A 43,128-nucleotide genomic window follows, 5' to 3' on the forward strand; every position below is an offset into this window, starting at 1 on the left:
AACTTTGTTTCTTTCAACTTATACATAATCTCGTTGTTCTTAATTCATTCTTATATATTCTTTGTGTTGTTTGTTACATGTAACATGTTACTGAAAAACTTGTTTCTTTCAACTTATACATAATCTCGTTGTTCTTAATTCATTCTTATATATTCTTTGTGTTGTTTGTTACATGTAACATGTTACTGCAAAACTTGTTTCTTTCAACTTATACATAATCTCATTGTTCTTAATTCATTCTTATATATTCTTTGTGTTGTTTGTTACATGTAACATGTTACTGAAAAACTTGTTTCTTTCAACTTATACATAATCTCGTTGTTCTTAATTCATTCTTATATATTCTTTGTGTTGTTTGTTACATGTAACATGTTACTGCAAAACTTGTTTCTTTCAACTTATACATAATCTCATTGTTCTTAATTCATTCTTATATATTCTTTGTGTTGTTTGTTACATGTAACATGTTACTCATAAAAAGTTACAAAATAAATTGTTTCTATAGGTATATAAGTGTTATTATTAATTTATAACAAAATAAAAAGAGCAACTATTGGTCGTAGTTGCCCTTAAATGTTTGGTAATAAAACGTTCCCCACGTTTATTTATCTACAATGTTTTGATACCTGTATTATATACTGAATTGTTACTTAGTGCAAGTATTGAAACTAGTAAATAAACACAAATATATATAAAAGCGTTTTATTACCTCTTACCAAATCAAAATACGGAAAGAGGTTTTTTATTATGACTGAAGAAAGATTTAATATCCAACAACAATATAGAGAAAAATTTTATCAACTGCCAAAAGTGTTTTTTACTAATGAGAAATATATGCAATTAAGTAATGATGCTAAAATTGCGTACGCTTTGTTAAAAGACAGATTAGAATTATCAATAAAGAACAATTGGTTTGATGATAATGGCGATATATTTTTCATTTTCACAAATGAAAAACTTAAAGCTATATTAAATTGTCATGATGGTAAATTAACAAAAATTAAAAAAGAGTTATCAAAAAATAATCTTTTAGAACAAGTAAGATGTGGGCAAGGACGACCTAATAAATTATATTTAATGAATCCTGAAGTTACTAAAGAAGACGTTTATGAAATCAAAAAACAAGAAGAAAACATTGATGAGACTTGTCATGACACTGAAATGCGATTTTCGCATTTCAAGAATTGCGAAAATCGCATTTCTAGAAATGCTGAAATCGCACAACAAGAAATGCGAAAATCGCACACTAATGATACTGAACTTAATGACACTGATATTAGTAATACTGATTCTAGTGATACGAATGATATGAATGATGTAAGAGAAGAAAATGTAGAAGCTACAAAACCTAATCATCCAAATCATACGAATCATTTACAACAACAATCCGATGAAGAAGCTTTAAAACATTTAGAACTTCAGGAAATGCCCGAAGATACAAAGAGATATATGAATAACTTTAGTGCTAAAGAAATACAAATCATTAAATCAGTTATTTTAAAAGCTAAGCGTTCGTTTAATGATATGTATGGTGAAGTGTATATGCTTGAAGATATGGATGATGAATTATTTACAGTACTTAAAAGATTCAAAGGTATAATGGTTAAAAAACAAGAAACTGTTGAAGCTATGCAAGGATATTTAATGCGCTCTATTTTGTCCGAATTAGAAGAAATGCGCTCAACGAATATGCGTAGAAAAAACTTTGAAAACAGTCCACTCAACGTATTTAAAACATAAAATACAAGAAAAAAGGGGAATGATAGGCGATGAATTTTTCGTTAGTTAAAAGTTTTTTACCTCACATGACAAAAGAGGATATGAGGGTCATTCAAGTTCCGAATTGGTATTTAAGCTATTATAGACGTTTTCCAGAAAAGCTAGAAAACTGTAAATATAAGCATATCAAAGCGATTAACGATTATATAAAACAAGAAAAAGCTCATATTATTGGTATCGATTTAGGTAAATACCATTATTTAACAACGTCAAATATAGATCGATCTTTTGTTTTTGTCGATAAACATAACACGCTCTTCCATCTTTTTAGAAAATACGAGAGACGTATTGCGGTTCTGTTGCAAAGTGAAAAATAATGTAATATAAATACAAATAAATGCAAAAACAATCAATATATATAAATGATTTATCGTTAAAATAACATTTATTTTTTTATATTTGCATAGTATTGTATACTAATTTTACTTTGCAACAGAACCTAGACATGTAATATGAAACTTGAAAGGAAATGAACGTAAATGGCTAATAAAAATTATAATGCAGCTAACATAGTTATTGATACTCTAAAAAATAATGGTGTGGAATATGTATTTGGTATTCCAGGAGCGAAAATTGATTATTTATTTAATGCACTTGAAGATGATGGTCCAGAATTGATTGTTACACGTCACGAACAAAATGCGGCAATGATGGCACAAGGTATAGGAAGATTAACTGGTAAACCTGGTGTAGCTCTTGTTACAAGTGGTCCAGGCGTGAGTAATCTAACAACCGGATTATTAACAGCAACTTCAGAAGGCGACCCTGTACTAGCGTTAGGTGGACAAGTCAAACGTAATGATTTATTACGTTTGACACATCAAAGCATTGATAATGCAGCCTTATTAAAATCATCTACAAAATATAGTGTAGAGGTACAAGATCCTGAATCTTTATCAGAAGTCATTACAAATGCAATGAGAACAGCAACTTCAGGTAAAAATGGTGCCAGTTTTGTTAGCATTCCACAAGATGTGATTTCTTCACCTGTTGAATCTAAAGCCATATCATTATGTCAAAAACCAGATTTAGGTGTCCCAAGTAATCAAGATATTAATGATGTAATTGAAACAATTAAAAATGCATCATTCCCTGTTCTTCTAGTGGGTATGAGAAGTTCCAGCGTAGATGAAACAAATGCAATTCGTAAGTTAGTTGAAAAAACAAATTTACCAGTTGTAGAGACATTCCAAGGTGCCGGTGTTATTAGCCGAGAACTTGAAAATCATTTCTTTGGTCGTGTTGGATTATTCCGTAATCAAGTGGGTGATGAATTACTACGTAAAAGTGATTTAGTCATCACAATCGGTTATGATCCAATTGAATATGAAGCAAGTAATTGGAATAAAGAATTAGATACAAAAATTATCAATATTGATGAAGTTCCAGCTGAAATCACTAATAATATGCAACCAGTGAAAGAATTAATAGGTAATATTTCTGGAACAATCGAAATGATTTCAGAAAAAGTGCATGAACCATTTATTAATGAACAGCACCTAGATGAATTAGAACAATTAAGATCATACATTATTGATAAAACAGGTATTAAAGCAATACATGAAGATGGAATATTACATCCAATTGAAGTTATCGAATCTATGCAAAAAGTTTTAACAGACGATACTACGGTAACTGTCGATGTCGGAAGTCATTATATTTGGATGGCACGTAAATTCAGAAGTTATCATCCAAGACACTTATTATTCAGTAATGGTATGCAAACGTTAGGTGTCGCATTACCATGGGCGATTTCAGCAGCGCTTGTAAGACCGAATAAACAAGTTGTCTCAGTTGCTGGTGATGGTGGTTTCTTATTCTCATCACAAGATTTAGAAACAGCAGTTCGTAAAAAATTGAATATTATTCAATTAATTTGGAATGATGGTAAATATAATATGGTTGAATTCCAAGAAGAAATGAAATATGAACGTTCGTCAGGTGTAGACTTTGGTTCAGTTGATTTTGTGAAATATGCAGAATCCTTTGGAGCAAAAGGAATGCGTGTAACAAATCAAGAAGAATTAGAAAATGCGATTAAAAAAGGTTATGAAATTCAAGGACCTGTAGTCATTGATATACCTGTAAATTATAAAGATAATATGAAACTTTCAACCAATATGTTGCCTGATGCATTTAATTAATAATCAAATAGTAATTGAGGAGTGAATCTTTTATGACTAATATCTTATATCAACACGGTACATTAGGAACATTGATGGCAGGACTATTAAAAGGTACTGCCTCAATTAATGAAATATTAAAACATGGAGATTTAGGTATTGCGACTTTAACGGGATCGAATGGAGAAGTGATATTTGTGGATGGTAAGGCTTACCATGCTAATGAACATAAAGATTTTATTGAATTAAAAGGTGATGAATTAACACCTTATGCGACAGTGACGAAATTCAAGGCAGATACAACATACCAAACTAAAGATAAATCATCTGACGATGTTTTTGACGAAATTAAAGAAAACATGATGAGTGAAAACTTGTTTTCAGCTGTTAAAATTTCTGGAGTATTCAAAAAAATGCACGTTCGCATGATGCCTGGACAAGAGCCGCCATATACACGATTAATTGATTCGGCACGCAGACAACCCGAACAAACTGAAACGTATGTTGAAGGAACTGTTGTTGGTTTCTTTACGCCCGAACTATTCCATGGTATTGGATCTTCAGGATTTCATATACACTTTGCGAATGATGATCGTAACTTCGGCGGCCATGTGCTAGACTTTGAAATAGAAGATGCTAAGGTTGAAATTCAGAACTTCGAAACATTCGAACAACATTTCCCAATCAATGATGAAATCTTTAATAAGACGGATATTGATTATAAAGATATTGCAGAGGAAATTAGAGAAGCAGAATAGTATCTTAAAAATTAAAAGAGGAGTATAAATTGTTATGTTAGTGCATTCATTTGATCCATTTCATAATTTATTGTTATCCTCAATCGTTGCTGCTATACCAATCATTCTTTTCTTATTGTGTTTAACAGTATTTAAAATGAAAGGTTTTTATGCTGCATTAACAACTTTGATTATAACAATATTAGTAGCATTATTAGTTTTTAAATTACCTTTGAACATTGCTGGAGGAGCCACATTTGAAGGTTTCTATCAAGGTATTATCCCCATTGGTTTTATAGTTATTATGGCCGTATGGTTGTATAAAATTTCTACCAAAAGTGGTCAATTTGATATTGTTAAAGACAGTATAGCTAGTATTTCACAAGATCAACGTATTCAATTATTACTAATTGGTTTTGTATTTAATGCATTTTTAGAAGGCGCAGCCGGATTTGGTGTACCAATTGCTATATGCGCTGTATTACTTACGCAGCTGGGATTCAAACCCTTAGAGGCAGCTATGCATTGTTTAGTAGGCAATGCTGCTGCTGGGGCTTATGGTGCAGTAGGAATTCCAGTAGCTATTATTGATACGTTAAATTTATCAGGTGATGTTTCTGCTACCGAGGTAGCACTAATTGGTAATTTAACTTTAGGGTTTATTAGCTTTTTTGTGCCTTTCTTATTAATATTTATGATTGATGGATTCAGAGGTATTAAAGAGATATTACCATCTATTTTAGTTGTTTCTGTAACTTATACGTTTTTACAAGTGATTATAACATCATTTGCAGGTCCTGAACTTGCAGATATTATACCTGGATTGGCAGCTATGATTGCACTAGCATTATTCTCTAGTAAATTTCAACCTAAAAACATATTTAGATTACAACAAAATGAAGAACCTAAACGTGTAGCTAAACATTCATTCAAAAATATTGTTTATGCATGGAGTCCTTTCATCATTTTAACTGTTATTGTACTTATATGGAGTTCATCATTCTTTAAAGGATTATTTGAAAAGAAAGGACTATTACACTCTCTTGTAATTAATTTTAATGTACCTGGTACGATGAATGACGTAACGCACGCACCAAATGTACTCACTTTTAATTTTATTGCACAAACCGGTACAGCTATATTAATTACAGCCATTTTGACTATTATTATTGCAAATAACATGAATTTTAAAATTGCTGGGAGACTATTAGGATTAACAGTGAAAGAACTATGGATTTCTGTATTAACAATATGTTTTATCCTAGCTGTATCTAAAGTAATGACTTATGGCGGATTAAGTAGTGCTATGGGCCAAGGTATTGCTAAAGCTGGACCTATATTTCCACTATTATCACCAGTTTTAGGTTGGATAGGTGTATTTATGACTGGATCAGTTGTAAATAACAATGCATTGTTTGCTCCAATACAAGCCTCTGTTGCTGGGCAAATTGGTGCGAAAGGCTCATTACTTGTAGCAGCTAATGTTGCTGGTGGTGTCACGGCTAAAATTGTATCACCTCAATCTATAGCTATAGCTACTGCTGCAGTTAATGAAGTAGGAAATGAGTCGCAATTAATGAAAATGACAATGCGTTTTAGTATAGGATTATTAGTATTTGTATGCATCTGGACATTTCTACTTAGCTTATTAATAAGTTAAGTAGAAATAGCAATAATATTACAGAATAAGTAGCTATTCCATAAAAGAATAGTTCATATTAAAATTAAGTATTTTATTTTCTGTATATTTTGTATTACACTAATATTCGTACTTAAAAGAAGGGAGTCAATTATGAATACAAAAGAGTCAAAAACAGTTGTTGTTATTGGCGCTGGTGTTTTAAGCACAACTTTTAGTTCTATGCTTAAAGAGTTAGAACCAAATTGGAATATAAAACTATATGAACGTTTAGATCGTCCTGGTATCGAAAGTTCAAATGAGCGTCATAATGCTGGAACTGGTCATGCTGCTTTATGTGAATTGAACTATACAGTGAAACAACCTGATGGATCAATTGATATAGAAAAAGCAAAAGAAATTAATGAGCAGTTTGAGATTTCAAAACAATTTTGGGGTCATTTAGTTAAAAATAATAGTATTTCTAACCCTAAAGAATTTATTCAACCATTACCTCACATTAGTTTTGTTAGAGGTAAAAATAACGTTCAATTCTTAAAGGATCGTTATCATGCTATGAAGGATTTTCCAATGTTCGACAATATTGAATATACCGAAGATATTGAAGAGATGAGAAAATGGGTTCCATTAATGATGGCGGGTCATAGCTCAAGTGATATTATGGCTGCTAGTAAGATTAACGAAGGTACAGACGTTAACTTTGGAGAGCTTACTCGTAAAATGGCTAAAAATATTGAACAACATCCTAATGCCAATGTTCAATATAATCATGAAGTAATAGACTTTAACCATCGAAAAGATGGTAAATGGGAAGTTAAAGTGCGTCAACGTAACAGTGGTGATATTCAAACTGAACTTGCTGATTATGTATTTATTGGTGCTGGTGGTGGTGCTATTCCACTATTACAAAAAACTGGAATTCCAGAAAGTAAACATTTGGGCGGATTCCCTATTACAGGGCAATTTTTAATTTGTACTAACCCAGACATTATAGCCCAACATGATGCCAAAGTTTATGGTAAAGAACCACCTGGAACACCACCTATGACAGTACCTCACTTGGATACTCGATATATTGATGGTGAACGTACATTATTATTTGGTCCATTCGCTAGTGTGGGTCCTAAATTCTTAAAAAATGGTTCTAATCTTGATTTATTTAAATCAGTCAAACCATATAATATTACAACATTATTATCTGCTGCTGCTAAAAACCTACCTTTAATCAAATATTCATTTGATCAAATATTAATGACTAAAGAAGGTTGTATGAATCATTTACGTACATTTTATCCAGAAGCACGTGATGAAGATTGGCAGTTATACACTGCAGGCAAACGTGTACAAGTGATTAAAGATACTCCTGAATATGGTAAAGGATTTATTCAATTTGGTACAGAAGTTGTTAATTCTGAAGATCATTCGGTAATAGCTTTATTAGGAGAGTCTCCAGGAGCATCAACTTCAGTATCTGTAGCTCTAGAAGTACTTGAGAAAAACTTCCCTGAATATGAATCTGAATGGATGCCTAAAATACAAAAAATGATTCCATCTTATGGTAAATCACTCATTAATGATACTGCATTAATGAAAAAAATCCGTCAACAGACATCAAAAGATTTAGAATTAAATTATTATACGAGTAGTAAATAATTTATAGCGTAAGTTGAGATATAGGAGGATTGTTATGAATAAGATATTAACAATTTTAGTAGTTATTACTGTTGTTTTTTTGGGATTAAAACGTTATCAAGCTCATGTTAATAAGGTGCCTAATATCGAATATTAATAAAAACATTTAGTGTATATTGTGTAATAGAGAGAAATATCAAGTATAACTAAAATATATTATTTTAGTTTAACATTTAGTTTGTGTTGTTTTTATTTGTTATTTTACTCAGTTATCACAATTAGATTCTATAAAACAGAAGGAAAAGCCGAGAAAACCAAGGGATTTCTCGGCTTTTTTGATTGAAAAAAGTTAATTTGTACATGTATTGAAAAGTATAGTCTATTGTGGTTAATTTTTGAATATTTGTATAGGTCTTTTGGTTCTGTTGCAAAGTTGAGTTTATAGTATAATTTTAACAAAAAGGAGCATGCTATATGAACTATTTCAGATATAAACAATTTAACAAGGACGTCATCACTGTAGCCGTTGGCTACTATCTAAGATACGGGCTGAGTTATCGTGATATATCTGAAATACTAAGAGAACGTGGTGTCAACGTTCATCATTCAACGGTCTACCGTTGGGTTCAAGAATATGCTCCGATTTTGTATCAAATTTGGAAGAAAAAACATAAAAAAGCCTATTACAAATGGCGTATTGATGAGACGTACATCAAAATAAAAGGGAAATGGAGCTATTTATATCGTGCCATTGATGCAGATGGTCATACATTGGATATTTGGTTACGTAAGAAACGAGATAATCATTCAGCATATGCGTTTATTAAGCGACTTATTAAACAATTTGGTAAACCTCAAATGATAATTACAGACCAGGCACCTTCGACGAAGGTGGCAATGTCTAAGTTGATTAAAGATTTTAAACTTAATCCCGACTGTCATTGTACATCTAAATATCTTAATAACCTCATTGAGCAGGATCACCGTCATATTAAAGTGAGAAAGACGAGATATCAAAGCGTCAATACGGCAAAGAATACACTCAAAGGTATTGAATGTATTTATGGTCTATATAAAAAGAACCGTAGGTCTCTTCAGATCTACGGATTTTCGCCGTGCTACGAAATTAATCACATGTTGGCCAGTTAAGAGAATACTACCATGTTAAAATGATAATTAGTTATATTTTTTCTGACTTTGCAACAGAACCTAATGTTTTTTAGGTTTTGGAAACGAGTTTCTTCTTATTTTGAGAGGCGAAAAAAAGATTTGTAGGTACTAAAGATATAATTTTAGAGCATACTCTAAATACCCCTTTAAAATGAAAAAATAAGGATATTGGATTATCACGCGAAAATTTTAGTTTTAGGTGGAATAAAAATAATAATCCTTTAGGAAGTTTATAAGAAACTATAAAATAATACAAAACGGCTGGGTCCTAAAAACCCAGCCGTTTTGTATTGACTTAATATTATATAGATGTTATCATTATATAGTATTTGTATGGAAGGATACCCAAGTCTGGCTATAAGGGGATTAATATTTAATATTAATTAGGAGCTTTTTGCTCGCGTTGGTTCGAATCCTTCTCCTTCCGCTAAAAAACACTCCAGTTATATAACTGGAGTGTTTTTATATTTTATTTTTAAGTATAAAAAATTTGAATAAAAGAGGTTTGAAAGGTTTGATAAAATCACCAATATACTCTTCAAGGTTCTACTGCAAAATAAAAAATATGGCTAATCACTAATTTATCATGTCAGTGTTCGCTTAACTTGCCAGCATGATGCTAATTTCGTGGCATGGCGAAAATACGTAGATCTGAAGAGACCTGCGGTTCTTTTTATATAGAGCGTAAATACATTCAATACCTTTTAAAGTATTCTTTGCCGTATTGATACTTTGATACCTTGTCTTTCTTACTTTAAGATGACGGTGATCTTGCTCAATGAGGTTATTCAGATATTTCGATGTACAATGACAGTCAGGTTTAAGTTTAAAAGCTTTAATTACTTTAGACATTGAAGGTGCCTAATCTGTAATTACCTTTTGAGGTTGACCAAATTGTTTAATGAGATATTTGATAAACGCATATGCTGAATGATTATCTCGTTGCTTACGCAGCCAAATATCTAATGTATGTCCCTCTGCATCGATGAACGTTTACACCACGTTCCCTTAATATTTCAGATATATCACGATAACTCAATGCATATCTTAAATAGTAGCCGACGGCTACAGTGATAACATCCTTGTTAAATTATTTATATCTGAAATAGTTCATACAGAAGACTCCTTTTTTGTTAAAATTATACTATAAATTTAACTTTGCAACAGAAACTAGGAGGACAATTATATGTATTTTACAACTTTGACAGAAAAAGAATATGAAGATTTTATCCATAGTAGACCAGTACATTTCACACAATCTATAGATCAATATCGATTTCGTAAAAATGAAAATAATGATGTTCACTTGGTTGGAGTTAAAGACAATGATGAGGTCATAGGTGCTTGTTTACTATCTGAAGCAAGAGCGTTAAAAATATTTAAATATTTTTATTCTCATAAGGGGCCGGTTCTTGACTATAATAATAAAATACTTGTTGATTGCTTTTTTAAAGGATTAACTAAATATTTAAAAAAACACAGAACATTATTTGCATCATTGGATCCGTATATTTTAGAAAATATCAGAAATACAGATGGAGAAATACTACATTCCTTTAATAATACAAATTTAATATATCAACTTTCAAAATTAGGATATAAACATCAAGGGTATACAGTCGGTTATTCTCAAAAAAGTCAGATTCGTTGGTTGTCTGTATTGAATTTAAAAGATAAAAGTAAAGAGACTATATGGAAAGATATGGAATATCAAACACGACGTAATATCAAGAAATCCTTAGAAATGGGAGTTGAAACAATTACATTAGATATATCTGAAACACAACGGTTTTATCGTTTGTTTAAAATGGCTGAAGAAAGACATAATTTTAAGTATAGATCGAATCCTTATAAATTTTTTAAAGAAGCTCAAGTAATGTATCCACAAAATTCAATGGTTAAATTATCTTATATTAACTTACAAAATTATTTGAAAAAACTTGAAATTACAAAGGTAAAATTAAATAAATCAATGGAAATGATAAAAGATAAGCTCAAAGAAAATCCGAATTCTAAGAAGAGTAAATCTCAACATAAACAATTAGAACAAAAACTTCAAAGTAATAAAAAGAAAGTTAAAGAAGCACAAAGTTTAATTGATAGAGAAGGTAATATTTTAGATTTAGCAGCTGCTTTATATATATATAATAAAGATGAAGTTTACTATCTTTCGAGCGGTTCAAACCCTAATTTTTACCAATTTAAAGGAGCATACGCATTACAATGGGATATGATCCAATTTGCACTAGATCATCAGATTCCAAGATATAATTTTTATGGAATTACAGGAGACTTTAGTAAAGATGCTGATGATTATGGAGTACAACAGTTTAAAAAGGGATTTGGTGCACATGTTGAAGAATATATTGGAGATTTTATTAAACCTATACATCCATTGTTTTATAAAATTTATCAAATTTTGAATAAATAAATTGATTGTAATACTTTTATACATAATAGATGTAAAAGATTATAAGTGACATGATTTACAAAACGATCTTTTTCATTCCCAATCCGTTATCGTTCTGAGGCTCAACAGGTCGCTAAAAAGCTATTAAAAAGTTCGATGCAGTTTGCCCTACAAAATTCAAAAAACAAAAAGAACCCAATCATATTTTATGATTGGGTTCTTTTAATAAGCAATATAATTAAAGTCGCTCATACGCCTTTAAAATGGCATATATAAATAATCCAAAGAAGGCATAAGGCACAAGATAGAGTACAACAATCAAATAACGCCATGCGGAATGGCCAGTTTTAAGTACATGATTGAGCCACTCATAAAAATGATGTACGCCTAACCAGTCACCTAATGGACTTAAGACTAAAAATGCGATCATGACTAAAGCAACAATGAAAAACATTGCTGTAAGACCTTTGGTTAACTTATTGATGATTTGGTCATATTGTTTAACAGCTGTTTCGTTGTTTTTAATGCGCTCATCTATCGTTTTTTTATAGTCTCTATTCGATTGTTGAAGTGCTGATTGATTATTTTTCACTTCTTCAACCACATTTTGTGTTTCCGTTTTTACGTCATTAAGTTCTTTTTGTATCGCTTGTTCGAAATCTTGTTTTAAATTATCGGTATCAATCCGTTGCACATAATGTCTCGCTGCACTCACAAACCGTTTTTCATTGGTTTGGGTTGCTTGATTAAAGTTCGAGGCCGTGGTCTCGATCGTCGTTAATAATTGTTCGTGACGCTTGTTTCGCTCGTTCTCTCTCTTCTCGATCTCTTCGAGCCTTTTCATGAGCAAGTCTTGCTGACTCTGCAGCTTGTCGGCGACGCTCAAGCTCATTTGTGTCTTGGGCGAATTTATCCCAATCTGATTGAGTGACGCCTGTATCTCGTTGAGCTGGTTCATCACGGTTTGAAGTTGGTCGTTTTGGCTGGATGTCTTTGTCATCTTCTCGTCCTTGCTGTTGTCGTTGTATTTGTCTTTCAAAGCCATCTTCTATACCCCCTTTGTTATAATCTTCGCCTAATCGACGACCACGGACTTTTTTATCTTCAGCTAGATGTCGATAGGTAATGCTCTTAGGTGTAACGCGTGCAATTTCAATGTCATATTGACTTAAATGGTCTTTGAATTCATCCATACTTGTAGCTGTTGATTGGTCGATTGCTTCACGTATTTCATCTTTCCATGAATATTGGGCGGTTGATTTTGTATTAGGGTCAGCAATCGCTTTTTCTGTTTGTGTATAACGTAAGCGTGCTGTATCTTTTTCTGGCACGCTTAAGCCATGTTCACGACATACGTCGTCATTAAAGTCTCTTAAATCACGTAAGGCTTGCTTGTTGTTATTGAACTTTTTACCTGTTTCAAGATTAACGGCATTAATCACAATATGATTATGTATGTGATCAGTATCACAATGTGTATAAACAGCCACTTGATGATTGGTTGCGAATTTTTTAGCTAATGCTAAGCCTAATTGATTACATTGTTCTGGGGTTACTTCGCCTGGTTTGAATGACTGAATAATGACATGGCCTTCATTACCCCCTGTTTTACCATAGAGTTCACGTGAGGCTTTAAAACTACTTTTGGCATAGTCTATGTCGCAGTTTAAGCCACTTTTTTCTTCAGCCCGTTTTTCAGCGTAATTGATGGCACGTGACGTTGATTTCGTTGCACTTATTTTAGTTGTTGCCATTGGTATCACGCTTTTTTTGTTTAGGAATAAAATGATCAATTAAAAGGCCACCGAAAACACAAAATAAGAAACAGATGGTGATAAACCACCATTGTTTTAGGAATGAAAAATTAAAAAATAAAGTTAAAATCATTAAAGATATAACAGTTAAAATCCAAATGCTAAATAGCAATCTTCTTAATTTAGTTTGTTCCATACCTCATCTAACCTTTCACGTAATTCGCTGATATTACGTTCTAATGCTTTATAGTTCGGTGCTTCATGTTGATGTTGGTTGCAATATTTCGCAATCTGATTGGTATTTGCGCCCAACATACTCAAATCTTTCGCTACCGATTGTCGCGTTGCTTGATCCAATTTGGGTGCGACCAATCGAGCGCCTTGTGCCTTTTTCTTAACGAACGCAGGCACACTCATATTTAAAGTTTCAGCTGATTGTTGTAACTTTAAATATTCGGATTCGCTCACACGAAAACTGATTTGTTTCGGCGCCTTACGGTTGGGTTTACGGTTTTGCCCAACAGTTTCGTCGCTAGCCACAAATGTGTTTTGTTCGCTCATTATTCCCACCACGCTTTCTTCGAAAGATAACGCCTTTCTTACATTTTACTTTATAGGATAAAGTAAAATTCATCAAGTCGTTAAGTGGTTTGGCAAGCACTGGCTTTGCTATCCACTTCGTTCTAGAACGCCGTACTTGATGGGATTATATCCCATACCCTTTATGTTTTTGCTAACGCAAAAAATGAGTGGCAAAATGCTAGCCACTCATAGTTCAAAACCAAATTCAAAATCAAAACACCAGCAACCAAAAATATGGTTGCTCATAAATGAAGTTCTGAAAAGCAAAGATTATTTATTAAGGTGTTATGCGTATTAAATATTCTTTTTTTCTATGTTTTAATCAAATTTTTACAGTTATTAATACTTATATTCTATTTGATATTCAGAAATATTTTTATGTCCTTTTTCTGTTAACTCTGCGTATCGTGTTGTCCCACAAATCGGAAAACATTTATTATAAAACAATTCTACATTTTCAGCTAAATCTTGTCTCGCTATACTCTCGAGTGCTAATAAAAAAGTTTTTTCACTCACATTTAAGGTTTTAAAATCTACACTTTCTCCTTCTTTAATCGATAACAGTACACTATACATTAAATCTTGTTTTAACAACGTTCATCACCTCTTATTTATCTAGATGACGATACAAAGTTGCTCTACTTATATTTGTCTGTTCTTTTATCTCATTTAAAGTGTATTTTTTACTCATATACATTTCAATAGCATCACTAAGATTTTTGTCGTTTCTTTTGGGTCTTCCTAAGTTTTTTCCTTCTTTTGCATAATTTTCTAAACCTAAACGAGTTCTAAATTTGACAATGTCACTTTGGAAGTCTGTGATATCATGTAATATTTCTATAAATTCACCTTTGATGTCTTTATAAATATAACGATTTAAATTAATAACATATAAAGATATATCCTCCTGAGAAAGATAATCTAATATATCTACTAAATGTTTCGTAGAATCTGCAAGAATACATAAATCCGTAACGTATAACATATCTCCAGAAACTAATTTTTCATTTAAAAGAACATCTAATATATTCCTCTTCTTATTATTAGCATGAATTTCTTCAACAATTTCATTTGTATGATTTTCTATTTTCTTTTTTTGTTCATTTAAATTGTCGTTTATTGTAACGGGTCTAATATAACCGTATTTCATTTAATTGCACCACCCTGTAGGTGAAGTGTAACATAAAGTTTCATTAACGGGTATACATATGAAACTTTTCTGTTATACTTTACAATATAATTAAATAAAAAGGAGAGTAAGTTATGGTTGAAAAATTAAAAAATGAATGGCTTAACCAGCCAGGAAAAAATATACTTGCCGGTATTGTAGTTGCTTTAGCTTTAATCCCTGAAGCTATTGCATTTTCAATTATTGCAGGTGTAGATCCAATGGTTGGTTTATATGCTTCGTTCATTATTGCTGTGGTTACTGCTATTGTAGGTGGCAGACCAGCAATGATATCAGCTGCAACAGGGGCTATTGCCTTATTAATTGTTCCACTTGTGAAAGATTACGGTGTAGAGTATCTTCTAGCTGCTACTATACTAATGGGGTTAATCCAATTAATTTTAGGACTACTTAAAGTTGGTCGTCTAATGAAATTTATACCTCATTCCGTCATGATTGGGTTTGTAAATGCCCTAGGAATAATGATTTTTATGTCTCAAATAGAACATATCTTTGGAATATCAATTTCAACATATATATATGTAATTATCACGTTACTCATTGTATATATAATTCCAAGATTTTTTAAAGCTATACCTGCACCATTAATAGCTATTATCGTGTTGACTGCCCTTTATATGTATACAGGTTCTGACGTGAGAACTGTCGGAGATTTAGGGAATATTAAACAAGCTTTACCTCACTTTTTAATCCCTAATGTGCCCTTTAATTTAGAAACACTTCAAATTATTTTCCCTTACTCTTTATCTATGGCTATTGTAGGTTTAGTAGAAAGCTTACTTACAGCTAAAATTGTAGATGATGCTACAGATACTTATAGTAGTAAAAATAGAGAGTCACGTGGTCAAGGTATCGCTAACATGATCACCGGTTTATTTGGTGGTATGGGTGGTTGTGCCATGATTGGTCAATCGGTCATCAATGTTAAATCAGGAGCAAACAGTAGATTGTCTACATTTACAGCCGGTATCGTACTTATATTTATGATTATTGTACTTGGAGGACTCGTAGTGCAGGTTCCAATGCCAATTTTAGCAGGTATTATGGTTATGGTTTCTGTTGGTACATTTGATTGGAATTCTTTTAAATATATTAAAAAAGCACCGAAAACAGATGCAGTTGTTATGCTCATTACGATGATTATCGTTTTAATGACTCATAACTTAGCTATAGGTGTTGTTGCAGGGGTCGTTTTCAGCGCTTTATTCTTTGCTACTAAAATTTCAAAAGTAGAAGTAATTTCTGAAGAATTCGGTAAAATAAATCGATTATCTTTTAAAGGACAAATCTTCTTTGTTTCTATTGACTCTATGATGGATCAAATTAACTTCGATATTAAAAATAGTACCATAGAATTAAACTTCAATAATGCACACTTATGGGATGATTCTGCAGTCGATGCAATTGACACGATAGTACGAAAATTCGAAGAAAAAAATAATATTGTTCGTGTAGAAAAATTAAATTCAGATAGTCGTAAAATTGTTTCAGAGTTAAGCCAACTAAATGAAAATCATTTAAACTAAAGGAGCGTTATTTATGTATAAATCAATTTTATTAGCAGCAGATGGGTCAGAAAATAGTTTGCGTTCAGCAAAAGAAGTTTTAAATTTTATAGATGATAATACTGTTGTTACTATTCTTACAGTTGTAGATGTTGAGGAGTCGAAAACAGATGTTTTACATGGTAAACAAAGTTCCAGTTTGACGAATGAAAGAGAAGACAAACTCTCTCATATCACTGAGTTATTTGTAGAGCATAATGTGAAATATGAAATGAAAATTGCACATGGTGTTCCTGCGGACACAGTTGTTTCAGTTGCAAATAGTGGAGAATTTCAGGCTATTGTTTTGGGAACACGTGGATTAAATAGTTTGCAAGAAATGGTGTTAGGTAGCGTCAGTCACAAAGTAGCAAAACGTTCAGAAATTCCCGTTGTTATTGTAAAATAGTCTGTCTAACTCAATCCGTGAAAGGATTGAGTTTTATTTTAGAGGTGAATATTAGATGAAAACCAAAAATTTCTATTATGGTTGGGTTATTGTATTTATTGCTGGTTTGACAGTTTTCTTCTCTGGCCCTGGCCAAACTTATTCAAACGCAGCATTTATTGATGAATATATTCAAACATTTGGATGGAGCCGTACAGAAGTTTCCTCAATATATTCTTTAGCTATTCTATTTGGAATCATATGGGGAATTGCGAACGGTCTAGAAAGAATTGGAACCAATATTGTTTGGGCTAACTACTTTGGACGTAAGCATGTAGGGAGTATAAATGGAATTGGATCAACTATGCTAGTGATTGGTTCCTCTTTAGGACCATTACCATTAGGCCTAGGTCATGATATTTTCCAATCCTATTCATTAACTATTTATATGATGATTATTTTCCCCATTATTGGTTTAGTTTGTGCATTATTGGCTAAAAAGCCAGTTAAAAATTATTAAAATATACCATAGAAAGAATGGTATTTAAGGGGAGATGTTATGAAGTTTTGCAAAGGAATATGTATTCTAATATTATTGGTTTTTTGTGATTTGTTGATTTTTAAACGGTCGAAAGTATGGGGAGTAGAGCATGAATCGAGTAATAATCAAATTCGAATAATAAAAGAAGAAGACTATACAGATATGGTTATTAACCAATACTAATCATATTTTAGTATAACAATATATAGATAAACCTCTTTATAAGAATGGATATGTTATACAAATCTACTACCTATAACACTTTATTATGTTAACTAAACCAAAAGGCACAAACACCGTCATATCAGTGTTTGTGCCTTTATGTCCGGATTATAGGTTATACAACTTTTATACATACCCTTAACCACACGTTTTCATGCATTTTCATTAAATAAAATTTTGTATCTTTATTCAGTTTACACTTGTGTCATTTACACAAGTGTAAACTACACAAATCATTATTCATGCGTATACGAGTTTACCTGGAATTGATATATCGTACTTAGATGTTACATACAATATGCGCGCATATTGTATGTATGTATATTGTATGCCTGCATACATATCATGCGAAATCTTACAGTACAAAGGAATTTTGTTATACTAAAAAAGCACTTCCGTGCAAGAGAGGAGGTGTGCATATGGCGTTAACGATACTTTCACTTGTTGGAACATTTATCTTATCTGTTATCGCTGGTGTAGTTGCGAACTACATTACAGATAACCTAAAAAGATAAATAAAAAACCCCACTTTGCTTTGGTCGGCAGTGGGGTTTTGCATATGGCGAACCATACTTCACTTGTTACTTATATAATATCATGATGATATATACTATTCAATTAACTCTTTCGTTTTATAATCTTTTCTATTCTTCCCAATCCACTTCAAGTTGTTTTAAAAATGCCTCTCGTTCTTTTTCTAATTGCGGATCATACTCATTTTGTATTGGTTTTTCATATGTGCGTTCTTCCAACCATTTTGGCGTTTTTTCACGACTAATATATTGTCGTGACTTACCTATATTCGCCATTTGTGGTTGTCGTTTATTGTGAATGCGTTTCTCAGCGTCAAACGTAAACTCTAACCATTCTATTTTACGCCCTTTTTTCGCTTTAATTTTATTGATATGTAGATTATTGAAAATCTGAGATAGTTCTTTAATAATAGGTGTTAAAACAAATGGTTCTGTTGCAAAGTAAAAAAATATAGCTAACCACTAATCTATCATGTTAGTGTTCGCTTAACTTGCTAGCATGATGCTAATTTCGTGGGATGGCGAAAATCCGTAGATCTGAAGAGACCTTCGGTTCTTTTTATATAGAGCGTAAATACATTCAATACCTTTTAAAGTATTCTTTGCTGTATTGATACTTTGATACCTTGTCTTTCTTACTTTAATATGACGGTGATCTTGCTCAATGAGGTTATTCAGATATTTCGATGTACAATGACAGTCAGGTTTAAGTTTAAAAGCTTTAATTACTTTAGCCATTGCTACCTTCGTTGAAGGTGCCTGATCTGTAATTACCTTTTGAGGTTTACCAAATTGTTTAATGAGACGTTTGATAAACGCATATGCTGAATGATTATCTCGTTGCTTACGCAACCAAATATCTAATGTATGTCCCTCTGCATCAATGGCACGATATAAATAGCTCCATTTTCCTTTTATTTTGATGTACGTCTCATCAATACGCCATTTGTAATAAGCTTTTTTATGCTTTTTCTTCCAAATTTGATACAAAATTGGGGCATATTCTTGAACCCAACGGTAGACCGTTGAATGATGAACGTTTACACCACGTTCACTTAATATTTCAGATATATCACGATAACTCAATGCATATCTTAGATAGTAGCCAACGGCTACAGTGATAACATCCTTGTTAAATTGTTTATATCTGAAATAGTTCATACAGAAGACTCCTTTTTGTTAAAATTATACTATAAATTCAACTTTGCAACAGAACCAGATAGATAATGCGATTTGCTACCATATTAGATAAGTGTTATTGAAATTGATAAAAACTATATACTTCAATAAAATGAAATTTGTAAATAAAAAAATAAGAGATAGAACCACAATTTCTTGTTCTACCTCTTTAAGTGATAAAGTGTTATTTTTCTTTCACAAGTTTTTTAACTTCTTCTAATTCTTTTTCAACATCTCTATCCGGTTTTTTAGTTATAAGACTTACGATATAAGTCACAATTAAACTTGTTAAAAATCCAGGAATAATTTCATATAAATTAAAGAAATCAATATGTTCTCCTAATGGTTTCACAAAAACAATCCAAATAATGACTACAACTGATCCTGATATCATACCAAAAATAGCTCCTGTACGACTTAATCCCTTCCAATAGAGAGATAGTAATACCAGTGGACCAAATGCAGCACCAAATCCAGCCCATGCATTACCAACAAGATTAAGTATAGTATCATTTGGAGTCCATGCGATTATAATAGATATAATTGCTATAATAAGAACAGATAATCGACCTACTAATAAAAACTCTTTTTTATGTTTTTTTGCAGCTTCTTCGCCTCTAATTAATTTATAGAAATCCTCTGTAAGTGAACTAGAAGTAACAAGTAGTTGTGAGGAGATTGTGCTCATAATAGCTGCTAAAATTGCTGCAAGAAGGAAACCACCAACCAATGGATGGAATAAAATTTGGCCCATTAAAATAAAAAGTGTTTCTGGATCATTTAATTTAACTCCTCTATCTTGAACAAAAGCAATACCTATCAACCCTACACATACAGCACCTATTAAACTAATAGCCATCCAACTAATACCAAATCTTCTAGCAGTTTTTAATTGACTAACGGATTTGATTGACATGAATCGTACTATAATATGCGGTTGACCAAAGTAACCTAATCCCCAAGCAAAGAAAGAAATAATTCCCACAATAGTGGTCCCTTTAAATAAATCTAAATTAGTCGGTTTTAAATTTGCTGCTTGAGAAAAAGCATCAATCCCTCCGAGCTGCATCATGGCTACAATAGGTACCATAACCATCGCAATTAACATAACTACACCTTGAAAGAAGTCAGTTAATGATACTGCTAAATACCCCCCAAAGAATGTATAAGCAATAACAATCACCGAAACTACAATAAGACCAGTATGATAATCTAGACCAAACGCACTATTAAATAATTTACCACCTGAAACCATACCCGAGTGAGTATATAGTGTAAAGAATACAACAATAATACCACCAGAGATAATTTTAATAATATTAGAATTATCATTAAGGCGATGTGTAAAATAGTTAGGTAATGTGATTGAGTCATTCGCTTTTTCAGTGTACACACGAAGTCTTGGTGCTACAAGTATGTAGTTAACATAAGCTCCGATAGTTAACCCAATAGCTAACCAAGCTGCTGATAAACCTGTTGTATAAACCTCTCCAGGTAACCCCATAATCATCCAACCACTCATATCTGAAGCTCCAGCAGATAATGCAGTGACGTAAGGTCCTATATTTCTTCCACCAAGCATATATTCTCTTAAATCTCCGGTTGCCTGCTTATAACCATAATATCCAATAACAAGTAAAATTAGAAAATATACTGCAAGCATGATATATGTCCGCCAGTCAAGATTCACTTGGCTTGATAAAGATGTAGCTAAAACAAACATATTAAATAACTCCCTTATATTTATTTTTGTTACATACAATAATTATACAAAAAACAAGAGTTATTTAAAGGATAAATTTTAATTTTTGGTATTTAATGAATCTTATTAATTGTAAATACTATATTTATGTAGCAGTGACTATATTTTTAATATTAATTTTTAGTATATAATATTCATTGATTTTGTATATAACGATAATAAAAATAAATATACTATATTTGAGTAACATATAAATCGATATATTTGATTTGTCATTTATTAAGAATCCCGTTGACAATATGAGAAAATTCTATATAAAAACCCGTGATAAACGTTGGTGTAACAAGGAAATCCCGGAATCCCACCCATTTTGACGAACAATCAACTCATTATTTATAAGTATTGATGATAGGATTGGGTCGGTTCTGTTGCAAAGTTGAATTTATAGTATAATTTTAACAAAAAGGAGTCTTCTGTATGAACTATTTCAGATATAAACAATTTAACAAGGATGTTATCACTGTAGCCGTTGGCTACTATCTAAGATATGCATTGAGTTATCGTGATATATCTGAAATATTAAGTGAACGTGGTGTAAACGTTCATCATTCAACGGTCTACCGTTGGGTTCAAGAATATGCCCCAATTTTGTATCAAATTTGGAAGAAAAAGCATAAAAAAGCTTATTACAAATGGCGTATTGATGAGACGTACATCAAAATAAAAGGAAAATGGAGCTATTTATATCGTGCCATTGATGCAGAGGGACATACATTAGATATTTGGTTGCGTAAGCAACGAGATAATCATTCAGCATATGCGTTTATCAAACGTCTCATTAAACAATTTGGTAAACCTCAAAAGGTAATTACAGATCAGGCACCTTCAACGAAGGTAGCAATGGCTAAAGTAATTAAAGCTTTTAAACTTAAACCTGACTGTCATTGTACATCGAAATATCTGAATAACCTCATTGAGCAAGATCACCGTCATATTAAAGTAAGAAAGACAAGGTATCAAAGTATCAATACAGCAAAGAATACTTTAAAAGGTATTGAATGTATTTACGCTCTATATAAAAAGAACCGAAGGTCTCTTCAGATCTACGGATTTTCGCCATCCCACGAAATTAGCATCATGCTAGCAAGTTAAGCGAACACTAACATGATAGATTAGTGGTTAGCTATATTTTTTTACTTTGCAACAGAACCATATTTCAGATATATCACGATAACTCAATGCATATCTTAGATAGTAGCCAACGGCTACAGTGATAACATCCTTGTTAAATTGTTTATATCTGAAATAGTTCATACAGAAGACTCCTTTTTGTTAAAATTATACTATAAATTCAACTTTGCAACAGAACCGTATTGAGTATCAACCCATTACTTATTACGGACAGAAAAATGAACAGATTAGACAATATAATCGTGGCGAATTATCAGAAGTATATAACGATAAAGAGAAAGAACAAGCACAAAATGAAATTAGATTACTTGTTCAAAACGCTAATGATCAAGTAAGCAAAAATGAACATAGTTATTCTATTTTATTTAATAGATATCAACGTGATGTTGGCTATATAGAGGCGAAAGAAACACTAAAAAATACGTTTGATAGTGCGTCTACCTTTGGTCGTAAAATTCAAAATGACTTACTTAAAAATGAAATTAAGAGACGTCAATTAGAATTTTATGCTGACAATTATGATACTAATTATCAATTTAGAAGAGATATTGAAACTAAAGGATATAGTCAACAAGAGTTTATTAATACTGTTAAATCTAACTATAAAGAATTACTCAATGAAAAGAATAAATTAGAAAGTAGAGAAGAAAAACGTAAAGAAATTTATCAATCAGCTAAAGATGTTTATTTAACTGAAAGTGAGAAAAATAATATAATTGTTCAGCAAATGTACCCTAAATCTCATAAACAATTTAGTAATGATGAGAAAGCATTTATTGTTGATGAGGCACAAAAAGGTAACTTTATAAAAGCAACTCATGTTCAATATCAATTTAAACAAAATAACAATATTCCTAATGATATATTGCTAGAAAATACTTATAAAAAAGCGAGTAAAGATATTTTCTTTAGTCAAAGATATCTCAAAAATTTAGAAAAAAATACCTTTGAATATAACGTTGAGTTGCAATTTATTAAGGAAAAAGAAAAAAATTGATAGTTATAAAGAACATATTGATGATGATTTAAGAATAGATATAGGCGATAAAAACTTTGAAAAAATCAAAGACCAAACCCCTAATGAGAAAGTTCAATTACTTATCAAACTTGAAAAATATAACAATGTCGATCAAAAAGAAGTTATCAAAAAACATATTAATCAAGTGGATAGAAATGATCATGACAATCATAATGAACATGAAAATGAACAATCTAATCATATTCATTTACCAACGATAAACGCTAGTGACTTCCTTATGTATTATGCGAATGAAACTGAAAAACAAAACAATATTAATCATAAGAAAAAGAAGAAGAAACAAGATAGAAATAACCAAATAAGAAGATAGCAGGCCGCTGAAATGATACAAAGTCCATTCTTTAGTAATAAGAAAGTGAACCAATGTGATACATTAACTTTGGTTTAAAGAAAACATTTAAAATTCATGATTATATGCCAACCATTCGACTATTTTTTGAGTTTGTTAAAAGTTCCGAGGCTCAACGTCAATAAAGCAATTGGAATAAAGCACCTATGATTATTAAAAAAAATAAGTTATAATATATTCAAAAATATTTTTGAATGAGGTGTAATTATGATTCAGACTATTGTAACTGCTGCTATTCTTTATATTGTGACAGCATTAGACTTATTAGTGATTTTATTAATGTTCTTTGCTAGAGCAAAGACTAGGAAAGAATATCGCGATATTTATATTGGTCAATATGTAGGATCTGTGACATTGATTGTCATAAGTTTATTCTTTGCCTTTGTCTTAAATTATGTTCCTGAAAAATGGATATTAGGATTATTAGGGTTAATACCGATTTATTTAGGAATTAAAGTGGCTATTTATGGTGATAGTGACGGAGAAGAGAGAGCTAAAAAAGAATTGAATGAAAAAGGATTGTCTAAACTAGTTGGTACGATTGCAATTATTACCATAGCAAGTTGTGGTGCTGATAATATCGGTTTATTTGTTCCGTATTTTGTGACATTAAGTGTTACTAATTTATTAATTACTTTGTTTGTCTTTTTAATTTTAATTTTCTTCTTGGTATTTACTGCACAAAAATTAGCTAATATTCCAGGAGTTGGAGAAATTGTTGAGAAATTTAGTCGTTGGATTATGGCTGTTATTTATATAGCTTTAGGTTTATTTATTATTATTGAAAATGACACTATTCAAACAATTTTAGGATTTATATTTTAATTTAGGTTGTGATTTTATATGAGTTATGAAAATGCTTGTGATGTGATCTGTGTACATGAGGATAAAGTTAACAATGCTTTAAGTTTTTTAGAAGATGATAAATCTAAGAAATTACTTAACATTTTAGAAAAAATTTGTGATGAGAAGAAATTGAAAATCATATTATCTTTGATTAAAGAAGATGAGTTGTGTGTTTGTGATATTTCTTTGATATTGAAAATGAGTGTTGCTTCAACTTCACATCATTTAAGACTTTTATATAAAAATGATGTACTTGATTTTTATAAAGAGGGAAAGATGGCATATTATTTTATTAAAGACGATGAAATAAGAGAGTTTTTCTCTAAAAATCAGGAGGGTTTTTGAAACGAGTGAAACGAGTTTCTTCTTGTCTTGATACTATATAGAAATAACGTTCTTTTTTAATTATAATTGATATAAGGAGTGATTTTAAATGGAATTAATTTCTAAATTAATTCAAGAAGATATAAATAACGACTCAGAATTAGAAACATTGTACAAAGAACAAGGAGAGAAATTAGAATTCTCAATAGCTGTTGTTAGTTTACGAAAAGATATTGGATGGTCACAAATGCAGTTTGCTCAAAAACTAAAAGTACCTCAAACAACTATTGAAATTATTGAAAACGGGGATGTACTTCCAACAATGTCTCTTTTAAGATCAGTAGCTGATGTAACAGAAAAGAAATTGTGTATTTCATTTGTATAATTAAATAATATAAAAATGTAACAATGCAAGTGTTAACTATTATTTTGAAAAATTATAGTTAACGTTCATTTTATGTTTTTAAATTTCTTGAAGGTTAGGCGAGAGCAGTATTGGAAAAAGAAAAGTCACTAAAAAAAGAGATTCAAGATTTTTACTTGAATGGTGGAACATATGATGAAAAAGAAATATATTTTGGAGATTCAGTAGGTAAAGAAAAATTATAAAATTAATTTGGCAAATGGACTTCTTAAATACAGAAGTCCATTTTTTATGAATGTATACCTTAAGTAAATGTAATTCAAAAAGTCAAAAATAACTTAAGAGCTCTAAAGCTCTACTGCTAATAATTTAATAAACTCATTCTTTATAATGAATTTTTGGACATGTTGTGATTGATTTTATTAAAAGGTTATTATTTTTTATGCTAAAAACAGAATAAAAAATAAGAGCATAAGGAAATACAATGCCACTGACGTGTCAATCAGCATAGCTGATGTATTGTTCTTACCATTCCTTCGTCATTTGCTCTCACTATAAATGCGGTTATACCAGTATTTATAGTACATTTACATTAGACAAAAATGAATTAAGTAATTTTTATTCTATAAATTACGAATGGCATTATTAATGTGAACACCAATCCTATAGATAAAGCCTATTTAAAGGGCTTCAGAGACCCTTTTATTCTAGTAGAATAAAGAATTTTGAAGTTTTATTCTGATAGAATAAGCCATTTTTGACAAAATGAAACACCAAAAACGAAATTTAAGTAGTTATAGAAAATGAATTTGTGTTATTAATTGATACTTAAAATTTTAAAAAGCAATAAAACAAATCGCAAATTTTTATATGTTAAATTTTATGTTTTTTAAATTTATAAGGAGCTATTTTGGTATGAAGAGTTAGAAGTTTATTCACTAATGATTTTTTTAATCTCTTCTTTTTAAAAATCATTTTTGATATTTGATTATGTGCAAACGTGTTCTAATTTATATAAATTGAGAAAAGAGCAAGGATTCCTTTTTCAGAAATCATTAATTTATGATTTATTTGATTAAGTAAACAAAGCGCTTAATAGATTAATTATTTCTATTAAGCGCTTTGTATTTTAGATATGTATTGTCTCATTTTCATTTAAACGTATCTTTCTTTATGCATTATTGACTGCTTATAAAGGAACATTGGTAGACAAATGAATAATGATAATAAATACTACATTTATTTATAGATCCTTTGCTTTTTCATTTTTTTGCGTTTTTAATTCCTGATTTTTAAAGGCTTCTAAAATCTCTGGATGGTTTTCTTTAGCATAAAATACTAACAACGCATCCATAAAATCTATTTTACTGTCTCGTTCTTCTGCTACTAATTCATCAAATAATGGTTTGAAAGTTCTGTGTATTTTAATAGATGTTTTTTCTCTAGTTATTTTTTCTTTCGACATTTAAAATCCTCCTTAAGTATAAAACACTTACAATTTTATTAATGCATCTAAATAAACTGTAATAGTATTTTAGTTAGTTCATCTTTAACTAATTCATTTCAATATTTGCAAATTTTTTTAATAATATACTCATATTTATTATAAACATTTTGACTTTAGAAAAAGTGGAAATTGTATTATTTTAATCGAAGTAACTATATTATTTTATCATTGAGCTGACATAATTCAACTTATCGGAAGTGCATATGCTTACGTATTCACAAATGATATAATAACAGAGTCGCCTTAACTTCCGGCGGTATTTTCGACGGAAGGAGGTGCTTAATATGCTTATGATCTTCGTTCACATCATTGCACCAGTCATTAGTGGCTGTGCAGTTGCGTATTTTACTTACTGGCTTAGTAGTAAACGCAATAAATAGGAGGCGACGTTAAGCCGCATCAAAAAATCCCCTCACTACCACAAATAGTGAGGGGATTGGTGCATATATGCATATAATCTTCGTTAGATGTATTATAACATCATAGTGGAGAGGAATGCAAAGATAGAAGGAACATTAAAGGAGGAAGGTTATGAAAAGTAAAAAAAGTTTGGAAAAATTGTATGATGATTTATTTAGTACTAATTTTTTAATTAACTATGGTTATTTTGATATTACTCCAAAAAATAATCAAGATATAACAGATTTAAATAGCTATGGTAAATCAGATGCATTTTATTTGAAAATATTTAACATGAGTAAGTTAGCAGAATATATTTCTGATAATCCGTTTTATACTATGAAAATGTTTAATGATAAAAAAGTATATAGTACTGAACCAATAACATTTACTATTCCGAAAAGTAATATATCAAGGAGAGAGTATAAAATCCCTAATATATATAGCTATTTAAATTTGATGTTTTTTATACAAAAAAATAAAGAGGAATTTAAAAGAATTTTTCTAGCTAATAAATTTTCAACATCTAAATTTTTTTCACTTGCAGATTTTGATTTTAAATTTACGGATAATTTAAAAAAGACTTTACTTTTCGGGGGGAATCATATATTAAATGTTGATTTATCCAATTTTTACCATTCTCTCTATACACACAGTATCCCTTGGGTAATAATGGGGAAGAAAAATGCTAAAAAAGAAAGGGATAAAGGGTTTTCAAACAAATTAGATAAGTTAATTGCCTCCTGTCAATACAATCAAACTCATGGAATACCTACTGGGAATATTTTAAGTCGTATTATTAGTGAATTATATATGTGCTATATTGATTCTGAAATGGAAAATAAAGGATATAGGTATGCGAGATACGTAGATGACATATCATTCCCGTTTAATTTTGAAGAGGAAAAAGACAAGTTTTACAGAGATTTTAATAAGCTATGTATGAAATATGAATTGAAAATCAATGATAAGAAAACCGAAATAAATGATTTTCCATACATACATACACAGAACAAAGACTTTATATTTAATTATTTTAAAAATTATTCTTCAGATAGTAAAGAAGAAACTTGGATTATAGGTATTAAAAACTTTATTGATTTATGTATAGATGAAGAAAGAAAAGGTAATAAAGGCGCAATAAAATGTATTTTTCCAGTAATAGAAAATACCTTCAAGTATAAGAAAATCAATAAAAATAAAATAAGTAAGATATTTGGCTATACCAATAATATTACTAAATTTAACATTTTACAATTTATATTAGATTTATCACTAAAGGACTCTAAATTAACAAATAGATGTCTATCTTTATTAAACTATTTGGCTGTTAAAATGGATGATAAAAAAGTAGTCTCAAAACAAGTTAAACAGTATTTTAGAAATAGGAACGAAGAGATTAAAAATTTATTAGTATTTTATAATAAAAATGATTATCATCAAGAAACATACCAGATTCTTGTCTATATTGTTGAATATGATGTAGATATTCTTTTAAAAAAGAATGTTTTGAATTTACTAAATGAAAATACAGATAATTTATCTTTGTCATTATTGACAATAATTTATCTACGAAAGCCTTGGAGAATAGAAAGTTTATTGAAAAAAATTGATGACCTATTTAAAAATTCTAAGGATAGTTATCCCGAAAAAATAGGTGTAATGTCACAAAATTTATGGTATTTCAGATATTTTATTTATTATTTAATAAAAGAAAATGTAATTCCTAAAGATAAAATTAATAGTTATTGCAATAGTCAAAGCTATAGATCAAATCAAAAAGGATATAAGAGTGATTTAAACTGGCGTTATATTAATTCAAATGATGCTGTGGATGAATTTTTTAATGAATTATTAGAAGAAAAAGTACCACTTATAGATTTAGAGTATGTAAATTTAATATAATTAAATTTACAATTGTATTGTATGATTATTGTACGCTCTAAATAAACAAAAATAGTCCTCTTATTTTAATAAGAGGACTATTTTTGTTTAAAATTATTCAAGACCATTCGCTTTCTAACATACTCATTTGCCATAAATTATAATATTCTCCATTTAATTTTCTAAAGTCTCTTTTTTCTCCTTCTTTTATAAATCCAATCTTTTTGTAACTTTTAATAGCTGATTTATTAAAGGCAAAAACACCTAATTCAATTCTGTGTAGTCCCAAATCTTCAAAAGCCTTTTTCAATAATTTCTTTATTATTTTAGGGCCTAATCCTTGGCCACGCATTTGCGGATCACCTACTAAAACTTTACCTAACGTGGCGGAACAATTTTTAAAATCTATATTATTTAAAGCAATATGACCTATAATTTTTTTTGAATTATTTTCTTCAATGATAACTTTATAAATTATTTTACTAGAATTTTCTTTATTTGTGTCTTTAATATATTCCTTTAATTGTTCTTCATCTAGGGGATAATTAAAATCTGTACCTGCCCATTTGACTAAAAGTTCAGGAGAGTTTATCCAGTTTATTAATAAATCAAAATCTTTCTCCTCAAAATATTCAAACTTAATCAATAAATTACTCCTTAAATAATAGGTTATTAACTATAAAAATTCAGTGAATGTTGCAATATAAACAACCACTACAATTTTTTGATACTTTCTTCATCAACTTTCTATCTTAAATTTTCGATTTTTTATAAAGCGTTTTGTATTATCTAAATAACTCTTTACAATTTACTGATTTTTAAGCTTTTGCTAATAGATTTATGCAACTTTAATATTATAAGTAAATCTATGCACTTCATCATTAAATTTAAATTCTGCCCAAATTTTATACATCCCTTTTTTAGGAAAATGAGCATAAAAGGTTGTAGAATCAGGTGATTCTGGGTGAACATGAATATAATCAGTTAATTGCTCATCAAATATAATCACATGTCCTAAAGCTCCTAAATAAGGTTGGGGAGTTAATTCTGTATTGAAAGTTAAAGGGACATGTTCATCTTCTTTAGCACTTATAGAATTTAAAGTTACATGAACTCCTTTGTTAACTTTTACCCAATTTTTATCAGAATTTAAAGATGTTGTAGAGGTTATTTTATCTCCAATTTGCAGTTCAATAGGATGAACGGAATACACATGGTTTTTTGGTGTAACATCAACAAAAGCCTGGTAAGTTCCTGGCTCTAATTGTTGGTTAATTATAAATAAACCTTCATGCTTTTTTTGAGGGTGTAGGTGGTAATATTTCTCCATGTCATTAGATACTAAAACGAAATGCATTTCTTTTTCATGCATAGTATCTAATAATGGGGCATTATTAAATTCATCTTCTAACGTAATTTCTATATTACCATCTCTATATACAACATTTGCTTTAATTTCGGGTTTGTTTGAATGATATTCATGATTATGATTCATATTTTTATCCTCCTTAATTTTTAATAAGGGCATATCATTAAACGATATGCCCAACTATTTAAATTATTTAATTACATCGTAACCTTGATCTTCAATAGCTTCTTTAAAGTCGTTGAAAGCTACTTGATTTTCATCAAATTCAACTTCCACATTCCCATTCGCCAAGCTTACTTCTGAAGATGTTACACCATCTAATCCATTTAATGCTTTTTCAATTGAATGCTTGCAATGGTCACAGCTCATACCTTCTACATTAATAACTTCGTTAGTCAATGTTGTCACCTCCTTTCAAGAAATATAAGATTCTTATAATTTCATACGTTTTAGACGTAAAGCGTTTGTGACAACACTTACAGAACTTAAAGCCATTGCTGCTCCCGCAACCCAAGGTGCTAGCAGACCAATTGCTGCTATAGGGATACCTGCAACATTGTAACCAAACGCCCAAAATAGATTTTGGCGAATATTACGAATTGTAGATTTACTTGCTTTTATTGCTTTTGGAATTAATAAAAGGTCTCCTCCTAAAATAGTTATATCAGCAGCTTCGATTGCAACTTCTGTACCTGTACCAATGGCAATACCAATATCTGCTTTAACTAGTGCTGGAGCATCATTGACACCATCTCCAACCATAGCTACTTTTTTACCTTCAGATTGAATTTCTGCTACTTTAGAAGCTTTTTCTTCTGGTAAAACCTCTGCAATAATCGTGTCTATACCAACTTGTTTTGCTATTGCTTGTGCGGTACGTTTGTTATCACCAGTTAACATAGCAACTTCAATACCTAATTCATGAAGTTTTTGAATAGCTTGTTGGGCAGTATCTTTAACTGTATCAGCTACAGCGACAACCCCTCTCAATTCGTTATCTACGCTTATAAGCATTGCAGTTTTTCCTTCTTTTTCAAATTGAGCGAGATTTGTTTCAGCTTCATTAGTTTGGATTCCTTTTTCACTCATTAGTTTTCGATTTCCGACAAAAAGTTCTTTACCATCAATTGTTGCATTTATACCGCGCCCTGGTATAGCTTCAAAATGGTCTACTTCTAAAAATTCTAATGATTTTTCTTTAGCATAACTTACGATAGCTTCAGCTAGTGGGTGTTCAGAACCTTTTTCTGCACTAGCTAACAATTGTAATGTTTGATCATCTCCACTAAAATCAGTGACTTCAGGTGTGCCATTTGTTATAGTGCCAGTTTTATCTAAAACAACTGTATTAATAGCGTGTGTACCTTCAATGTGTTCTCCACCTTTAAATAGAATGCCATTTTCAGCAGCTTTTCCGGTACCCACCATTATAGAAGTAGGCGTAGCTAAGCCTAACGCACAAGGACAAGCGATAACTAATACTGCTATTGCAGCAACTAAGGCTGGTTCAAATTGTCCCGGCTGAACTAATGAAATCCATATAATAAATGTGAAAATCGCGATACCTACAACGATAGGTACAAAATATCCAGAAATAATATCTGCTAGTCTTTGTATTGGCGCTTTAGAACCTTGTGCTTCTTCGACAACTTTAACAATGGAGGCAAGAGCTGTATCTTTACCAACTTTTGTTGCTTCAACAGTAATTGCTCCATTTTTATTCATTGTTGATCCTATAACATTATCATTTTGCATTTTTTCAACAGGAATAGATTCACCTGTCAACATTGACTCGTCAATTGAAGTCATACCTTTAATTATTTTGCCATCTACTGGTATTTTTTCTCCTGGTTTGATAACTAAATAGTCTCCTTCTTTTACCTCACTTAAAGGAACCATAGTCTCTTCACCGTTGCGTAATATACGTGCTTCTTTAGCTTGTAAATTCAACAATTTACTTAACGCATTTGTTGTTTGTGTTTTAGCACGTGCTTCTAAATACTTTCCGAAAAGAATTAAAGTAATTAATACAGCACTTGTTTCAAAATATAGGTGTGGCTCATAATTTGTATTAATTAACCACTTAATCGATTCATAAATACTATAAAAGAAGGCTGCGCTTGTACCTAAAGCGACAAGAACATCCATATTTGCTGACCCATTACGAAGGTTTTTATAAGCGCCTACATAAAATTGCCAACCAATAACAAATTGAACAGGCGTTGCTAATACAAATTGGAACCACGGGTTCATAAATATATGTGGTATTTGAATACCAAATAAATGAACGAACATTGTCATTAACAATGGAGCTGCTAAAACAGCTGAAACAACTAATTTAATTAACTGTCGTTTTAATTGTTTTTCTTTTTGGGAACTTTTTTCTGATGCTTCTTTTTTAGGTTGTGCCTCATACCCTAGGTTTTTAATACGTTGTTGAAATTCATCTACAGACGTCATATCAGGGTTGTATTCTACAGTAGCACTTTCTGTGGTTAAATTAACTGTAGCCTTATTTACACCTGAGATTCGATTTAAAACTTTTTCGATTTTATTCGAACAAGCTGCACACGTCATTCCCATTACATCGAGATCCACTTTTTCGGTTAAAACTCCATAACCTGTTTTTTGAATTGTATTTGCAATATCTTCTAATGATGTAACATTGGGGTTATATTCAATTGTAGCTTTCTCTGTAGAAGGATTTACATTAGCGTTAACTTCATCTAATTTATTTAGATTTTTTTCTACTTTATTCGAGCAAGCTGCACATGTCATGCCTGTGATACCTAATGAGGTTTTTTTAATATTTTCACTCAATTATTTCTTTCCTCCTATTTTGAAAATTGTTTTAATACAACCATCAATTCTTTGATACTTTCTTCTCCGTTGCCATTTTTAATACCTTCACTTACACAATTAGATATATGGTCTTCAGTTACTATAAAACCCACTTGTTTTAGGGCTGATTGTATTGCTGTTATTTGTACTAGTACATCTATACAATATCTATCTTCTGCTATCATTGATTGTAAACCGCGCATTTGTCCTTCTAATCTTTTGAGTCTATTGAGCAATGCGTCATTGTTTTTAACAGTAGTAGTGTTCAATTTCACCCCTCCTAATATACCCTAACGGGGTATCTCTTGTTGGAATCTATATTATACCCCCATCAGGTATAAGTCAATACAAAAGTTTCATATAAAAAATTAATATTTATAGTTTGTTTTAAGAGGTACACTTGTATAAAATGTATGCTAAAACTTATATTAGGAGAGATATATTTGGATAAAAATATACAACTTGAGCTTTACACAAGACCTACATGCTCTGATTGCCAAGAATCAAAAAGGTATTTAAACTCTCAAGAGATTAGTTATAGTCATAAAGATGTAAGTCAAAATTTGGACTTAGAAGAAGAAATGAAAAAAATATCAGGCAACCGAATTGTTCCCTTATTTGTTTTTTATAAAAAAAATTTTTGGGGTAAAAAAAAGTTGTTTAAATATTACGTGGGATTTGAAAATAACAAAAAAGATATATTAAATATATTGGAATAATTAAATAAACAGCCATTATTAAAAAATAATGGCTGTTTATTTAATGATGATGTTGACTGTCTTCTTCTTTCACGATACAAAACAATTTTTCACTATGATTATTGTTAGAAGTTTCAGTCTGTATTGTGACATGTTGAATATTTTGATGATTGAGTTCATGTTCTATACGTTTAAGTAAAAACTCATTTTCAGTAATGGTCATTGTATCTTCTACAACAATATGACAAGATAACGCGTTTAATCCGCTAGTTACTGACCAAACATGAAAGTCATGAATATTTTTAACTTCTTTGAATTTTTTAATAGTTTTAATAATGTCTTTTGTATTTATATTGCTTGGTGCTCCCTCCATTAATACATGAAGACTTGATTTTGTTACATAAAAGCCGCTACGTAGTACTAAAATTGCTACAATCACACTTGCTAAAGGATCCGCCCACCCCCATCTAAAAAATATAATGAGAAGGGCTGCTATAACTGCACCTATAGATCCAAGCATGTCGCTTATTACATGCAAATATGCTCCACGCATATTTAAGTTTTCTTCTACATCGCTCCCACGCAGCATTATCCAAGCCACAATAATATTAATAAACAAGCCTACCAAGGCGATAATTAACATGCCTGTAGAAGCTACCTCAGGGGGGTTTTTAAATCTCTCAATAGCTTCATAAAAAATATAGATAGCTATTAACATCAAAGTAATACCATTAAGTACAGCTGCTAGTATTTCAAACCTTTTGTAGCCAAAAGTTTTATTTGTATTAGCTTGCTTCGCTCCTAAAGTAAATGCAATTAAAGCAATACCTAAAGAAATAGAATCACTTAACATATGACCAGCATCTGAAATTAACGCAAGACTGTTAGTAAAGAAACCACCTAACCCTTCTACAATCATGTAACTTGTAATAATAATAAAACTAATTAATAAAGTCTTTTTGTTCGCGCCATGTGTATGATTATGATTGTGATCGTTTTCCATTTAATCCCTCCTCTTTTTAATGATGAAAAATATTTTCTATAATTTGAATTTTTGTTTTTATAACTATAGAGTTAAAAAATATAAAATTTCAATTAATGTTTTGTTACTCGAAGAAAATCATACTAACTTATGAATATATGCTCATATATTCATAAGTTAGTATGATTTTTATCCTTTGTCAATATAGAAATGCTTTGTATTTTGTATATTAAATAAAAACCCTACTTTGCTTTGGACAGTAGTGGGATTTTTGCATATGATAAACCACACTTCACTTGCTAAATATTAACTATATTATAATTAACAAGTGATAATTTCTTTTTAGAGAAAATAATGTATTCACGCCTAAAGGCGTGAATACATTATTTTTTTTTGAATAGTTTAGAAAAGATAGATTGTTTTTGTTCATTTTTTTTTGATGCTTTTGTAGTAATGATATCTTCTTTTGAATCTATATTATCAGTTTCTATTTTTTTGGTATTACTTAATATATTTTGGCTATTTAAATTCAAAGATTGTTCTTGTTTTAATGCAATTGTTAAATCATCAATTTGTCGATTCTTTTGTCGAATTTCTGATTCTAAATGCTCTATGTATTTATCGATATAACTGCTATATTGGTTATTTAATGATTCTGTTTTGTTTGTCGATTTTTCATCAAATTTTGTCGATTCTTTTGTCGTTTTTTTATTTAAAATTGTTTTTAGATAATCTATTGTATTATCATCTATTAATGATTTGTTACCTACTTTGTTTACCTTCAAATTTGAAGGTAAACTTTTTAAATGATAATGAATTGTTTGTTTAGAGACATCTAAAAGTTCAGAAACTTCCTTTACAGTTTTCATCAAATAACTGGGTCTCCTTTACTTTTTCATTTTTTGTAAAAACGCTTGACGTTCTTCTTCTGTATACGCAGATGTCTTAGATGTGGTTGGTTGATAAGTGTTATTTTTTAACCATTGTGGCGTCATTTCACGGCTTATATATTGTTTTGGTTTGCCTGTACTTATCATATTAGATTGTCGTTTCGAATGAATACGTTTCTCAGGTTCAAAAGAAAATTCTAACCATTCAATCTTTCGTCCTTTTTTAGCTTTAATTTTATTAATATTGAGATTTTTAAATAAAAAGCCTAATTCTTTAATTATTGGTTTAAATACATACTTATCAATTTCACTCATTCGATAACTTTTCGGAATATCTAAACGTTCTCTGAAATCATTAATTTGAATTTTGAAATATCCTGTATGTTTATATTGCTTTAGTAATCTAAACATATTTTTTGCATAAGTTGATTTTAGTTGTGTCATTTCCTGTAGTTCAAATTTAGTGAAATCAGCAGTAATTGAATTGAGTATATGCTTCAAATCATTATTAACACTAATAGACAGGTATTGTTTTTTTATATCAACTTTATAAGAAGTGAACAATACAAATTTTTCAAATGATTGCTCGTTACGTTCTGTATAAGTTAAATGCAACATTTTATCGTATACATGTTCTAAATCTTTTATAAAACGCGCTTGTGATCGTGAGTAATAATTACTAAGATGTTTTAATTCATCAAAAGGTATTTCTAGTTTACGTGTGTCTTGTTCTTTAAGTTTATTACACAATGTAAAAAACGGTTCTGTTGCAAAGTAAAAAATATAGCTAATCACTAATATATCATGTCAGTGTTCGTTTAACTTGCTAGCATGATGCTAATTTCGTGGCATGGGGAAAATCCGTAGATCTGAAGAGACCTACGGTTCTTTTTATATAGAGCGTAAATACATTCAATACCTTTTAAAGTATTCTTTGCCGTATTGATACTTTGATATCTTGTCTTTCTTACTTTAATATGACGGTGATCTTGCTCAATGAGGTTATTCAGATATTTCGATGTACAATGACAGTCAGGTTTAAGTTTAAAAGCTTTAATTATTTTAGCCATTGCTGCCTTCGTTGAAGGTGCCTGATCTGTAACTACCTTTTGAGGCTTACCAAATTGTTTAATGAGACGTTTGATAAACGCATATGCTGAATGATTATCTCGTTGCTTACGCAACCAAATATCTAATGTATGTCCCTCTGTATCAATGGCACGATATAAATAGCTCCATTTTCCTTTTATTTTGATATACGTCTCATCAATACGCCATTTGTAATAAGCTTTTTTATGCTTTTTCTTCCAAATTTGATATAAAATTGGGGCATATTCTTGAACCCAACGGTAGATCGTTGAATGATGAACGTTTACACCACGTTCTCTTAATATTTCAGATATATCACGATAGCTCAATGCATATCTTAGATAGTAGCCAACGGCTACAGTGATAACATCCTTGTTAAATTGTTTATATCTGAAATAGTTCATACAGAAGACTCCTTTTTGTTAAAATTATATTATAAATTCAACTTTGCAACAGAACCGTATTTTATGAGTACACTCTAAATTAAGGAGATGTATAATCAATCTAAAATTGTATTTTTATACTTTTGTTATATAATCTTTCTACTTAGAGATATATTGTAAAAAAACCAACAAAATGTTATATTAACATTACTATTTTATCGATGAAGGAGGATTAAAATGACAGCTTCTATGAGACTCAAATAAACCTTTTTGAATACAAAACTAAATTAATTCAAAAAGGCTTGTCCGCAATACACACTCATAGGATGACTTATGTCATTTTTTATCCTTCGATAGGAATAATAAACGCTTTCAAATACTAAAACATCATAATAAATTTTTAAGTGTTTGAAAGTGTAATGTGAATGAGACGGGAGTAGCCTGTCTCATTTTTTTGCGTACACGTCCTTTAAATATACAAGGAGTGTATAAATATGGAACAATATACAATTAAATTTAACCAAATCAATCATAAATTGACAGATTTACGATCACTTAACATCGGTCATCTTTACGCTTACCAATTTGAAAAAATAGCACTTATTGGGGGTAATGGTACTGGCAAAACCACATTACTAAATATGATTGCTCAAAAAACAAAACCAGAATCTGGAACAGTTGAAACGGTTGGCGAAATTCAATATTTTGAACAGCTTAACATGGATGTGGAAAATGATTTTAACACGTTAGACGGTAGTTTAATGAGTGAAATCCATATACCTATGCATACAACCGACAGTATGAGTGGTGGTGAAAAAGCAAAATATAAATTAGCTAATGTCATATCAAATTATAGTCCGATATTACTTTTAGATGAACCTACAAATCACTTGGATAAAATTGGTAAAGATTATCTGAAAAATATTTTAAAATATTACTATGGTACTTTAATTATAGTAAGTCATGATAGAGCACTTATAGACCAAATTGCTGACACAATTTGGGATATACAAGAAGATGGCACAATAAGAGTGTTTAAAGGTAATTACACACAGTATCAAAATCAATATGAACAAGAACAGTTAGAACAACAACGTCAATATGAACAGTATATAAGTGAAAAACAAAGATTGTCCCAAGCCAGTAAAGCTAAACGAAATCAAGCGCAACAAATGGCACAAGCATCATCAAAACAAAAAAACAAAAGTATAGCACCAGATCGTTTAAGTGCATCAAAACAAAAAGGCACGGTTGAGAAGGCTGCTCAAAAACAAGCTAAGCATATTGAAAAAAGAATGGAACATTTGGAAGAAGTTGAAAAACCACAAAGTTATCATGAATTCAATTTCCCACAAAATAAAATTTATGATATCCATAATAATTATCCAATCATTGCACAAAATCTAACATTGGTTAAAGGAAGTCAAAAACTGCTAACACAAGTACGATTCCAAATACCATATGGCAAAAATATAGCGCTCGTAGGTGCAAATGGTGTAGGTAAGACAACTTTACTTGAAGCTATTTACCACCAAATAGAGGGAATTGATTGTTCTCCTAAAGTGCAAATGGCATACTATCGTCAACTTGCTTATGAAGACATGCGTGACGTTTCATTATTGCAATATTTAATGGATGAAACGGATTCATCAGAATCATTCAGTAGAGCTATTTTAAATAACTTGGGTTTAAATGAAGCACTTGATCGTTCTTGTAATGTTTTGAGTGGTGGGGAAAGAACGAAATTATCGTTAGCAGTATTATTTTCAACGAAAGCGAATATGTTAATTTTGGATGAACCAACTAATTTTTTAGATATTAAAACATTAGAAGCATTAGAAATGTTTATGAATAAATATCCTGGAATCATTTTGTTTACATCACATGATACAAGGTTTGTTAAACATGTATCAGATAAAAAATGGGAATTAACAGGACAATCTATTCATGATATAACTTAAAAACTATACACTAATTTATATTGAATATTAGGTTCATTTATATCAATATAAAAAATACGTTCACAAGAAAAATATAATAGAAATAAGGATCCAATAAAATGACTCGACATAATGAAATTATTAAATGTGCAGAAAAATATCAATTACACATCCAACCTCAAACAATCTCATTGAATGAATCGGGACTTGATTTTCAAGTTGCATTTGGAAAAGATAAACATGGAGTAGAATGGGTTTTGAGACTACCAAGAAGACCTGACGTTTATAAACGAACAAAACCCGAAAAACAAACGGTAGACTTCTTACAGAAGAATGTTTCATTTGAAATACCGAAGTGGAAAGTACATGCAAAAGACCTTATTGCTTACCCAAAACTTACAGGTAAACCCGCAGCCACAATAGATCCAGAAATACAAAATTATGTATGGGAAATTGAACACAAACCATTACCAGAAAACTTTATTAACACATTAGCTGAAACACTCGTAGATTTACACAACATACCAGAAGAAAACATTAACGTTCAGCATATAAATATCAAAACCATACAAGAAATAAAAAATGACTTTCAAAGAAGAATGAATAAAGTTAAAGAAACTTATGGCGTATCAGATGAATTATGGAACAGATGGAAACAATGGTTAGAAAACGACGAACTATGGCCTCGACATGCGACCATGATACATGGGGACTTACATCCAGGACATATAATGGTAGATAACCAAGCAAACGTCACAGGTCTCATAGACTGGACTGAAGCAACCCACTCCGACCCATCAATGGACTTTATAGGACACCATCGTGTATTCGACGACGAAGGATTAGAGCAACTTATAACAGCATACGGTAAAGCTGGAGGTGAAATATGGCCACGAATGAAAGAGCATATAATAGAACTCAATGCAGTATTCCCAATGTTTATCGCTGAGTTTGCTATGGAATCAGGAGAATCGGCGTATGAAACGATGGCATTGAAAGAGTTAGGTATGAAAGAGTAGAACTTATATTAAAAGAGGCCCATTTTAAAGACGAAGGCAATCCTGATGAAATTTTAAAACTGCGTTTAATTAGTGATGGTCTTTGGTTTTCTATAATGTATTAAATATCTGGACATGGAACAAATGCAACAAATGGAAAGAATCGTTTTCGAAATTTCTAACTCCTTAAATCAGGAGGATAAATAAACGGTCATTTTCATTGAAAGCACTTATATAAATTTCATCAATTTTAATACCTACCGTAAATACATTTCATAAGTATTAAACAGATGATTAAAATTTTTAGTTAATTTAAATATTTATGATAGAGATGACCTTCAAATGAACGGTTCTGTTACAAAGAAAAAATCTATATTTATTTTTAGTAAGTTTTAATTATAGATATGTACACTTTGAGTACACCCTAATCATACAAATATAGTTGTTGAATTTATAACGACTAAAACGTATGATTAGGGTGTATATTAATTGTGGAGTGAAAATAAATGATTATAGGTTATGCAAGAGTATCTTCGATAGATCAAAATTTAGAAAGACAGTTGGAAAATTTAAAAACGTTTGGCGTAGAGAAAATCTTTACAGAGAAGCAATCAGGCAAATCAGTTGAAAATAGACCTGTATTTCAAGAAGCCCTTAATTTTGTAAGAATAGGAGATCGATTCGTTGTGGAGTCAATTGATCGTTTAGGACGTAATTATGATGAAATTATTGAAACTGTTAATTATTTGAAAGAAAAAGATGTTCAGTTAATGATTACGAGTTTACCTATGATGAATGAAGTTATTGGTAATCCATTACTGGATAAGTTTATGAAAGATTTAATCGTTCAAATTTTAGCAATGGTTTCAGAACAAGAGAGAAATGAAAGTAAACGTAGACAAGCGCAAGGGATTCAAGTCGCAAAAGACAAAGGTGTATATAAAGGACGTCCGTTACTCTATTCACCGAATGCGAAAGATCCTCAAAAACGTGTTATCTATCATCGAGTCGTCGAAATGTTAGAAAAAGGACAAGCAATTAGTAAGATTGCGAAAGAAGTTAATATTACAAGACAGACAGTTTATAGAATTAAAAATGATAAGGGATTATCTTAGTAAATGGATTGTCAATGCAAATGAGCATTTCTCACAGCGTCCCATAGTACATGTTAATCATGTATTATGAGATTTTAATAATAAGACAGGAAAAGGAGAGAGCGTTTTTGCCCTCTCTTTTTTTCCATATTTTTTCTCAATAATGAAGATTTTTAAACTATATTCTTTTTTTGTAACTATATAATCTATTCTACCTTTTGGTCACAGTTTGGACATTTCAGTGGACCTGTTTTCATAATACTCCTCCATTTATTAGTTTACATAATTGATGATTATCAGAAGTTACAAAAAATGCGTCACTATACTAGTGACGCATTTTAGCATTTTCTTTATTTGAAAAATTACTATAAATTAACTTTTTAATACTTATTATTTTCTAAAAATTCTTCTAAAACTTTATCAATTATTGATTTTATAGACGTATCTTTATCTAACGCCATTTGGTTTAGCCTTTTCTTAATATCAGTATCTACTCTCATTGTTGTACTTTTAGATATAGGTCTATAATTCTCTGTGTATTTCACTTCCGAAGTATCTATATTATCTAAAAATCCAGCCATACATTTCATTCCTCCTCAATTAATTTAATTCTACTAACTAATTCTTCATATACTTTGTTGAACATATGTATGACTTTTTTATCATGCATATCTTTATCTTTTATCCCATCAGCAGCGAACTTTTTTATTCTTTCTCTTTGATATATTTGGTGTTCAAATAATGCTTCAGAAAACGCAGATTTAGACATCTCTAATATTTGTTTATCTACTCGTCCATTTTTTTTTATTAATACTGGAACTGCACCAACTAATTCAAATGGTAAATCTGACTCTTTTTTTCTATCTCTTAGAAAATTAACAAAAGAAAGACTGCTCTCATAAGCTGATTGTTGTGTTTGAAATACCATTAAAATATAATTACTTGCGTAAACAGCATTATTAGTAAAATCTGAATTTATAGTAGGTGGCACATCTATAAATACATAATCGAAATCATAAATTTTTTCAATTTTTTCTACCACATTTTTTAAAATATATCTTTTTTTCAAAATGTCTGTTTTTGAAATAATATCGGATAAATTAGCCAAAGACGAATCAGCGGGCAATAATGATAAATTAGAAGTTAATCTAATGATACTTTCATCTATATTTCCACTTTTTAGCATATTTATGAATGAAAGTGATTCCTCTTTAAATTCTGGATAAGTTCTTTTCATAATTTGAGTAGCGTTACCTTGAGGATCAAAATCTATTAAAAGAACCTTTTTGTTATAGTTTTCAGATGCAATATAAGAAAGTAATGTAGATACTGTAGTTTTACCTACGCCACCTTTAAAATTTCCAACTGTTATTATATTCAAAATAACCCTCCTACATAATCTCATTGTTCTTAATTCATTCTTATATATTCTTTGTGTTGTTTGTTACATGTAACATGTTACTGCAAAACTTTGTTTCTTTCAACTTATACATAATCTCGTTGTTCTTAATTCATTCTTATATATTCTTTGTGTTGTTTGTTACATGTAACATGTTACTGAAAAACTTGTTTCTTTCAACTTATACATAATCTCGTTGTTCTTAATTCATTCTTATATATTCTTTGTGTTGTTTGTTACATGTAACATGTTACTGCAAAACTTGTTTCTTTCAACTTATACATAATCTCATTGTTCTTAATTCATTCTTATATATTCTTTGTGTTGTTTGTTACATGTAACATGTTACTGAAAAACTTGTTTCTTTCAACTTATACATAATCTCGTTGTTCTTAATTCATTCTTATATATTCTTTGT

General features: G+C 30.4%; 41 protein-coding genes, 1 tRNA gene and 4 pseudogenes. 24 read left to right on the plus strand and 22 right to left on the minus strand.

Features of this window, described 5'->3' with window-relative positions; translation table 11 throughout:
- The first annotated feature begins 747 nt into the window (after positions 1-747).
- From NGI30_RS11060 to NGI30_RS11100, 9 genes are all read left to right on the plus strand, one after another.
- The gene (locus tag NGI30_RS11060) at positions 748-1,740 is read left to right on the plus strand and encodes a replication initiator protein A (RefSeq protein WP_002471380.1); all 993 of its coding nucleotides are present in this window, start codon (positions 748-750) and stop codon (positions 1,738-1,740) included.
- A gap of 29 nt (positions 1,741-1,769) precedes the next feature.
- Positions 1,770-2,096: a hypothetical protein gene (locus NGI30_RS11065; RefSeq protein WP_251944096.1), complete on the plus strand. Its 327-nt coding sequence runs from the start codon at positions 1,770-1,772 to the stop codon at positions 2,094-2,096.
- A 162-nt stretch (positions 2,097-2,258) separates the two neighbouring features.
- On the plus strand, positions 2,259-3,923 hold the full coding sequence (gene alsS, locus NGI30_RS11070; RefSeq protein ID WP_009385214.1) for an acetolactate synthase AlsS: 1,665 nt from the start codon (positions 2,259-2,261) through the stop codon (positions 3,921-3,923).
- A 32-nt stretch (positions 3,924-3,955) separates the two neighbouring features.
- Positions 3,956-4,660, plus strand: a complete 705-nt coding sequence (budA, locus tag NGI30_RS11075; RefSeq protein ID WP_238094345.1) for an acetolactate decarboxylase — start codon at positions 3,956-3,958, stop codon at positions 4,658-4,660.
- Between the two features lie 34 nt (positions 4,661-4,694).
- A complete protein-coding gene (locus NGI30_RS11080; protein WP_238101199.1) occupies positions 4,695-6,299 on the plus strand; it encodes an L-lactate permease in 1,605 nt (534 codons plus the stop codon).
- A gap of 132 nt (positions 6,300-6,431) precedes the next feature.
- Positions 6,432-7,931 carry an L-lactate dehydrogenase (quinone) gene (lqo, locus tag NGI30_RS11085; protein ID WP_238101200.1) on the plus strand — a complete coding sequence of 500 codons (1,500 nt, stop codon included), beginning with the start codon at positions 6,432-6,434 and terminating at the stop codon, positions 7,929-7,931.
- Between the two features lie 34 nt (positions 7,932-7,965).
- Positions 7,966-8,067: an SE2200 family small protein gene (locus NGI30_RS11090; RefSeq protein ID WP_238101201.1), complete on the plus strand. Its 102-nt coding sequence runs from the start codon at positions 7,966-7,968 to the stop codon at positions 8,065-8,067.
- A 317-nt stretch (positions 8,068-8,384) separates the two neighbouring features.
- Entirely contained in the window at positions 8,385-9,059 is a 675-nt protein-coding gene (locus NGI30_RS11095; protein WP_238101202.1) for an IS6 family transposase, read from the plus strand.
- Positions 9,060-9,415: 356 nt separating this feature from the next.
- Positions 9,416-9,507, plus strand: a tRNA-Lys gene (locus NGI30_RS11100).
- A gap of 173 nt (positions 9,508-9,680) precedes the next feature.
- Here the strand turns inward: NGI30_RS11100 and NGI30_RS11105 are convergent.
- A pseudogene (locus NGI30_RS11105) lies at positions 9,681-10,155 on the minus strand (DDE-type integrase/transposase/recombinase).
- A 111-nt stretch (positions 10,156-10,266) separates the two neighbouring features.
- Here NGI30_RS11105 and NGI30_RS11110 point away from each other — a divergent pair.
- Positions 10,267-11,511 carry an aminoacyltransferase gene (locus NGI30_RS11110; protein WP_238101203.1) on the plus strand — a complete coding sequence of 415 codons (1,245 nt, stop codon included), beginning with the start codon at positions 10,267-10,269 and terminating at the stop codon, positions 11,509-11,511.
- A 217-nt stretch (positions 11,512-11,728) separates the two neighbouring features.
- Here the strand turns inward: NGI30_RS11110 and NGI30_RS11115 are convergent, their stop codons facing one another.
- The 5 genes from NGI30_RS11115 to NGI30_RS11135 all read right to left on the minus strand — a co-directional run bounded on the left by NGI30_RS11115 (position 11,729) and on the right by NGI30_RS11135 (position 14,976).
- Positions 11,729-12,205: a mobilization protein gene (locus tag NGI30_RS11115; RefSeq protein ID WP_353505255.1), complete on the minus strand. Its 477-nt coding sequence runs from the start codon at positions 12,203-12,205 to the stop codon at positions 11,729-11,731.
- A gap of 31 nt (positions 12,206-12,236) precedes the next feature.
- On the minus strand, positions 12,237-13,244 hold the full coding sequence (locus NGI30_RS11120; protein WP_338421167.1) for a relaxase/mobilization nuclease domain-containing protein: 1,008 nt from the start codon (positions 13,242-13,244) through the stop codon (positions 12,237-12,239).
- Between the two features lie 177 nt (positions 13,245-13,421).
- Positions 13,422-13,805 carry a plasmid mobilization protein gene (locus NGI30_RS11125; RefSeq protein WP_251944098.1) on the minus strand — a complete coding sequence of 128 codons (384 nt, stop codon included), beginning with the start codon at positions 13,803-13,805 and terminating at the stop codon, positions 13,422-13,424.
- Positions 13,806-14,165: 360 nt separating this feature from the next.
- Complete coding sequence (locus tag NGI30_RS11130; protein WP_001836853.1) at positions 14,166-14,420, minus strand: hypothetical protein; 255 nt, start codon at positions 14,418-14,420, stop codon at positions 14,166-14,168.
- Positions 14,421-14,433: 13 nt separating this feature from the next.
- Positions 14,434-14,976, minus strand: a complete 543-nt coding sequence (locus NGI30_RS11135; RefSeq protein WP_001836856.1) for a recombinase family protein — start codon at positions 14,974-14,976, stop codon at positions 14,434-14,436.
- Positions 14,977-15,089: 113 nt separating this feature from the next.
- On the opposite strand from NGI30_RS11135, the gene NGI30_RS11140 reads away from it, so the two are divergent.
- From NGI30_RS11140 to NGI30_RS11150, 3 genes are read left to right on the plus strand one after another with little or no spacing between them, the layout of a single operon-like run.
- Positions 15,090-16,541 (plus strand): SulP family inorganic anion transporter, encoded by a 1,452-nt coding sequence (locus NGI30_RS11140; protein WP_049428074.1) that lies wholly within the window; start codon positions 15,090-15,092, stop codon positions 16,539-16,541.
- Between the two features lie 13 nt (positions 16,542-16,554).
- Entirely contained in the window at positions 16,555-16,968 is a 414-nt protein-coding gene (locus tag NGI30_RS11145; RefSeq protein WP_001836859.1) for a universal stress protein, read from the plus strand.
- Between the two features lie 55 nt (positions 16,969-17,023).
- Entirely contained in the window at positions 17,024-17,467 is a 444-nt protein-coding gene (locus tag NGI30_RS11150; protein WP_001836860.1) for an MFS transporter, read from the plus strand.
- Positions 17,468-18,354: 887 nt separating this feature from the next.
- Here the strand turns inward: NGI30_RS11150 and NGI30_RS11155 are convergent.
- The 3 genes and pseudogenes from NGI30_RS11155 to putP form a co-directional block, all read right to left on the minus strand.
- Positions 18,355-18,666: pseudogene (locus NGI30_RS11155) on the minus strand (replication initiation protein); the annotation flags it as partial.
- Between the two features lie 63 nt (positions 18,667-18,729).
- Positions 18,730-19,404 (minus strand): IS6-like element IS257 family transposase, encoded by a 675-nt coding sequence (locus NGI30_RS11160; RefSeq protein WP_206141015.1) that lies wholly within the window; start codon positions 19,402-19,404, stop codon positions 18,730-18,732.
- Positions 19,405-19,606: 202 nt separating this feature from the next.
- The gene (gene putP, locus NGI30_RS11165; RefSeq protein WP_206141016.1) at positions 19,607-21,145 is read right to left on the minus strand and encodes a sodium/proline symporter PutP; all 1,539 of its coding nucleotides are present in this window, start codon (positions 21,143-21,145) and stop codon (positions 19,607-19,609) included.
- Between the two features lie 456 nt (positions 21,146-21,601).
- Here putP and NGI30_RS11170 point away from each other — a divergent pair, with 456 nt between their 5' ends.
- Entirely contained in the window at positions 21,602-22,276 is a 675-nt protein-coding gene (locus NGI30_RS11170) for an IS6-like element IS257 family transposase (RefSeq protein ID WP_206141015.1), read from the plus strand.
- A gap of 60 nt (positions 22,277-22,336) precedes the next feature.
- Here the strand turns inward: NGI30_RS11170 and NGI30_RS11175 are convergent.
- Positions 22,337-22,438, minus strand: a pseudogene (locus NGI30_RS11175) (IS6 family transposase); the annotation flags it as partial.
- A gap of 46 nt (positions 22,439-22,484) precedes the next feature.
- Here NGI30_RS11175 and NGI30_RS11180 point away from each other — a divergent pair.
- From NGI30_RS11180 to NGI30_RS11200, 4 genes and pseudogenes are all read left to right on the plus strand, one after another.
- Positions 22,485-23,664: pseudogene (locus tag NGI30_RS11180) on the plus strand (MobA/MobL family protein); the annotation flags it as partial.
- 246 nt (positions 23,665-23,910) lie between these two features.
- Positions 23,911-24,528, plus strand: a complete 618-nt coding sequence (locus NGI30_RS11190) for a CadD family cadmium resistance transporter (protein ID WP_251944102.1) — start codon at positions 23,911-23,913, stop codon at positions 24,526-24,528.
- Between the two features lie 18 nt (positions 24,529-24,546).
- Positions 24,547-24,894: an ArsR/SmtB family transcription factor gene (locus NGI30_RS11195; protein WP_000119677.1), complete on the plus strand. Its 348-nt coding sequence runs from the start codon at positions 24,547-24,549 to the stop codon at positions 24,892-24,894.
- 88 nt (positions 24,895-24,982) lie between these two features.
- Positions 24,983-25,258: a helix-turn-helix domain-containing protein gene (locus NGI30_RS11200; protein WP_002440828.1), complete on the plus strand. Its 276-nt coding sequence runs from the start codon at positions 24,983-24,985 to the stop codon at positions 25,256-25,258.
- Between the two features lie 1,222 nt (positions 25,259-26,480).
- On the opposite strand, the gene NGI30_RS11205 is transcribed toward NGI30_RS11200, so the two are convergent.
- Positions 26,481-26,702, minus strand: coding sequence for a hypothetical protein (locus NGI30_RS11205; RefSeq protein WP_002440830.1), 222 nt, complete (start codon positions 26,700-26,702; stop codon positions 26,481-26,483).
- Between the two features lie 326 nt (positions 26,703-27,028).
- On the opposite strand from NGI30_RS11205, the gene NGI30_RS11210 reads away from it, so the two are divergent.
- Positions 27,029-27,124, plus strand: a complete 96-nt coding sequence (locus NGI30_RS11210) for a type I toxin-antitoxin system Fst family toxin (protein WP_002441941.1) — start codon at positions 27,029-27,031, stop codon at positions 27,122-27,124.
- Positions 27,125-27,275: 151 nt separating this feature from the next.
- Positions 27,276-29,048 (plus strand): RNA-directed DNA polymerase, encoded by a 1,773-nt coding sequence (locus NGI30_RS11215; RefSeq protein ID WP_002440832.1) that lies wholly within the window; start codon positions 27,276-27,278, stop codon positions 29,046-29,048.
- Between the two features lie 97 nt (positions 29,049-29,145).
- Here NGI30_RS11215 and NGI30_RS11220 read toward each other — a convergent pair whose 3' ends face one another.
- The 5 genes from NGI30_RS11220 to NGI30_RS11240 all read right to left on the minus strand — a co-directional run bounded on the left by NGI30_RS11220 (position 29,146) and on the right by NGI30_RS11240 (position 33,506).
- Positions 29,146-29,673 (minus strand): GNAT family N-acetyltransferase, encoded by a 528-nt coding sequence (locus tag NGI30_RS11220; RefSeq protein ID WP_002440835.1) that lies wholly within the window; start codon positions 29,671-29,673, stop codon positions 29,146-29,148.
- 192 nt (positions 29,674-29,865) lie between these two features.
- Positions 29,866-30,522 (minus strand): DUF8832 domain-containing protein, encoded by a 657-nt coding sequence (locus NGI30_RS11225; RefSeq protein ID WP_001831384.1) that lies wholly within the window; start codon positions 30,520-30,522, stop codon positions 29,866-29,868.
- Positions 30,523-30,585: 63 nt separating this feature from the next.
- Complete coding sequence (gene copZ, locus NGI30_RS11230; protein ID WP_001831373.1) at positions 30,586-30,795, minus strand: copper chaperone CopZ; 210 nt, start codon at positions 30,793-30,795, stop codon at positions 30,586-30,588.
- Positions 30,796-30,828: 33 nt separating this feature from the next.
- Positions 30,829-33,216 (minus strand): heavy metal translocating P-type ATPase, encoded by a 2,388-nt coding sequence (locus tag NGI30_RS11235; RefSeq protein ID WP_001832797.1) that lies wholly within the window; start codon positions 33,214-33,216, stop codon positions 30,829-30,831.
- A 14-nt stretch (positions 33,217-33,230) separates the two neighbouring features.
- A complete protein-coding gene (locus tag NGI30_RS11240) occupies positions 33,231-33,506 on the minus strand; it encodes a metal-sensing transcriptional repressor (RefSeq protein ID WP_001831396.1) in 276 nt (91 codons plus the stop codon).
- Positions 33,507-33,680: 174 nt separating this feature from the next.
- Here NGI30_RS11240 and NGI30_RS11245 point away from each other — a divergent pair, with 174 nt between their 5' ends.
- A complete protein-coding gene (locus tag NGI30_RS11245; protein ID WP_002489264.1) occupies positions 33,681-33,956 on the plus strand; it encodes a glutaredoxin family protein in 276 nt (91 codons plus the stop codon).
- Between the two features lie 40 nt (positions 33,957-33,996).
- On the opposite strand, the gene NGI30_RS11250 is transcribed toward NGI30_RS11245, so the two are convergent.
- The 4 genes from NGI30_RS11250 to NGI30_RS11265 all read right to left on the minus strand — a co-directional run bounded on the left by NGI30_RS11250 (position 33,997) and on the right by NGI30_RS11265 (position 37,300).
- Positions 33,997-34,938, minus strand: a complete 942-nt coding sequence (locus tag NGI30_RS11250; protein WP_001831389.1) for a cation diffusion facilitator family transporter — start codon at positions 34,936-34,938, stop codon at positions 33,997-33,999.
- Between the two features lie 362 nt (positions 34,939-35,300).
- Complete coding sequence (locus NGI30_RS11255) at positions 35,301-35,786, minus strand: helix-turn-helix domain-containing protein (protein ID WP_002440848.1); 486 nt, start codon at positions 35,784-35,786, stop codon at positions 35,301-35,303.
- A gap of 18 nt (positions 35,787-35,804) precedes the next feature.
- Positions 35,805-36,602, minus strand: a complete 798-nt coding sequence (locus NGI30_RS11260; RefSeq protein WP_002497232.1) for a replication initiation protein — start codon at positions 36,600-36,602, stop codon at positions 35,805-35,807.
- A 23-nt stretch (positions 36,603-36,625) separates the two neighbouring features.
- Positions 36,626-37,300, minus strand: coding sequence for an IS6 family transposase (locus NGI30_RS11265; protein WP_001105960.1), 675 nt, complete (start codon positions 37,298-37,300; stop codon positions 36,626-36,628).
- Between the two features lie 473 nt (positions 37,301-37,773).
- Between NGI30_RS11265 and msr(A) the strand changes: the two genes are divergently transcribed.
- The 3 genes from msr(A) (at position 37,774) to NGI30_RS11280 (ending at position 41,332) form a co-directional block, all read left to right on the plus strand.
- The gene (msr(A), locus tag NGI30_RS11270; RefSeq protein WP_002440784.1) at positions 37,774-39,240 is read left to right on the plus strand and encodes an ABC-F type ribosomal protection protein Msr(A); all 1,467 of its coding nucleotides are present in this window, start codon (positions 37,774-37,776) and stop codon (positions 39,238-39,240) included.
- 98 nt (positions 39,241-39,338) lie between these two features.
- Entirely contained in the window at positions 39,339-40,238 is a 900-nt protein-coding gene (locus NGI30_RS11275) for an Mph(C) family macrolide 2'-phosphotransferase (RefSeq protein ID WP_000196697.1), read from the plus strand.
- A 485-nt stretch (positions 40,239-40,723) separates the two neighbouring features.
- Positions 40,724-41,332 carry a recombinase family protein gene (locus NGI30_RS11280; protein WP_053038345.1) on the plus strand — a complete coding sequence of 203 codons (609 nt, stop codon included), beginning with the start codon at positions 40,724-40,726 and terminating at the stop codon, positions 41,330-41,332.
- Between the two features lie 359 nt (positions 41,333-41,691).
- Here NGI30_RS11280 and NGI30_RS11285 read toward each other — a convergent pair whose 3' ends face one another.
- Together NGI30_RS11285 and NGI30_RS11290 are read right to left on the minus strand one after the other, a co-directional pair.
- Complete coding sequence (locus NGI30_RS11285; protein WP_002448025.1) at positions 41,692-41,892, minus strand: hypothetical protein; 201 nt, start codon at positions 41,890-41,892, stop codon at positions 41,692-41,694.
- Between the two features lie 5 nt (positions 41,893-41,897).
- A complete protein-coding gene (locus NGI30_RS11290) occupies positions 41,898-42,692 on the minus strand; it encodes a ParA family protein (protein ID WP_002448023.1) in 795 nt (264 codons plus the stop codon).
- Positions 42,693-43,128: the final 436 nt, after the last annotated feature.

Source organism: Staphylococcus sp. Marseille-Q5304 (genome assembly GCF_943737015.1).
Classification (GTDB): domain Bacteria; phylum Bacillota; class Bacilli; order Staphylococcales; family Staphylococcaceae; genus Staphylococcus; species Staphylococcus hsinchuensis.

Coding starts and splice junctions, on each gene's coding strand:
- NGI30_RS11060 (WP_002471380.1), top strand. CDS start 748: ATGACTGAAGAAAGATTTAATATCCAACAACAATATAGAGAAAAATTT.
- NGI30_RS11065 (WP_251944096.1), top strand. CDS start 1,770: ATGAATTTTTCGTTAGTTAAAAGTTTTTTACCTCACATGACAAAAGAG.
- alsS (WP_009385214.1), top strand. CDS start 2,259: ATGGCTAATAAAAATTATAATGCAGCTAACATAGTTATTGATACTCTA.
- budA (WP_238094345.1), top strand. CDS start 3,956: ATGACTAATATCTTATATCAACACGGTACATTAGGAACATTGATGGCA.
- NGI30_RS11080 (WP_238101199.1), top strand. CDS start 4,695: ATGTTAGTGCATTCATTTGATCCATTTCATAATTTATTGTTATCCTCA.
- lqo (WP_238101200.1), top strand. CDS start 6,432: ATGAATACAAAAGAGTCAAAAACAGTTGTTGTTATTGGCGCTGGTGTT.
- NGI30_RS11090 (WP_238101201.1), top strand. CDS start 7,966: ATGAATAAGATATTAACAATTTTAGTAGTTATTACTGTTGTTTTTTTG.
- NGI30_RS11095 (WP_238101202.1), top strand. CDS start 8,385: ATGAACTATTTCAGATATAAACAATTTAACAAGGACGTCATCACTGTA.
- NGI30_RS11110 (WP_238101203.1), top strand. CDS start 10,267: ATGTATTTTACAACTTTGACAGAAAAAGAATATGAAGATTTTATCCAT.
- NGI30_RS11120 (WP_338421167.1), bottom strand. CDS start 13,244: ATGGCAACAACTAAAATAAGTGCAACGAAATCAACGTCACGTGCCATC.
- NGI30_RS11125 (WP_251944098.1), bottom strand. CDS start 13,805: ATGAGCGAACAAAACACATTTGTGGCTAGCGACGAAACTGTTGGGCAA.
- NGI30_RS11135 (WP_001836856.1), bottom strand. CDS start 14,976: ATGAAATACGGTTATATTAGACCCGTTACAATAAACGACAATTTAAAT.
- NGI30_RS11140 (WP_049428074.1), top strand. CDS start 15,090: ATGGTTGAAAAATTAAAAAATGAATGGCTTAACCAGCCAGGAAAAAAT.
- NGI30_RS11145 (WP_001836859.1), top strand. CDS start 16,555: ATGTATAAATCAATTTTATTAGCAGCAGATGGGTCAGAAAATAGTTTG.
- NGI30_RS11150 (WP_001836860.1), top strand. CDS start 17,024: ATGAAAACCAAAAATTTCTATTATGGTTGGGTTATTGTATTTATTGCT.
- NGI30_RS11160 (WP_206141015.1), bottom strand. CDS start 19,404: ATGAACTATTTCAGATATAAACAATTTAACAAGGATGTTATCACTGTA.
- putP (WP_206141016.1), bottom strand. CDS start 21,145: ATGTTTGTTTTAGCTACATCTTTATCAAGCCAAGTGAATCTTGACTGG.
- NGI30_RS11170 (WP_206141015.1), top strand. CDS start 21,602: ATGAACTATTTCAGATATAAACAATTTAACAAGGATGTTATCACTGTA.
- NGI30_RS11190 (WP_251944102.1), top strand. CDS start 23,911: ATGATTCAGACTATTGTAACTGCTGCTATTCTTTATATTGTGACAGCA.
- NGI30_RS11195 (WP_000119677.1), top strand. CDS start 24,547: ATGAGTTATGAAAATGCTTGTGATGTGATCTGTGTACATGAGGATAAA.
- NGI30_RS11200 (WP_002440828.1), top strand. CDS start 24,983: ATGGAATTAATTTCTAAATTAATTCAAGAAGATATAAATAACGACTCA.
- NGI30_RS11205 (WP_002440830.1), bottom strand. CDS start 26,702: ATGTCGAAAGAAAAAATAACTAGAGAAAAAACATCTATTAAAATACAC.
- NGI30_RS11210 (WP_002441941.1), top strand. CDS start 27,029: ATGCTTATGATCTTCGTTCACATCATTGCACCAGTCATTAGTGGCTGT.
- NGI30_RS11215 (WP_002440832.1), top strand. CDS start 27,276: ATGAAAAGTAAAAAAAGTTTGGAAAAATTGTATGATGATTTATTTAGT.
- NGI30_RS11225 (WP_001831384.1), bottom strand. CDS start 30,522: ATGAATCATAATCATGAATATCATTCAAACAAACCCGAAATTAAAGCA.
- NGI30_RS11250 (WP_001831389.1), bottom strand. CDS start 34,938: ATGGAAAACGATCACAATCATAATCATACACATGGCGCGAACAAAAAG.
- NGI30_RS11255 (WP_002440848.1), bottom strand. CDS start 35,786: ATGAAAACTGTAAAGGAAGTTTCTGAACTTTTAGATGTCTCTAAACAA.
- NGI30_RS11265 (WP_001105960.1), bottom strand. CDS start 37,300: ATGAACTATTTCAGATATAAACAATTTAACAAGGATGTTATCACTGTA.
- NGI30_RS11275 (WP_000196697.1), top strand. CDS start 39,339: ATGACTCGACATAATGAAATTATTAAATGTGCAGAAAAATATCAATTA.
- NGI30_RS11280 (WP_053038345.1), top strand. CDS start 40,724: ATGATTATAGGTTATGCAAGAGTATCTTCGATAGATCAAAATTTAGAA.
- NGI30_RS11285 (WP_002448025.1), bottom strand. CDS start 41,892: ATGGCTGGATTTTTAGATAATATAGATACTTCGGAAGTGAAATACACA.